General features: G+C 32.9%; 62 protein-coding genes (2 of these 62 running past the window's edge). 27 read left to right on the forward strand and 35 right to left on the reverse strand.

Features of this window, described 5'->3' with window-relative positions; translation table 11 throughout:
- Both Q0912_RS01500 and Q0912_RS01505 read right to left on the reverse strand, forming a co-directional pair.
- Nucleotides 1–26, reverse strand: the 5' end (the start) of a protein-coding gene (locus Q0912_RS01500; protein WP_299111247.1) for an aminotransferase class V-fold PLP-dependent enzyme. 1,351 nt of this gene lie to the left of the window's left edge; the window shows 26 of its 1,377 coding nt (coding positions 1–26); the start codon lies at nucleotides 24–26; its stop codon lies off the left edge, out of view.
- Between the two features lie 69 nt (nucleotides 27–95).
- Entirely contained in the window at nucleotides 96–1,346 is a 1,251-nt protein-coding gene (locus Q0912_RS01505; protein WP_299111249.1) for a DUF5103 domain-containing protein, read from the reverse strand.
- 162 nt (nucleotides 1,347–1,508) lie between these two features.
- Here Q0912_RS01505 and Q0912_RS01510 point away from each other — a divergent pair, with 162 nt between their 5' ends.
- From Q0912_RS01510 to Q0912_RS01540, 7 genes are all read left to right on the forward strand, one after another.
- Nucleotides 1,509–2,858, forward strand: a complete 1,350-nt coding sequence (locus Q0912_RS01510) for a Na(+)-translocating NADH-quinone reductase subunit A (RefSeq protein ID WP_299111251.1) — start codon at nucleotides 1,509–1,511, stop codon at nucleotides 2,856–2,858.
- A complete protein-coding gene (locus Q0912_RS01515) occupies nucleotides 2,858–4,081 on the forward strand; it encodes an NADH:ubiquinone reductase (Na(+)-transporting) subunit B (protein ID WP_299111253.1) in 1,224 nt (407 codons plus the stop codon). The genes Q0912_RS01510 and Q0912_RS01515 overlap by 1 nt, the downstream gene beginning before the upstream one ends.
- Nucleotides 4,082–4,083: 2 nt before the next feature.
- Nucleotides 4,084–4,833: a Na(+)-translocating NADH-quinone reductase subunit C gene (locus tag Q0912_RS01520; RefSeq protein ID WP_299111255.1), complete on the forward strand. Its 750-nt coding sequence runs from the start codon at nucleotides 4,084–4,086 to the stop codon at nucleotides 4,831–4,833.
- A 3-nt stretch (nucleotides 4,834–4,836) separates the two neighbouring features.
- Nucleotides 4,837–5,469, forward strand: a complete 633-nt coding sequence (locus tag Q0912_RS01525) for an NADH:ubiquinone reductase (Na(+)-transporting) subunit D (protein WP_299111257.1) — start codon at nucleotides 4,837–4,839, stop codon at nucleotides 5,467–5,469.
- Nucleotides 5,470–5,521: 52 nt separating this feature from the next.
- Nucleotides 5,522–6,259, forward strand: a complete 738-nt coding sequence (gene nqrE / locus Q0912_RS01530; protein WP_299111259.1) for an NADH:ubiquinone reductase (Na(+)-transporting) subunit E — start codon at nucleotides 5,522–5,524, stop codon at nucleotides 6,257–6,259.
- Nucleotides 6,260–6,268: 9 nt separating this feature from the next.
- On the forward strand, nucleotides 6,269–7,576 hold the full coding sequence (gene nqrF, locus Q0912_RS01535; RefSeq protein ID WP_299111261.1) for an NADH:ubiquinone reductase (Na(+)-transporting) subunit F: 1,308 nt from the start codon (nucleotides 6,269–6,271) through the stop codon (nucleotides 7,574–7,576).
- 259 nt (nucleotides 7,577–7,835) lie between these two features.
- Complete coding sequence (locus tag Q0912_RS01540; protein WP_299111263.1) at nucleotides 7,836–9,026, forward strand: tRNA modification GTPase; 1,191 nt, start codon at nucleotides 7,836–7,838, stop codon at nucleotides 9,024–9,026.
- 56 nt (nucleotides 9,027–9,082) lie between these two features.
- Here the strand turns inward: Q0912_RS01540 and Q0912_RS01545 are convergent, their stop codons facing one another.
- The gene (locus Q0912_RS01545) at nucleotides 9,083–11,824 is read right to left on the reverse strand and encodes a T9SS type B sorting domain-containing protein (RefSeq protein ID WP_299111266.1); all 2,742 of its coding nucleotides are present in this window, start codon (nucleotides 11,822–11,824) and stop codon (nucleotides 9,083–9,085) included.
- Nucleotides 11,825–12,010: 186 nt separating this feature from the next.
- Entirely contained in the window at nucleotides 12,011–12,382 is a 372-nt protein-coding gene (locus Q0912_RS01550) for a cupin domain-containing protein (protein WP_299111268.1), read from the reverse strand.
- 68 nt (nucleotides 12,383–12,450) lie between these two features.
- Here Q0912_RS01550 and Q0912_RS01555 point away from each other — a divergent pair, with 68 nt between their 5' ends.
- The 3 genes from Q0912_RS01555 to Q0912_RS01565 all read left to right on the forward strand — a co-directional run bounded on the left by Q0912_RS01555 (nucleotide 12,451) and on the right by Q0912_RS01565 (nucleotide 14,874).
- Nucleotides 12,451–13,317 (forward strand): DUF4846 domain-containing protein, encoded by an 867-nt coding sequence (locus Q0912_RS01555; protein WP_299111271.1) that lies wholly within the window; start codon nucleotides 12,451–12,453, stop codon nucleotides 13,315–13,317.
- A gap of 120 nt (nucleotides 13,318–13,437) precedes the next feature.
- The gene (locus Q0912_RS01560; protein WP_299111273.1) at nucleotides 13,438–13,815 is read left to right on the forward strand and encodes a Na(+)-translocating NADH-quinone reductase subunit F; all 378 of its coding nucleotides are present in this window, start codon (nucleotides 13,438–13,440) and stop codon (nucleotides 13,813–13,815) included.
- A 69-nt stretch (nucleotides 13,816–13,884) separates the two neighbouring features.
- Entirely contained in the window at nucleotides 13,885–14,874 is a 990-nt protein-coding gene (locus Q0912_RS01565) for an FAD:protein FMN transferase (RefSeq protein ID WP_299111275.1), read from the forward strand.
- A 93-nt stretch (nucleotides 14,875–14,967) separates the two neighbouring features.
- On the opposite strand, the gene Q0912_RS01570 is transcribed toward Q0912_RS01565, so the two are convergent.
- The 3 genes from Q0912_RS01570 to map are packed head-to-tail and all read right to left on the reverse strand — an operon-like array spanning nucleotide 14,968 to nucleotide 16,877.
- Nucleotides 14,968–15,732, reverse strand: a complete 765-nt coding sequence (locus tag Q0912_RS01570; RefSeq protein ID WP_299111277.1) for a class I SAM-dependent methyltransferase — start codon at nucleotides 15,730–15,732, stop codon at nucleotides 14,968–14,970.
- A gap of 6 nt (nucleotides 15,733–15,738) precedes the next feature.
- Entirely contained in the window at nucleotides 15,739–16,062 is a 324-nt protein-coding gene (locus Q0912_RS01575; protein WP_299111280.1) for a cupin domain-containing protein, read from the reverse strand.
- On the reverse strand, nucleotides 16,059–16,877 hold the full coding sequence (map, locus tag Q0912_RS01580) for a type I methionyl aminopeptidase (RefSeq protein WP_299111283.1): 819 nt from the start codon (nucleotides 16,875–16,877) through the stop codon (nucleotides 16,059–16,061). The genes Q0912_RS01575 and map overlap by 4 nt, the downstream gene beginning before the upstream one ends.
- A 122-nt stretch (nucleotides 16,878–16,999) precedes the next feature.
- Between map and Q0912_RS01585 the strand changes: the two genes are divergently transcribed.
- Nucleotides 17,000–18,265 (forward strand): acetyl-CoA hydrolase/transferase C-terminal domain-containing protein, encoded by a 1,266-nt coding sequence (locus tag Q0912_RS01585; protein WP_299111286.1) that lies wholly within the window; start codon nucleotides 17,000–17,002, stop codon nucleotides 18,263–18,265.
- Nucleotides 18,266–18,277: 12 nt separating this feature from the next.
- Here the strand turns inward: Q0912_RS01585 and Q0912_RS01590 are convergent, their stop codons facing one another.
- Together Q0912_RS01590 and gpmI are read right to left on the reverse strand one after the other, a co-directional pair.
- The gene (locus Q0912_RS01590) at nucleotides 18,278–18,676 is read right to left on the reverse strand and encodes a BT0820 family HAD-type phosphatase (protein ID WP_299111289.1); all 399 of its coding nucleotides are present in this window, start codon (nucleotides 18,674–18,676) and stop codon (nucleotides 18,278–18,280) included.
- 43 nt (nucleotides 18,677–18,719) lie between these two features.
- Nucleotides 18,720–20,237 (reverse strand): 2,3-bisphosphoglycerate-independent phosphoglycerate mutase, encoded by a 1,518-nt coding sequence (gene gpmI / locus Q0912_RS01595; protein WP_299111292.1) that lies wholly within the window; start codon nucleotides 20,235–20,237, stop codon nucleotides 18,720–18,722.
- 257 nt (nucleotides 20,238–20,494) lie between these two features.
- Between gpmI and Q0912_RS01600 the strand changes: the two genes are divergently transcribed.
- Nucleotides 20,495–20,893, forward strand: coding sequence for an ankyrin repeat domain-containing protein (locus Q0912_RS01600; protein WP_299111295.1), 399 nt, complete (start codon nucleotides 20,495–20,497; stop codon nucleotides 20,891–20,893).
- Nucleotides 20,894–20,940: 47 nt separating this feature from the next.
- Here the strand turns inward: Q0912_RS01600 and Q0912_RS01605 are convergent, their stop codons facing one another.
- On the reverse strand, nucleotides 20,941–21,714 hold the full coding sequence (locus tag Q0912_RS01605; protein WP_299111298.1) for a M48 family metalloprotease: 774 nt from the start codon (nucleotides 21,712–21,714) through the stop codon (nucleotides 20,941–20,943).
- Between the two features lie 155 nt (nucleotides 21,715–21,869).
- On the opposite strand from Q0912_RS01605, the gene Q0912_RS01610 reads away from it, so the two are divergent.
- On the forward strand, nucleotides 21,870–22,295 hold the full coding sequence (locus tag Q0912_RS01610) for a GNAT family N-acetyltransferase (protein WP_299111301.1): 426 nt from the start codon (nucleotides 21,870–21,872) through the stop codon (nucleotides 22,293–22,295).
- A 2-nt stretch (nucleotides 22,296–22,297) separates the two neighbouring features.
- On the opposite strand, the gene pepE is transcribed toward Q0912_RS01610, so the two are convergent.
- On the reverse strand, nucleotides 22,298–23,005 hold the full coding sequence (gene pepE, locus Q0912_RS01615; protein WP_299111304.1) for a dipeptidase PepE: 708 nt from the start codon (nucleotides 23,003–23,005) through the stop codon (nucleotides 22,298–22,300).
- 129 nt (nucleotides 23,006–23,134) lie between these two features.
- Here pepE and Q0912_RS01620 point away from each other — a divergent pair, with 129 nt between their 5' ends.
- The 5 genes from Q0912_RS01620 to Q0912_RS01640 all read left to right on the forward strand — a co-directional run bounded on the left by Q0912_RS01620 (nucleotide 23,135) and on the right by Q0912_RS01640 (nucleotide 28,153).
- Nucleotides 23,135–23,953, forward strand: a complete 819-nt coding sequence (locus Q0912_RS01620) for a carboxypeptidase-like regulatory domain-containing protein (RefSeq protein ID WP_299111306.1) — start codon at nucleotides 23,135–23,137, stop codon at nucleotides 23,951–23,953.
- The gene (locus Q0912_RS01625; protein WP_299111308.1) at nucleotides 23,940–24,755 is read left to right on the forward strand and encodes a hypothetical protein; all 816 of its coding nucleotides are present in this window, start codon (nucleotides 23,940–23,942) and stop codon (nucleotides 24,753–24,755) included. Before Q0912_RS01620 ends, Q0912_RS01625 begins: the two co-directional genes overlap by 14 nt.
- Before the next feature lie 47 nt (nucleotides 24,756–24,802).
- Nucleotides 24,803–25,309 carry a DUF6702 family protein gene (locus Q0912_RS01630; RefSeq protein WP_299111310.1) on the forward strand — a complete coding sequence of 169 codons (507 nt, stop codon included), beginning with the start codon at nucleotides 24,803–24,805 and terminating at the stop codon, nucleotides 25,307–25,309.
- Nucleotides 25,310–25,371: 62 nt separating this feature from the next.
- Entirely contained in the window at nucleotides 25,372–27,672 is a 2,301-nt protein-coding gene (locus Q0912_RS01635) for a M1 family aminopeptidase (RefSeq protein ID WP_299111312.1), read from the forward strand.
- Between the two features lie 193 nt (nucleotides 27,673–27,865).
- Nucleotides 27,866–28,153, forward strand: coding sequence for a twin-arginine translocase TatA/TatE family subunit (locus Q0912_RS01640; RefSeq protein ID WP_299111314.1), 288 nt, complete (start codon nucleotides 27,866–27,868; stop codon nucleotides 28,151–28,153).
- Nucleotides 28,154–28,174: 21 nt separating this feature from the next.
- Here Q0912_RS01640 and Q0912_RS01645 read toward each other — a convergent pair whose 3' ends face one another.
- From Q0912_RS01645 to kynU, 13 genes are all read right to left on the reverse strand, one after another.
- A complete protein-coding gene (locus tag Q0912_RS01645; protein ID WP_299111317.1) occupies nucleotides 28,175–28,930 on the reverse strand; it encodes a hypothetical protein in 756 nt (251 codons plus the stop codon).
- A 12-nt stretch (nucleotides 28,931–28,942) separates the two neighbouring features.
- Nucleotides 28,943–29,584 carry an O-methyltransferase gene (locus Q0912_RS01650; protein ID WP_299111319.1) on the reverse strand — a complete coding sequence of 214 codons (642 nt, stop codon included), beginning with the start codon at nucleotides 29,582–29,584 and terminating at the stop codon, nucleotides 28,943–28,945.
- A 23-nt stretch (nucleotides 29,585–29,607) separates the two neighbouring features.
- Nucleotides 29,608–29,823 carry a hypothetical protein gene (locus Q0912_RS01655; protein WP_299111322.1) on the reverse strand — a complete coding sequence of 72 codons (216 nt, stop codon included), beginning with the start codon at nucleotides 29,821–29,823 and terminating at the stop codon, nucleotides 29,608–29,610.
- A 56-nt stretch (nucleotides 29,824–29,879) separates the two neighbouring features.
- A complete protein-coding gene (locus tag Q0912_RS01660; RefSeq protein WP_299111324.1) occupies nucleotides 29,880–30,965 on the reverse strand; it encodes an amidohydrolase family protein in 1,086 nt (361 codons plus the stop codon).
- The gene (locus tag Q0912_RS01665) at nucleotides 30,958–31,494 is read right to left on the reverse strand and encodes a 3-hydroxyanthranilate 3,4-dioxygenase (RefSeq protein WP_299111326.1); all 537 of its coding nucleotides are present in this window, start codon (nucleotides 31,492–31,494) and stop codon (nucleotides 30,958–30,960) included. The genes Q0912_RS01660 and Q0912_RS01665 overlap by 8 nt, the downstream gene beginning before the upstream one ends.
- An 18-nt stretch (nucleotides 31,495–31,512) precedes the next feature.
- The gene (locus tag Q0912_RS01670) at nucleotides 31,513–32,667 is read right to left on the reverse strand and encodes a WG repeat-containing protein (RefSeq protein WP_299111328.1); all 1,155 of its coding nucleotides are present in this window, start codon (nucleotides 32,665–32,667) and stop codon (nucleotides 31,513–31,515) included.
- Nucleotides 32,668–32,737: 70 nt separating this feature from the next.
- Nucleotides 32,738–34,036, reverse strand: a complete 1,299-nt coding sequence (locus Q0912_RS01675) for a hypothetical protein (RefSeq protein WP_299111330.1) — start codon at nucleotides 34,034–34,036, stop codon at nucleotides 32,738–32,740.
- A 1-nt stretch (nucleotide 34,037) separates the two neighbouring features.
- Nucleotides 34,038–34,820, reverse strand: a complete 783-nt coding sequence (locus Q0912_RS01680) for an SDR family oxidoreductase (protein ID WP_299111332.1) — start codon at nucleotides 34,818–34,820, stop codon at nucleotides 34,038–34,040.
- A 1-nt stretch (nucleotide 34,821) separates the two neighbouring features.
- Complete coding sequence (locus tag Q0912_RS01685) at nucleotides 34,822–35,349, reverse strand: PsbP-related protein (protein ID WP_299111335.1); 528 nt, start codon at nucleotides 35,347–35,349, stop codon at nucleotides 34,822–34,824.
- 11 nt (nucleotides 35,350–35,360) lie between these two features.
- Complete coding sequence (locus Q0912_RS01690) at nucleotides 35,361–36,800, reverse strand: aldehyde dehydrogenase (protein ID WP_299111891.1); 1,440 nt, start codon at nucleotides 36,798–36,800, stop codon at nucleotides 35,361–35,363.
- 64 nt (nucleotides 36,801–36,864) lie between these two features.
- Complete coding sequence (locus tag Q0912_RS01695) at nucleotides 36,865–37,272, reverse strand: RidA family protein (protein ID WP_299111337.1); 408 nt, start codon at nucleotides 37,270–37,272, stop codon at nucleotides 36,865–36,867.
- Nucleotides 37,273–37,277: 5 nt separating this feature from the next.
- Nucleotides 37,278–38,678: an NAD(P)/FAD-dependent oxidoreductase gene (locus tag Q0912_RS01700; protein ID WP_299111339.1), complete on the reverse strand. Its 1,401-nt coding sequence runs from the start codon at nucleotides 38,676–38,678 to the stop codon at nucleotides 37,278–37,280.
- Complete coding sequence (gene kynU / locus Q0912_RS01705; protein WP_299111341.1) at nucleotides 38,679–39,944, reverse strand: kynureninase; 1,266 nt, start codon at nucleotides 39,942–39,944, stop codon at nucleotides 38,679–38,681.
- 142 nt (nucleotides 39,945–40,086) lie between these two features.
- On the opposite strand from kynU, the gene Q0912_RS01710 reads away from it, so the two are divergent.
- Nucleotides 40,087–40,506, forward strand: a complete 420-nt coding sequence (locus Q0912_RS01710; protein WP_299111343.1) for a (4Fe-4S)-binding protein — start codon at nucleotides 40,087–40,089, stop codon at nucleotides 40,504–40,506.
- Nucleotides 40,507–40,658: 152 nt separating this feature from the next.
- Here Q0912_RS01710 and Q0912_RS01715 read toward each other — a convergent pair whose 3' ends face one another.
- Nucleotides 40,659–41,339 carry a hypothetical protein gene (locus tag Q0912_RS01715; RefSeq protein WP_299111345.1) on the reverse strand — a complete coding sequence of 227 codons (681 nt, stop codon included), beginning with the start codon at nucleotides 41,337–41,339 and terminating at the stop codon, nucleotides 40,659–40,661.
- 41 nt (nucleotides 41,340–41,380) lie between these two features.
- On the opposite strand from Q0912_RS01715, the gene Q0912_RS01720 reads away from it, so the two are divergent.
- Entirely contained in the window at nucleotides 41,381–42,181 is an 801-nt protein-coding gene (locus tag Q0912_RS01720; RefSeq protein WP_299111347.1) for a class I SAM-dependent methyltransferase, read from the forward strand.
- Nucleotides 42,182–42,186: 5 nt separating this feature from the next.
- On the opposite strand, the gene Q0912_RS01725 is transcribed toward Q0912_RS01720, so the two are convergent.
- Together Q0912_RS01725 and msrA are read right to left on the reverse strand one after the other, a co-directional pair.
- Nucleotides 42,187–42,678, reverse strand: coding sequence for a hypothetical protein (locus Q0912_RS01725; protein WP_299111349.1), 492 nt, complete (start codon nucleotides 42,676–42,678; stop codon nucleotides 42,187–42,189).
- On the reverse strand, nucleotides 42,678–43,340 hold the full coding sequence (msrA, locus tag Q0912_RS01730) for a peptide-methionine (S)-S-oxide reductase MsrA (protein WP_299111350.1): 663 nt from the start codon (nucleotides 43,338–43,340) through the stop codon (nucleotides 42,678–42,680). Before msrA ends, Q0912_RS01725 begins: the two co-directional genes overlap by 1 nt.
- Before the next feature lie 463 nt (nucleotides 43,341–43,803).
- Between msrA and gyrB the strand changes: the two genes are divergently transcribed.
- The 7 genes from gyrB to Q0912_RS01765 all read left to right on the forward strand — a co-directional run bounded on the left by gyrB (nucleotide 43,804) and on the right by Q0912_RS01765 (nucleotide 51,464).
- Complete coding sequence (gene gyrB, locus Q0912_RS01735) at nucleotides 43,804–45,741, forward strand: DNA topoisomerase (ATP-hydrolyzing) subunit B (protein WP_299111352.1); 1,938 nt, start codon at nucleotides 43,804–43,806, stop codon at nucleotides 45,739–45,741.
- Nucleotides 45,742–45,795: 54 nt separating this feature from the next.
- Nucleotides 45,796–46,386: an exosortase family protein XrtF gene (xrtF, locus tag Q0912_RS01740; RefSeq protein ID WP_299111354.1), complete on the forward strand. Its 591-nt coding sequence runs from the start codon at nucleotides 45,796–45,798 to the stop codon at nucleotides 46,384–46,386.
- Nucleotides 46,379–46,807, forward strand: a complete 429-nt coding sequence (locus Q0912_RS01745) for an exosortase F system-associated protein (RefSeq protein WP_299111356.1) — start codon at nucleotides 46,379–46,381, stop codon at nucleotides 46,805–46,807. The genes xrtF and Q0912_RS01745 overlap by 8 nt, the downstream gene beginning before the upstream one ends.
- 49 nt (nucleotides 46,808–46,856) lie before the next feature.
- Nucleotides 46,857–47,270, forward strand: a complete 414-nt coding sequence (locus tag Q0912_RS01750; RefSeq protein WP_299111358.1) for a hypothetical protein — start codon at nucleotides 46,857–46,859, stop codon at nucleotides 47,268–47,270.
- 69 nt (nucleotides 47,271–47,339) lie between these two features.
- Nucleotides 47,340–49,577, forward strand: a complete 2,238-nt coding sequence (locus Q0912_RS01755; protein WP_299111360.1) for a TonB-dependent receptor — start codon at nucleotides 47,340–47,342, stop codon at nucleotides 49,575–49,577.
- Between the two features lie 77 nt (nucleotides 49,578–49,654).
- Nucleotides 49,655–50,032 (forward strand): heavy-metal-associated domain-containing protein, encoded by a 378-nt coding sequence (locus Q0912_RS01760; RefSeq protein WP_299111362.1) that lies wholly within the window; start codon nucleotides 49,655–49,657, stop codon nucleotides 50,030–50,032.
- 226 nt (nucleotides 50,033–50,258) lie between these two features.
- Entirely contained in the window at nucleotides 50,259–51,464 is a 1,206-nt protein-coding gene (locus Q0912_RS01765) for a cytochrome c peroxidase (protein WP_299111363.1), read from the forward strand.
- Between the two features lie 96 nt (nucleotides 51,465–51,560).
- Here the strand turns inward: Q0912_RS01765 and groL are convergent, their stop codons facing one another.
- The 8 genes from groL to Q0912_RS01805 form a co-directional block, all read right to left on the reverse strand.
- Nucleotides 51,561–53,192, reverse strand: coding sequence for a chaperonin GroEL (gene groL / locus Q0912_RS01770; RefSeq protein ID WP_299111364.1), 1,632 nt, complete (start codon nucleotides 53,190–53,192; stop codon nucleotides 51,561–51,563).
- Nucleotides 53,193–53,301: 109 nt separating this feature from the next.
- The gene (locus Q0912_RS01775; protein ID WP_299111366.1) at nucleotides 53,302–53,574 is read right to left on the reverse strand and encodes a co-chaperone GroES; all 273 of its coding nucleotides are present in this window, start codon (nucleotides 53,572–53,574) and stop codon (nucleotides 53,302–53,304) included.
- Between the two features lie 183 nt (nucleotides 53,575–53,757).
- A complete protein-coding gene (secG, locus tag Q0912_RS01780) occupies nucleotides 53,758–54,108 on the reverse strand; it encodes a preprotein translocase subunit SecG (protein WP_299111368.1) in 351 nt (116 codons plus the stop codon).
- Between the two features lies 1 nt (nucleotide 54,109).
- Nucleotides 54,110–55,030: a hypothetical protein gene (locus Q0912_RS01785; protein ID WP_299111370.1), complete on the reverse strand. Its 921-nt coding sequence runs from the start codon at nucleotides 55,028–55,030 to the stop codon at nucleotides 54,110–54,112.
- Between the two features lie 3 nt (nucleotides 55,031–55,033).
- Nucleotides 55,034–55,537 carry an LptE family protein gene (locus Q0912_RS01790; RefSeq protein WP_299111373.1) on the reverse strand — a complete coding sequence of 168 codons (504 nt, stop codon included), beginning with the start codon at nucleotides 55,535–55,537 and terminating at the stop codon, nucleotides 55,034–55,036.
- Nucleotides 55,538–55,735, reverse strand: coding sequence for a hypothetical protein (locus Q0912_RS01795; RefSeq protein ID WP_224476722.1), 198 nt, complete (start codon nucleotides 55,733–55,735; stop codon nucleotides 55,538–55,540). It abuts the gene before it with no gap.
- Nucleotides 55,736–55,744: 9 nt separating this feature from the next.
- Nucleotides 55,745–57,013: a sigma-54 dependent transcriptional regulator gene (locus Q0912_RS01800; protein ID WP_299111379.1), complete on the reverse strand. Its 1,269-nt coding sequence runs from the start codon at nucleotides 57,011–57,013 to the stop codon at nucleotides 55,745–55,747.
- A 44-nt stretch (nucleotides 57,014–57,057) separates the two neighbouring features.
- Nucleotides 57,058–57,671 carry the 3' portion of a hypothetical protein gene (locus Q0912_RS01805; RefSeq protein WP_299111381.1) on the reverse strand. It continues 313 nt past the right edge of the window, so only the last 614 of its 927 coding nucleotides appear in the window; its start codon lies off the right edge, out of view; it ends in the stop codon at nucleotides 57,058–57,060.

Raw genomic sequence — 57,671 nt, forward strand, 5'->3', positions numbered from 1 at the left:
GAAAATAAGGCAATATCATTTTGCATCCTGTAAAATCAATTTTGATGTGAAAGGTAAAAAGAATTTAGTCTAAAGAGGAAAAAATCCTTACAGTATTAATTAGAAATATCTACGGAGGAAGCTTCGCCATAACCAATTAGCTTATCAAAGCGCGCTCCTAAATCTCTATAATAGACTAATACCTTGTAATTGTTTTCGGTTTGCCAGTAATCACCACTTATAGCACCTTCATCTAGTTCTCTGGTTTTTCGATCAACCACAACGTATTTGTAATTGTAGAACCCTTGTTTGAGACGAAAACTTGCTTCGTAATTACCGTTTTCAGAATTGAAAATCATTTTTGTTAAAGGTTCAATGGCAAAGGCATTAAAATTACCATACACATAGATGTCTTTATCTTTTAACTCCTCTTGGAGTAAAGAAAAATGAACCATAGTGTAATCAGCTTCAACATCTGTATCTAATCGATCAGCCGCTGTAACTTGAAAGTTTCCGTTAAGATCAGGATTGTAAGTGTAAGGCCTACCAGTTCTAGGGATATTTGCATATAAATAGCTCTGATAAATATCTTTTAGATCTATAAACTGAACACCAACATTAGAAGTTCTTACGTCTTTGTTTTCAAACCAAAAATATTCATTACCACCCCAAAATGCCGATTCGGTATCATACCTGTAAATAAGCTCATTACCTAAAGTGTATTGTGGCTTTAAATTATCAATTGATGTATTTAAATTGTTATTCTGTATAATGAGTGTTTTAATAGTCTCTAATGGATTATTAAAATTTATGCTATTAGTAGCAACAACCATGTCTATGGATTGTTTTTCAGCGATGACTTTTACATCTCTAGAGCGTTTTACACGTACACCTACATTGACCAAATCTTCATAAATCATAAATTTTCTACTAAACATCAATTCATCATACTCATCGTAAATTGAAATCATGTAATTACCGCTTTTCAATAAGCCTCGGGTTTGAATATTGGGAATTTTCAGTTTATAATGTGAATAGACCTGATAAGTGTTAAAAGAGTTATAGTATTCTAATATACGTTGATTGTCTAAGCCTCTTATATATTCGCCCTTTACTAAAATGGATGGAGTCCAATCAAAATTAAAATGCTCAATAACGTAGTAAAAGTCTTCTTCATTGGCGTTTAAAGCATCAAATTCTAATACCAATGGTTCTCCTAGTTTTAAAATAGGTAACTGTCCTTGTGTTGTATTACTTTTAAATTTTATGGTTTTTATAAAATCGGGAGGACTTACTTCTTCAACTTGAGAGAGTATAATCGTTGGAAATAATAAAAGTAATAAGATGCTGTAAAAATTCTTTTCCATCATTAATTGTTGACTTGTGCATAAAGATAATCAAAATCTATGCCTTTAAATATTAAACTTATTTATAATGGTTATAAATAAAAAAGATGTGCTAAATTGAAAATTATTTAATCATTAATTTGTAAATTTGCACGGATTTTTAGATAACTAATCTTTAAGTATATGTCAAAAGACATCAGAATTAAAAAAGGTTTAGATATAAAGTTGGTCGGTGAAGCCGAGAAAACTACAGAAAATGCTATCATTAGCAATTCATACTCTATCAGACCTGAAGATTTCCACAGTATTATCCCAAAACTTGTTGCAAAAGAAGGTACACGTGTTAAAGCAGGTGAGGCGTTGTTTTACAATAAAGATAATGAAGAGATGAAGTTTGTTTCACCAGTATCTGGTGAAATTACTGAAGTAAAACGTGGACCAAGACGTCGTATTGACGCTATAAAAATAACCGCAGACAAAGAGCAAACTTATGTAGATCATGGTAAATTTGATTTGTCATCTGATACAGATAAGACTAAAGCACATTTATTAGCATCTGGTTGTTGGGCTTTTATAAAGCAACGCCCTTATGATGTTATTGCAAGTTTAGATAGTACTCCAAAAGCTATTTTTGTATCTGGTTATGCAAGTGCACCTTTGGCCGCTGATTTAGATTATGCCCTAGCAGGTAAAGAAGCTGAATTACAAGCAGCTGTTACGGCATTATCAAAACTAACTGATGGCGGAGTTCACATATCTGTTGGAAACAACAAGTCACCATTGGTTTATTTGAATGATGCAATAACCTATAAGATTTCTGGGCCACATCCTGCAGGTAATGTAGGTACTTTAATTAATAAAGTAAGTCCGGTAAATAAGGGTGAAACAGTTTGGACGGTCAATGCACAAGATTTAGTTATCATTGGTGAATTACTTTTAACGGGTAAATTCAATGCAGAACGGATTATTGCTTTAGCAGGCTCTTCAGTAAAGAAACCTAGATATTTTAAAACTAAAATTGGTGCTGAAGTATCAACTATGGTTTATGACAATGGCGTTGAACAAGATGGTAATAATAGAATCATATCCGGAAATGTTTTAACAGGAAAAAAAGTAGCACCAGATGGTAATTTAGATTATTACAGTAATGTAATTACAGTAATACCAGAAGGAGATGATTATGAATTTTTTGGTTGGAATAAACCAGTATTCAATAAGATTTCTACTTCTAGAGCTTTAACATTCTCTTGGTTAAACCCTAAGAAAAAGTATGATTTAAATACCAATACAAATGGTGAGCATCGTGCATTTGTAACTACAGGAACCTATGAAGAAGTTTTTCCTTTAGATATATATCCAATGCAAATTCTAAAAGCTTGTATGTATAAAGATTTAGATGAAATGGAAGCTTTAGGAATGTACGAGGTGGCACCTGAGGATTTTGCGTTAACAGAATTTGTATGCGTATCTAAACAACCACATCAAAAAATTATAAGAGAAGGATTAGACTTAATGCTTAAAGAGATAGGATAATGGGTTTAAAACAAAATTTACACAATTTTAAGGAAAAGAATAAAGACAAAAAGTGGCTTCCTGGTTTTAATGCGCTTTTTACGTTTTTATATATGCCAAACGAGACTACCCATAACGGAACTCATATTAAGGCGGCAGATGACTTAAAACGTACAATGAACACAGTAATCATGGCTTTAGTACCATGCTTAATTTTTGGTATGTTTAATGCAGGTTATCAGCATCATTTAGCACAAGGCTTAATAGACTCTGCAGATGGGTTCTTCGGATCCTCATTTTGGACTTGGGGTAACTTAGTGGTTGGCTTATGGAAAGTATTACCGTTAGTAATCGTTTCTTATGGTGTTGGTCTGGCAGTAGAGTTCATTTTCGCAATTATCAAAGGACATGAAGTAGAAGAAGGTTACTTAGTAACAGGGATGTTAGTGCCATTAATTGTACCAGTTGATATTCCATTATGGATGTTAGCCGTAGCTGTTGTTTTTGGTGTAGTTATAGGTAAAGAAGTGTTTGGAGGTACAGGAATGAATATCCTTAATCCGGCATTAACTATTCGCGCATTCTTATTCTTTGCTTATCCTACTTGGATGTCTGGAGATAAGGTATGGGTTCATGGTGCTGTTGAACGCGACCAAATGATTGCCGCAGGCGAAAATTTAGATGCTATATCTGGTGAAACTATTTTAGGTAGTTTGGCTCAAAACAAAGCTGCAGGTTATGAAGTTATGGATATGTTCTATGGAATTATTCCTGGGTCTGTAGGTGAAACGTCTACATTATTAATATTGTTAGGTGCTTTATTCTTAATCTTTGCTAAGATTGGAAGCTGGAGAATTATGTTATCATCAGTAATAGGAGCATTGGTAATGGGTTTAATTTTCAACGGTGTTGTAAGTTCAGGTTGGATAACAGAGTCAAGTAAGTTCTATGGATTAATGAGTACAGAATTCTGGCATCATTTATTGATAGGTGGTTTTGCTTTTGGTACTGTGTTTATGGCTACGGATCCTGTAACCGCTTCTCAAACCACCAAAGGAAAATGGATATATGGTTTCTTAGTAGGTTTTATTTCTATTATGATTCGTGTATTCAATCCAGCATATCCAGAAGGTGTAATGTTAGCAATTCTATTAATGAATGTATTTGCACCAACAATTGACCATTATGTGGTTCAAGGTAATGTAAAGAAAAGAATGAAACGTTTAAAAGCTAAAGCTGCATAACGATGGAAAACAGAACAGATAAAAATTCATATACTATAATTTTTGCCATAGGAATGGTAATTGTAGTTGGTGCTTTATTAGCATTTTTAGCATCATCTTTGAAGCCGATGATTACTGAAAATGAGCGTTTAGAGAAGCAACAGAACATCTTATATGCTATGGGTGTTAATGATAACGATGATACAAGTGCTAATTTTGTTTCAACTGAAGATGCACCAGAGCTCTTTGGTAAGTATATCAAAAAGCAATTAGTTATTGATGGTAATAATGCAGAAGAAGACGACCAGGCATATTTAATTGATGTTAAGAAAGAACAGGCTAAAGCAAAAAATGGAGAAACAAGACGTTTACCTTTATTTGTTGGTGAGAAAGATGGACAAACATTTTACATCGCACCAATAAGAGGTAAAGGCCTCTGGGATGCAATTTGGGGTTATGTAGCATTAGATAAAAATATGGTAGTTCAAGGTGCTTATTTTGATCACAAAGGTGAAACCCCAGGGTTGGGAGCTAACATTAAGCAACGTTTTTTTATGGACGATTTTATTGGTGAACACTTGTTGTCTGCAGATGGTACATTTAAGGGTATTACTGTGGCAAAAGGGAACGCAGACCCGAAAAATAATGATAAAACAGATAATGAGGTTGATGCTATTGCTGGTGCTACAATTACAGGCGATGGTGTTACAGCAATGATTAAAAAAGATCTAAGACTGTATCTACCTTATTTTGAAACTTTAAATGGTAAGTAAAATATGGGAAAAGACAGTAGATTAATATTAGACCCATTAGCAGATAATAACCCAATCACAATTCAGGTATTAGGTATTTGTTCTGCATTAGCAATTACTGCAGAATTAGAAGCATCTATAGTGATGTCTATTTCAGTATTGTTTGTACTAGGAGTAGGTAATGTTGTTATCTCTTTAATGCGAAATATCATTCCTTCAAAAATTAGAATTATTGTGCAGCTTATTGTTGTTGCAACTTTGGTAATTATTGTAGACTTGGTGCTAAAAGCCTTTGCTTATGAATTGAGTAAAACACTCTCAGTATTTGTTGGACTGATTATTACTAACTGTATCATTATGGGACGTTTTGAAGCTTTTGCTTTAGGAAATGGACCATGGAGATCATTCTTAGATGGTATAGGTAATGCATTAGGTTATGGTGTTATTCTTATTATCGTAGGGTTCTTTAGAGAATTATTAGGCTCTGGAACGTTATTGGGAATACAAGTATTAGGTGACCCCATAGAGAAAACAGGATTGTACGCTTTAGGCTATGAAAATAATGGATTTATGCTATTATCACCAATGGCACTTATCGTTGTAGGTATAATTATTTGGGTACAACGCAGTAGAAATAAAGCATTAATAGAAGACTAAAATTGAATTGTCATCCTAAACTCATTTCCAGGATTTCATCAAAATATAAAACATGGAACATTTAGAACTATTTTTTAAATCAATATTCATAGACAATATGGTATTTGCAACATTCCTCGGAATGTGTTCTTACCTTGCTGTATCTAAAAAAGTGTCAACAGCTGTTGGTCTTGGTGCTGCAGTAATATTTGTATTGGCGATTACTGTACCATTAAACTGGTTATTAGATCAATATATATTACAACCAGGTGCATTATCCTGGTTAGGAGAAGATTATGTAAGTTACGATTTAAGCTTTTTATCATTTATTATGTTTATTGCTACCATTGCAACCATGGTACAATTAGTAGAAATAATTGTAGAGAAGTTCTCGCCATCTCTGTATAACTCATTGGGTATATTCTTACCATTGATAGCTGTGAACTGTGCTATTTTAGGTGGTTCTTTATTTATGCAATCTAGAGAAATAGAAACCTTAGGTTTAGCTTTAAATTACGGTATAGGTTCTGGTATAGGATGGTTTTTAGCAATATTAGCAATTGCAGCTATTCGCGAAAAAATAAGGTATAGTAATGTACCACCTGCTTTAAGAGGGCTTGGTATTACATTTATTATTACAGGGTTAATGGCAATTGGATTTATGAGTTTTGGTGGTATGTTAACAGGTGGCGATGAAGAAGCAAAACCAGAAAATACATCTGCAGCTATCGAAACGATTAAAGAAGATATAGAAAAAGTTGAAGAAAAGCTTATCTCTAACATAGAGCAGAAACAAGATACAAACGAGTAATTGAATAGTATGATATTAGCAGTAGATTTTGGAATTATATTAGCAACAGTTGCTGCCTTTTTAGTAGTGACATTACTACTAGTTGCCCTGTTATTATTTGTAAAACAGAAATTATCACCATCAGGTCCTGTAAAGATTTTGATAAATGGTGAACGTGAAATTGAAGTAGCCTCAGGAAGTACATTATTATCTACTTTAGGCGGAAATAAAATATTTTTACCATCTGCATGTGGTGGTGGTGGAACTTGTATTCAATGTGAATGCCATGTTTTATCAGGTGGGGGTGAAGCGCTACCAACCGAAACCCCTCATTTTTCTCGTAAGGAATTAGCAAGTGGGGCACGCTTATCTTGCCAGGTTAAAGTAAAGCAAGATATGGAGATTACTATTCCTGAAGAAGTATTTGGTATTAAGAAATGGGAAGCCACAGTTGTACGTAACTATAATGTAGCTTCTTTTATAAAGGAATTTGTTGTTGAGATTCCTGAGGATATGGGCTATAAAGCTGGTGGATATATACAGATTGAAATTCCTCCTTGTGAAATAAAATATTCTGATATAGATATTACAGCGCATCCAGAAGAGCACGAAACACCAGATAAGTTTCAAGCAGAATGGGATAAATTTGGGCTTTGGCCTCTAGTGATGAAGAATACCGAAACTGTAGAGCGTGCTTATTCTATGGCTTCTTACCCAGCTGAAGGGCGTGAAATTATGTTGAATGTTCGTATTGCGACTCCGCCATGGGATCGCTCTAAGAACGCCTGGATGAATGTTAATCCAGGTGTGGCGTCATCTTATATTTTTGCACAAAAGCCTGGAGATAAAGTAGTAATTTCTGGTCCTTATGGTGAATTTTTTATCAACGAATCAGAAAGTGAAATGCTTTATGTTGGTGGTGGCGCAGGTATGGCACCGATGCGTTCGCATTTATATCACTTATTCAAAACAATTAAAACTGGTCGTAAAGTAACCTATTGGTATGGTGGGCGTTCTAAACGCGAGCTATTCTACATAGATCATTTTAGAGCACTAGAAAAAGACTTCTCTAATTTTAAATTCTATATGGCACTTTCTGAGCCTTTAGAAGAAGATAATTGGAAAGTTAAATCAGACATAAATGACGAATCAGGCGATGGATTTGTTGGGTTTATTCATAATTGTGTAATAGACAATTACCTAAATCATCATGAAGCTCCTGAAGATATAGAATTATACTTTTGCGGACCACCATTAATGAACCAAGCTGTTCAGAAAATGGGTGAAGATTTTGGTATCCCAGATGAACATATTAGATTTGATGACTTTGGAGGATAAAAACAGAAGGTTTAAAATATAAAAAGCCAACGTAAAAGACGTTGGCTTTTTTAGTGTTGTAATTTAAAAGAAAAGTTTCTTAAATATTAATTTAAATTATACACTATAAATTTCATCAAAATAGATACACTTAGATTTTTTAATTTAAAATAATATAAGTAAAATAGCCCTATCAACATGTTTAAAAAATTGATATCGCATATATTGATTTTTTAGTTTACACTACCCGCAAATTTTATTAATATTTATATCATTCTTCATGAAAAAATACTTTTTGTTATGCTTAACTATTTTAAGTTTAAGTTGTTATTCACAGGTTAAATTTGAAAAGGGATACTTTATTGACAACTCTGATCAAAAAATCGAATGTTTAATAAAAAACATTGGATGGCAAAATAATCCTTCAGAATTTGAATATAAGTTAACAGAGTCTGCAAATAAGCAATTTAAATCGATTAGAACAGTTAAAGAATTTGGTATTTATGACGTATCAAAATATATAAGAAGATTAGTTAATGTAGATGTTTCTAAAAAGGATTTATCTCGAATGAATGGTGTAAGAACACCAATATTTGAAGAAAAAGAATTGTTTTTAAAAGTTTTGGTTGACGGTAAAGCTAGCTTGTATGTGTATGAAAATGGGCCGTTAAGACGATTTTTTTATTCTACTGATAGCTTAGATATTGAGCAACTAATCTTCAAAAAATATTATAATAAAGACGGTAATATATTAACAAATGAGCGATATAAACAACAATTATATACTAATTTTAAATGCCCAAGCTTTAAAATGCAAAAATTTGAAAGGGTTGATTATAATCAAAAAGAGTTAATCAAATTTTTTGTAGAATATAATGAATGTAATAATAACGAGTTTAAAAACTTTGAAAAAAATAAGAAGAGAGATTTTATAAATTTAACTATACGGCCAGGAATTAACTCTTCGTCCATATTTGTAGATAAGGATTTTATCTCTACAAGAACATATGATTTTGATAATGAATTATCATTTAGGTTTGGTATTGAATTTGAATTCGTTATGGGCTTCAATGCCAATAAATGGGCAATTATAATTGAACCTACATACCAAAACTATAAGTCGGAATTAGAGGGAGATGCTGTAGATAAGGTAACTGTAGATTATAGTTCTATCGAAATACCTATTGGGATTAGACATTATTTGCACTTAAATAAAAGTTCTAAACTTTTTATTAATGGTTCTTATGTTGTTGATGTAAATAGTGATAAATCGAAATTTGATTCTAATTTAGATTTGCGTATAGACTCTGGTAATAATTTTGCATTTGGTTTTGGGTATAAATACAATAATAAATATAGTATAGAGATTAGATATCAAACTACTAGAAAACTAACAATGTTTAATGATTTTTTGAGTTTAGACTCTGATTATGATAATCTAGGACTAATATTTGGTTATAGTATTTTTTAACTGGAGCTTTTATATAATAAGCAGTAAAAACATAGTATTTTTAGATTCTTTTTACCTTAATTTTTAAGGCTAAAATGACCAACTGTTACATTACCATCTAAAAACTCAACTCTAAACCAATAGTCGTTACTTGGCATTATAACATTATTAAATCTGCCGTCCCACCGCAATCCGTTAGAAGGATTTAGTTCGGTAATGAGTTTACCATATCTATCAAAAATCCGTATAGATTTATAAGTGTTTTCTACTAAACCTTTAATTTGCCAATAATCGTTGACACCATCATCGTTGGGTGTTAAAAACTTTGGATATCCGATAAGGTATAGAGTTTGAGAAATTTCAGGATTACATTGGTCGGTATCTCTTGCATATATGGTCTGAATTCCCGATTCTACATTATAGAATGTGTATTGATTTGAGTTTCCAAAATAATTGATATTATTTAGAGAGAATTCGTAACTACCATCACCCTCCATAGTAATTGTAATGGTATTGTTATTATAATCTAAGTCTGTCTCTATGTTTAGAAATTCTGGTGCTGCAACTTGTGTTATTGTAAATGATTTAGAATTAGAGCATTCAATACCGTTTTGTGTTTTGTATACGATTAACGTATATGTACCTTCTGTGTCGGTAAATAATTCTTGAAGCGTAGAGACTACTTCCCCTTCACTATTTAACCATTCAAAACTATCGTTACTGGTATCACCTAAAAGCGTAAATCCCTCGGAGCGACAAAATGTATAAAAATCATCAATTCCAATAACAGGAGTGTCATTTACAATAAGATTTACAGGGCCAACTCCAGAGCACTCAACATCAACGGACTCTGCTCTGACCCATAGGGTGGTTGAGCTTGTTGTATAACTCGGGTTGATACTATTTTGTGAAGTTAATGCGTCTTCAAGATTGAGGTAATAATCTAAAGTTGTAGAACTTGGGAACCCTTGAGCGATTCTTATGGTATTAGATATATTATCTAAGTCAAACGTACCATTGCCATCACCAACTATGTCGTCAGAGTTTTCGCATGTATAAAAATCGGGGATGTTGGTAAGCTCTACAAAAACGGTATTCAGAAAAAAGGAACTTATAGAATAACATTCGTTTTCATTAATTGCTCTAACAAAGACTTCTTGGTTTACAGTTGTATTTGTATAGTTAATAGGATTGTCTATTGGGTTAGTATCTTGCTCGGCATCATTAAGAGTTTCATAGAATATCAACTGCTCTTGTAGGTCTGGATTTGTAATACTTTCCCTAATATTAAACAAATTGAAGACAGAAATACCGTCAGTATCCGTATCGCAATTAATAAGTTCAAGGTCTGGAAGTAACTCTGGAAGTGCGTAGACCTCAATCTTTTTTGTCGTGGATATCGGTCGGTTATTTACCGTTATGGTTACTGAGACATCATATATGCCACTATCGGTAAAGACATGGGTTGGTGCTATTTCATTTGATGTAGTTCCGTCACCAAAATCCCATTGGGCAGCAGTTATTGTTGCATAGGTGTCAACTTCAAAAGGTAGCTCTTCGTTTAAACATATATTTTCTGTGAGAATCCGGGTTCTAAGATGAGATTGAATAAAGTTAGGAAGCCCAAGCCGCACATTATCTGGGCTTAAATCTATGGAGTTGTGATCGTAAGTAGAACTAACAGTAGAGATATCCGGGTTGTATGCTGTTCCTAAAAAATTGGTTCCTTCGTCTGTGTTTTTTGGGAGTGCTCTATAAATTTTACCATTTTTGGCCAACTGAAGCGCACCAGGAAACCCTTCTCTAAATTGTTCGTAATGTAAAGTATAATATTCTTGAGGGCTTAAAATATTTAAATCATATTCATATATAAGGTTAGACGTATTGTAACCTTCAGGAACAGATACAGTGCCTTCAGCCACATTTAAGAACCCTTGCTTAATAAGAGTTGCATACAAGTATTCTGAATCTCTTGTAAATGCTAAGCCATTTGCAGAAATGACTTCGAAAAACGTAAGCGATGTTAAAAGATTCCTTCTATTGCTTACAACTCCTGTTTGATTATCAAAATCGAATATTAAAATATGGTCTGTTAGGCTAGCTGGTAAATAGTTGCTACAGGCCATTCTTTCGCCATTAGGTGAAAATACTAAGACTCCTTCGGTAACAGCTCTAAAGGCCAGACCGTCAGATACTACAGTATCTTCAATGGTGCCATCGGTATTAACCTTAACGGCGGTAAAAGATGTAAACTCATTATCTACATTTTTTCTGGTAGACATCACCCAAATAGATTGCCCATCTGCATGATGCACAGCGGATAATTTACCCATATTGGGTCTTGGGATAAGAGGAATATTTTTTTGGGTAACAGCTCCTAAATTGCCATTTAGGTTCATATCTACAATAGAATAGTATAGACCGCCAAAACCCACAGTAAAAACATAATATTGCCCTTGTATATCCGCAATCGGTATTATGATTGAGTTTTGCGTGGCTTCTTCATATCCAAAAAGACCAGAGCCATTATCCATAATAAAATGGTTTTTATTCCAAATGTCTATACCATTGGTATAAAACTGGAGCTCTCCACTAATACTAGAAATGCTGGCGCATCCAGCGGGTGCAATCATATCAGAATTAGATAAGATATTAGGATCTTCAGTAGGGGCAAAGTTTAAACCAGCAAAGTCACCAAAATACCAATTTTCAGTTTCGGCATTTTGTGAAAATAGGGCAAGAGTACCAAAAAACATATATACAAGAATATATATCTTTTTGAAGGTGAAAAATTGTTGGTATGTGGTTAAGTTACTCAAAACTGCCTCAATTAATTTTTTCTGTTTTAACTAATTTAACAGAGTATATTCTGGTAAAGCTATCAAATATTGCTTAAATACTAAAAATTTTAAGATTAATCGTTAAAATAATAGAGCAATGAATTATACCTTGTCTTTTGCTTTATCATAACTTATTATGCCAGTTATAAACTAATAAACTATATTTTATTTGTATTCAGTAATCAAAAAAACAGCTGTGGTTTCACCAATATTTAAAACCTCATGTATGGAGATTTTATCTTTACTAAAAGTATACCCCGTAGGAACATCAACTTCGCGAGTCCCAGAAGCGTCAGTTATTCTAAAAGTTCCGCCAGAAAGTGTATAACCAAAATGTGGATTGTGATAATGTTTTTCGTGACCAACACCTGGTTTAAAAGTGCATTTTAGCACTCTTATTTTTGGGTTATCTTCTATAACTTCACATACAGATTTGTCTTTCCAACCAGCCTCAAGAGGGTCGGGTAGATTAATTTTGTTTTTACAACTAAATAAAAAAAACAAAACATATATAAACAGTATAAATTTAGTTTTCATGGCATGCTAAAGTTACATAAATTCATGGTCTGTATAACAAATCCTAAGTTTTATTCGTTGTAGTGGTTATGAAGAAAATACTACTAATTTTATTGATATCTGTTGCAGTTGTAGCTTTGGCTTTTCAGTTTAAACCTATTGAAAAGGTTATAGATAAAGCAACAGCTATTGTTAAAACACCAAGTCTTATCAATAAAGATAGTCTTACTATAAAGTCTCGGGTTAATATTCCTCAGGGCTATAAACGCTCGTTTTACCCTAAAGGAAGTTTTGAAGATTATCTTAGAAATTACAAGCTAAAACCTTATGGAAGTAAGATCGTCAACTACGATGATTCTGAATATTTTTGGCAAGGTGGACACATAGGGATTTTAGAAATTCCAGTGCCTAAAAACGGACTACAACAATGTGCAGATGCATTAATAAGAATTAGAAGCGAATACCTATGGGATAATAATAGAAAGGATGAAATAGGCTTCAATTTTACTTCAGGACATTATTGCTCTTGGAATAAATATGCAGAAGGCTATCGTCCTAAGATTAGTGGTAATAAAGTTTCATTTCATAAAACAGCTCAAGTCAATGATACAAAAGAAAACTTCTATCGATATCTGAATCTTATTTATATGTACTCTGGAACACTTTCGCTTTATAACGAGCTAAAATCTTTAAAATCTAAAGATTTAAAAATAGGTGATATGCTTATTAAAGGAGGAAGTCCAGGTCATATTGTAATGTTGTGTGATGAAGTAATAAATGATAAAGGTGAAAAGCTGTTTTTGTTGTTTCAGGGTAATACACCTGCACAAAGTGTACACCTTGTTAAGAATCTAGAGAATTCTAATATTTCGCCCTGGTATCAATTAGAAGATAATGCTGTTATTCCTGTTTCAAATTATACCTTTGGTAGCGCCAAATATGTACGATTTAAGTAATTCTTGTCATTTCTGAGAAGTCAATATCTACTTTATATTTATAAAGCAATATTGTATTTTTGTATGAATTAAATTTAACTGCTAAAGTCTATCTTAAGCGTAGTCGAAAGACCAAGTCATATGAGCAAACCTCTTACTCCTCAAGAAGTACATAATCTTGCCATGAACCATGTCGGTAAGGATTTAGAAGCACGTGGCTTTGAGTTTGTTGCCATAAATAGTAAGCTCAAACGCCATCCTCAGTTTGTATGTATAGATAAAAATAACCAATACTATTTTGTAATAGTTAGAACTGTAATCTTACCTGAAAATCCAAATAATTACGATATAGTTTGGATGGAAACATTTAAAAAACACGCTTTTGAAAAAGATGCAAAAGTATTATATGCAGGCGTAGGTCTAGGTAATCCTAAAGGTGAAGATTTGTCTATTTACTTAAACGAAGAATATTTGATTGAATATAATGGTATTCAAGTTATAGAAATGAATTTAAATTAATCTTCAGATATCAGGTAGATAAAGTCTTAGTATGAAAAGCCGAAAACCTAGTCGAAATCAAAATAGACTATGAAAAAATTAATGGTTTTATTTCTTATCGCAATAGTATGCATATGTTGCAAAGAAGATAAAAAGCAGCCAGAATTAGTGAAGCTATCAGGTCCTGTTTTTGGTACAAGTTTTAATATTCAATATTTTTCTGATGAGAATATAAATTACACCAAACAATTTGATAGTTTATTCTCGATAGTTAATCAATCGCTTTCAACATACATTCCAGATTCTGATATTTCCAGATTAAATAATAATGAAGATATCGAAGTCGACCATCATTTTAAGCGAGTATTTAAAGCATCGAAGGAGATTTACAGAAGTACTGAAGGGGTTTTTGATCCTACAATAGGTAATGTAGTAAATGCTTGGAGTTTTGGTGCCGAAAAAAATAAATTTCTTACGGATAGCACAACGATAGACAGCCTGATGCAATATGTAGGGTTAAATCGTATAGGCTTAGTTGGTAATGCATTAAAAAAACCAAAAGAATTCTATATAGAATTTAATGCTATTGCTAAAGGTTATGGTTTAGATGTTATAGCTGAGTTTTTAGAAAGTAAAATGGTGGACAATTACTTGGTAGAAATTGGAGGGGAAGTTAGGGTCAGTGGTAAAAATGTAGAAAAGAAATCACCTTGGCGTGTTGGTTTGGACGAACCTCGTTTTGATGGACAACAATCCGTATATAAAGCCATAACTTTAAAAGATGAAGCTATGGCAACTTCTGGCACTTATAGGAAATTTAAAACAGATGAAAGCGGTAACCGTTATGCGCATATCATCAATACAAAAACTGGCTATCCTACAAAAACCAATGTTTTGAGTGTGTCAGTAATAGCTAAAGATTGTATGACTGCTGATGCTTATGCAACAGCTTTTCAAGCTATGGGAATCGAAAATATTAAACACTTTCTTCAATCGCATTCAGAGTTTAAAGTTTTTATAATTTTTGAAAATGATAAGAGCGAACTTGAAACTTTAAACTTAAACAATTTTCCTGACTAAATATTTGTGACTTTTTTAAATACTTAGTGTCTTACAAGTACTATTAATCCCTATATATAAAGTTGCACCTTTGTTCGTTTTTGGTGTGGCTTTTTATTTATATACCACAGGAATAATTTCTCCTTTGGCCAAGCGATACTTATCAATGTCACTATCTATAAGTTGAGATGTATAATCAACTTCTTCAACCTTGAAGCCAATTGCACGTAGTTTATCAAAATAATCTCTACCATAAACTCTTACATGATCATACTGACCAAAGACTTTAGTGCGTTCAGCTTTATCAGTTATTGTATTATCTTCAAAAGTTGTAGCTCTATTCAAATCTTGTGGAATCTGAAAAACCCCATAACCACCTGGTTTCATAACACGATATAACTCTTGCATGGCTTTGGTATCATTTGGTATATGTTCTAAAACATGATTGCAGAGTATAACATCATAGGTGTTATCCTTAAAAGGAAGATCACATATGTCTGCTTTTACATCTGCAATAGGGGACAATAAGTCTGTTGTTGTATAATCGAGATGTTTTAATTCTCTAAAACGTTTTAAAAAGCATTGCTCTGGTGCAAAATGCAACACCTTTAAAGGTTCTGAAAAGAAATGAGTTTCATTTTTAAGATATAACCAAAGTAGCCTGTGTCTTTCTAGTGAAAGGGTAGAGGGTGATAACACATTTGGTCTTTGTTGACCATAACCATAAGGTAAAAAAGTTCTAAAACCTTTGCCATCTATTGGATCTGTATACTTATTACCTCTTAAAAAAAACTCTAATACAGGTTTGATTAGGTAGCTTAACCTTATTAATAAAGGTCTTGGAAATAGGTTTAGGAAAAATTTGAAAATTGATTTCAATAGTAATTATTTATAATCTTCTCTGACCGGACTAAAGATATCGAGAATTTTACAAGCTGTTATGGCTTTTCCTTTATGTTCTACGTTAGAAGGAATCACTACAATAGAACCTGGTTTGTGGATTTTAGTAATACCATTAATGGTCATTTCAAATTCGCCTTCAAGTATTTGAGATACTTGCTCGTGTACATGATTGTGCATCGGTAATTCTGCATTTGGCTCAACTTCCCAAAAGGCAATTGTAAGTGTATCAGTGTGTAAAAACCTTGCGTTATAACCTTTAATGATTTCTCTTGGTTCAATATCTAATATGCGTTGGTCAACTATCATAATACTAAAGTATCTTGTCTAAACTTGTCTTCTTCATCAGAAATTATACCTAAGGCTTCATGTACATAGGCAAACGTTGAAAGAATTTCTGGTTGGCCATTTACAATAGCTATGTCGTGCTCAAAATGAACACTTGGCTTTCCATCTTGCGTCACTATGGTCCAGCCATCTTTTAATTGTTTCACTTTATGAGTTCCCATATTTATCATAGGTTCTATAGCAACGACCATACCTTCAATAAACTTTTTACCTCTACCACGTCTACCGTAGTTTGGCATTTCTGGGTCTTCGTGCATTTTACGACCTATACCATGACCTACCAACTCTCTAACAACACCATAACCATGAGATTCGCAATATTGTTGAATAGCATAACCGACATCACCAACACGATTACCAATTCGTAATTTATCAATACCAATATAAAGTGATTCTTTAGTGATTTTTATTAATTTTTTGGTGTCTTCATCAACATTACCTATTTCAAAAGTATAGGCGTGGTCACCATAAAAACCATTCATCAAAGCACCACAGTCAATAGAAACAATGTCTCCATCTTTTAATGGAACATCAGTTGGTAAACCATGCACTACAGCCTCATTAACACTACACAGTAATGTAGAGGGGCAATCATATAAGCCTTTAAACCCTGGGACAGCTCCATGATCTCTTATAAAGGTTTCTGCAATAGTATCTAAGTGATTAGTTGTAACTCCTTCTTTAACTTCTTTTGCTAACATGCCTAAAGTCTTGGATACAACTAAAGCACTTTGGCGCATTAATTCAATTTCTTCCTTGGTTTTTACAATAATCATAACATTAAACTTAAGTGGCAAAGATAGGTAATTATAACAATTTTAAAATACCATAAAAACATGATAAATAACAGTTTTTTTGTATTTTTTAAGAAGTAAGTTTGTAGCCTAAAACACATAAAATGTATAAAACAGTTAGCGCAGAAGCAGCAGTAGAAATTATAAAATCTAAGGATAAAATATATATACAAGCTGCAGCTGCAGCACCACAATCTCTTATTAAAGCAATGTCTGCAAGACATGAAGAATTGAGAAATGTTGAGATTTGTCAATTGCATACCGAAGGTGAAGCTCCATATGCAGATGTAAAGCTAAAGGATAGTTTTCATGTTAACTCCTTTTTTATTGGTAAAAATGTTAGGCATACTTTAAAAGCTGGTAATGGATCTTATACGCCAGTTTTTTTGAGTGAAGTGCCACGTTTGTTTAAGGAAAATATTATTAATCTAGATGTAGTTTTAATTCATGTTTCTGTTCCAGATCAACACGGTTATTGCTCACTTGGAGTTTCTGTAGAAGCGACATTGGCTGCTATTGATAATGCCACAACTGTTATAGCGCAAATCAATAAGAAGATGCCACGTACTCATGGGGCAGGTATTATTCATTATACAGAGATTGATTATTTTGTTGAATGCGATGATGAGATACCAACTATGGAAATGTCTGTTCCATCTGAAATAGAAAGTAAAATAGGTGATTATGTTGCGAGTTTAATTGAAGATCGAAGCACTTTGCAGATGGGTATTGGGTCTATACCAAATGCAGTTTTAACAAGGTTAACAAATCATAAAGATCTTGGTTTGCATACTGAGATGTTTTCTGATGGTGTTATTGACTTAATTTTAAGTGATGTAATTAATGGCAATTATAAAAAGATTAATAGAGGAAGAGCCTTAACCACTTTTTTAATTGGCTCTAAACGTTTGTATGATTATGTTGATGATAATCCTTTTGTAGAAATGCGTGCCTCAAATTATACAAATAATACATCATATATAAAACAAAACCCAAGAATGGTAGCTATTAATTCTGCTATAGAAATTGATGTTACTGGTCAGGTTTGTGCAGATTCTATAGGTTCTAGTATGTATTCTGGCGTTGGTGGGCAAATGGATTTTATTAGAGGTGCATCATTAAGTCAAGGAGGTAAAGCAATAATTGCATTACCTTCTGTAACTCGAAAGGGAATAAGCAGAATAGTACCTGTTTTAAAAACAGGAGCTGGTGTTGTAACCACCAGAGCTCACGTACATTATGTGGTAACAGAATATGGAATTGCTAACTTATTTGGAAAAACAATAAAAGAACGCGTAAAAGCACTTGTTGAAATAGCTCACCCAGATCACAGAGAAGCTATTAATAAGGCTTATTTTGAAATGATTTAGTAAAAAAGATGATTAAAATTGCCACCATTTTTTTCTGGTGTTTTTTATATTTGGTTTTTCGTTAGTAATAATTTGGTAGACTTCACCCCAACCAAGAATACCGCCTATGTTTCGGTCATCAATGAATAGGTCTGCATGGATTTTTCGACTTCTGGTATAATCAAATTTTTCTTCAGGGAAACTAGCGTTTACAGCATAAAACTCAATACCGTTTTCTTTACAGAAATCCACGGCTTCTTGCAACTTTGTACCACTTCTATAAGTCCAGAGTATAAGTCTATGGCCATCTTGTTGTAAACGTTTTAAGGTTTCGAAAGCAAAAATGCGAGTCTTTCCAATTTTTGGATATGCATCTTCAACAATGGTACCATCAAAATCTACAGCTATTATTAATCTATCTTGAAAATTCATGCTATCAATTCAATTATTGGACAAATGTACAACTTTAACAAATTTAAACAAGGCTATGTTGCGTCATGCTTTCTGGCTGAGCAATACCAATTAATTTTAAAACTGTTGGTGCAATATCTCCGAGGATTCCGTCCTTTATGTCTTTCAAATCTTTATCGATTAAAATAATAGGCACTGGATTAGTTGTATGCGCTGTATGTGGAGAACCATCTGGGTTAATCATGGTTTCACAATTACCATGATCGGCTATTAGTATAGTTGTGTAATCGTTATCTAATGCTGTGGTAACTACATTTTTCACACATTGATCAACAGCTTCGCAGGCTTTAATAGCAGCTTCCATAACACCTGTGTGACCAACCATGTCACCATTGGCAAAATTAAGACAGACAAAATCTACCTCTCCTTTTTGTAATTCGGGAATTAGGGCATCACATAACTCATAGGCACTCATTTCTGGTTTTAAATCGTAAGTCGCAACTTTTGGTGAGTTTCTTAATATTCTTGTCTCTCCTTTAAAAGGTTCTTCTTGACCTCCAGAGAAGAAAAATGTTACGTGCGGATATTTTTCAGTTTCGGCAATTCTAATTTGTTTTTTATGGTGTTTTTCTAAGACTTCTCCGAGTGTTTCAGATAAATTATCTTTGTTAAACACCACATTGATACCCTCAAAGCTATCATCGTAATTAGTCATAGTGATATAGTATAGATTGAGTTTGTGCATATTGTACTCATGAAAATCTTTCTGTGACAAAGCCTGAGTCAGTTGCCTTCCCCTATCTGTCCTAAAGTTAAAAAAGATGATAATATCATCTTCATTTACTAATGCTGTTGGTTTATTATTATCATTAACTATAACTAAAGGTTTTATAAACTCATCAGTGATATCATCTTTATAGCTTTGCTGTATAGATTTTAAAACATTTTGAGTTTGTTCACCTTCGCCTTTAACAATGGCATCATAGGCTAGTTTTACACGTTCCCAACGCTTATCTCTATCCATTGCGTAGTAGCGACCAGTAACAGTTGCGAGTTTACCTGTAGTTTTATTTAAATGGTCTTCTAATTCAGAAATAAAGCCATATCCAGATTTTGGGTCTACATCTCTTCCGTCTGTAAAAGCATGAACATATATATTTTCTAATCCAAAATCACTAGCAGCATCTAGTAACCCAAAAAGATGATTTATGTGCGAGTGTACACCACCATCACTTACCAAACCCAGTAAATGAATGTTTTTGTTATGACTTTTTGCATATTGAAAAGCATCCTTTAATATTTGCTCTTCTTGAAGTGTTTTGTTTTTTACAGCAAGATTTATCTTTACTAAATCTTGATACACAATTCTTCCAGCTCCTAAGTTCATATGCCCCACTTCACTATTCCCCATTTGGCCTTCAGGTAAACCTACATTTAAGCCATCTGTGCGTAAACTTGCACTTGGATATTTGGTGTAAAGTGAATCTATAAATGGAGTTTGAGCATTATCTATGGCAGAAACTTTTGGATCAGGTGATTTCCCCCAACCATCTAAGATCATTAAAATAACCTTTTTGTTCATGTTAAATTATTTTGGTTATCAAAGATAAGAGAATCGTGTAACAATTTGAATACATAAAATTTAGGGTATTATTCCTTTTTTAAGCCTTGATATTCTGAATGTTAACGTAATATGTGTTTTTGTGAAAGTATTAACAGATTTGTTGTTTAAACGTTAAATGTATGTTATATAACTTTTTTTAGTGTAACACTTTAAAGATTATTTCGTCTCTTTAATATAATCAAAAAACAATCAATTAAAATTTAAATTCTTTCATCATGAGAAAATCAGCAGTAATTTTAGCCTTAGCATTGGGCTTTTCAATTAGTAATTTAAATGCAACAAACGATATTTTAGCTCCACAAGCTAATGATGTAACTGTTAAAACATTAGAAATTAGTCCTTTATGTAAAGCAGTTGCAACAGGTAATGTAGAAGAGGTAAATAAACTTATTAAAGCTGGTGCAGATGTTAATGCTAAATCTAACGGTATGAAACCAATACATTATGCAGCCAAGTTTAACCGTGTAGAACTTATTAAAATTTTAGTGACAGCTGGAGCAGATGTACACGCATCTTGCGATTTAGGTTATACAGCACTAAGACATGCAGAAAAATCTAATGCAACAGAAGCGGCACAGTTTTTGAAAAGATTTAAAAGAAAACCGTCTAATTAAAGACAATTAATTTGAGTTAGTTAATTTGTATAAAGCGTCTTAAGAAATTAAGACGCTTTTTTGTATTTGTAATTTTTAATCGCCTCTCTAATTTTTTCTATCCTATTTTCTGGATCTGGATGTGTACTTTGAAACTCAGGTACACGATTAGGACCAGCAGCAGCTTTTAAGATTTGCATCACCCCTATCATTTCTTCGGGATTGTAACCCGCTTCGATCATAAACTGTACTCCAAGTTCATCACTTTCTAATTCATCACCTCTACCATTTTTTAAGAGTTGACCTTGCCCATATTGTTGTGCTATACCTCCCATGTCTATAGCCGAGCTTCCCATAGCTAAAACTTTCCAAAAGTTGGCATTAGTAATACGTTCGTTAGAATGTTTTCCTAAAACATGACCTATCTCATGACCTAAAACTCCTGCCAGCTGATCTTGGTTTTCTAATCTTGAAAACAAGGCATAGGTAATAAAAATCTGTCCACCAGGTAAAGCAAAAGCGTTAATAGTATTTGGGTCTGCTAATAAATGAAATTCGTACTTGTATGGTGTCTCTTTAGCGACGCTTCTATTTACTAATTTATTACCAATATTATCTACCAATGCCTGATACTCGTTATTAGGATGTAAGCCTCCGTGTTGTTGAGCCATACCAGGTGCGCTCTGCAAACCAATAGCTATTTCCTCTTGCGGAGACAATGAAATAGCTTGTTTTTTACCCGTATAAGGGTTTATTTCTTCTTGACTACACTTTCTTAAATAAGCAAATGCAGCAATAGCTATAAAAATAAAAATTCGGACTTTAAAATTACCTCTTCTCATAATAATTGTCTTAGTTGGTTCAATTTACAAAAGTTTGACACAATTTTTATTGAAAAGTCATTGGTTTTACTTTTAAAAATGAAAAATTTCATCAAGCTCACTTCAGAGAAAATGATTTAATTCCTTTAATTTTATTGTTCTTAAATTACTATAATATGAATTGTCTTTTTAAAATTATACCCAATGAAGATTTAGATATTATAATTCCTTTGGTATACGAACTTAATGAAGGTAGAGTGGATAAGGCTATTTTAAAATTGCGTTTTGATGAAATGAAAGATCAAAATTATGAGTGTGCTGTTATTTTTGATAAGGATAAGGTTATAGGTGTTACGGGTTTATGGTTTTGTACCAGACATTATGCTGGCAAATCTGTAGAATTAGATCATGTCTATATAAAACCTGAATATAGGGGCAAAGGGCTTGGTAAGCAATTTATGGATTGGATTTATACTTATGCTAAAGGAAAAGGTTGTAATTCTATGGAGTTAAATACCTACGTGCAAAATTATCCTTCACATAAATTTTACTATAACGAAGGTTATGAAATTTTAGGCTATCATTTCTATAGAAATATTTAAATTCATTTCAAAAATCCTAGGTCTGAGTTTGTTTGTAATTCATAAGGGGCTTTGTTATATTCAAATATTCTAGCATCTAACTTACCTTTTAGTGTTAGGCTATTTCTATTGACTTCAATCCAGCTTCCTTCACGTAATCCAACAACGGGTTGTGTATTAAAGGCATGAAACTCCTTAATACGAGTTTCTCTTGTTTCACCCATATGTGTGCTATTGGGATTTGGATCTAAATAATGAGGGTTGATATTAAAAGGCACTAAGCCTAGCGTTTTAAAACTTGGAGGATAAACAATAGGCATGTCATTAGTAGTGTTTATGGTTAATCCACAAATGTTACTACCAGCACTTGTGCCTAAATATGGTATACCTTTGGCTATAGACTCTTTTATAGAAACCAAAATGTCATTTTTGTATAATTGATTGACCAAAACAAAAGTATTGCCGCCACCTGTAAAAATACCTTGAGCACTTTCAATAGCTTTTTTGGGGTATTTATATTCATGTAAGCCTTTCACTGTTTTCCCTATGGATTTAAAGGCTTTGGCTGCAATTTTAGTATACGAATCATGAGAAATACCGACAGGTCTGGCATAAGGAATAAATAAAATTTCGTCTGCAGATTTAAAATGAACTTTTAATTCTTCTAAAAGGTATTCTAAGTAACCACTTCCATGAACTGTCGAAGTACTTGCAATTAGTATTGATTTCAAAATATAATATTTTTTGTAAAAATAATTATTACAAGTGATATGTACAGTAATGATTTAACAAAGATTTATCAGCAATTTTTTGTGAAATTTAAAGAATATAAGCGAACTTTATAAGTCAATACCACCAACATGAAAAAAATCACATTTATTTTACTTAGTTTTTTTGTTATTAACATTTATGGACAGGATATCGAAAGAACGTCTATTAGCGGTAGAATAATTGTTGCTTCAGAAGATAAAGAGGGAGTTACGGTTTACAACACATCTTCAAATAAAGGAACCGTTACAGACGAAAAAGGGGAATTTAATATTAAGGTAGCTGTTAATGATATTGTAGAATTTGGAGCATTGCAGTTTCAGGATTTTACAGTTACAATTACTGACGATATCATAAAGTCTAAAAATTTAACCGTTATTCTTGTAGAAGAAGTCAATAAATTAGACGAAGTAGTTATTTTACCATTTGGATTAACAGGTAATTTAGGTGCAGATTTAGAAAATGTAAGAACATATAATGTAAGTCTGGATGATGTGTACTTTGGCTTAGACCATATTGAAGATTTTGATTTTTCACCAGATTTTAAAACCAAGGCAGATAATTTAGCTTTTAATGAATACAACCCTAGAGTGGAGAATATGCTTAATATAGTTAATCTTGCAGGTTTTATTGTGAGTCAAGTTGTAGATGTTGATAAAAATGGAACTAAGACTTCTGAAGAGAAAGCGATTGAGAGAACACCATTTAAAGAAGCATTAGATAAGTATAGTATTAATTATATTCATGTTAATTTCAATATTCCTTTAGACCAGATAGAAGCCTTTATTGACTATGTTGAAATACAAGGTATAAAAGAAGAATTGTTCCAAGAAGATAAAGAAATGCAGTTTTTAGAACGTATCACAGAATTAAGTAAATCCTTCCTAAAAAATATAAGTGAAAAAGACTAATTTAATATGTGGTCTTATTGCGATACTATCTGTTTTTTTATCTCAAGCACAGCGTAAAGAACTCAAAGGACAACTTATTGCTGATGGAGATGTTGAGGGTATTCATATATTAAATAAGACAGCATTAAAATATGCAATCTCTAATGAAGACGGGAGTTTTTTGATCATAGCTAAAGCTTCTGACACTTTATTTATTTCTGGCTTAAAATATCAATCTAAAGAAGTTATTGTGACACAACCCATGGAGATTTTGGGTAATTTTTCAGTACTACTTATTGAAAAAATTAACGAACTAGATGAAGTCATTGTTGGTAAAATCTTAACAGGAAGTTTAGAGTCTGACTTAGAAAATTCAGATGCAAAAACAGAAATTAATTTCTATGATCTGGGTATTCCAGGAAATACAAATTTGCCACTTACACAGAATGAAAGAAAATTATTTGACGCAGATGGAGGACCAGACATTCTCTCAATATCTGGCGGGCCTTTTGGAGGTGGAGTAGGTGTGAATTTCCATAAGCTACTCAATAAAATTAGTGGAAGAACAAAAAAACTCCAAGAAATTGTAGAATTAGATGATCGAGATAAATGTATCAATAGATTAAGAATAGATTATGAGTTTACTATTTTTGAAAAGGATACATTAGCACTCAATTTAAGAAACGAGTATTTTTTGTTTTGTCAAGAAGATGATAGTTTTCTAGAGCTTTGTAAAGAAAAAAATGACATAAAGTTGCTTGAATATTTGAAACAAAAATTAAAAGCCTACAGAGAGAATAGAAAAATTAAAGATAAAAATTAACTTTGGAACACTTCTTGGGTTTAGCTAATTAAAGATATAATATAAAGATGAAATCATTACAAATCATAATAACACTTTTAATACTACCTGTACTGGTTTCAAGTAATACAAAACACGAATATTACGTTAGTGTAACAAAAATTGAATATATTAAAGAACAGCAATCGCTTCAAATCATGAGTCAAATTTTTATAGACGATTTCGAAGAATTATTGCGCAAGCGTTACGATGAAAATATAACATTAGCACCAGACAACGATACCAAGATTATTAATACTTACATGGCACGCTATCTATCTGATAAGCTAAAAATAAAAGTCAATGAAAGCTTAGTAAGATTCAATTTTATAGGCAAGGAATACAAAGATGATATTACATATTGTTATCTGGAGATCGAAAATATTTCTAAAATCAAATCCATAGAGGTTGCTAATAGGGCGCTGTTTGATTTATTCCCAGAACAGCAAAATATTGTAAGACTTAAAATGCTCGATAGAAATAGAAGCTTTTTACTCATTCCAGATAATGATAAATGCGTGTTAAACTTTGATTAAAAATCTCTTAAAGCCACGTTAAATACTTATTTTAGGCATCATTTTTAAAAACACTAACAACAATGAAGATTTTTAAGTATGTTTTTGGTGCTTTACTTTTTGTTTCTGCAAGTACTTATGCTCAAAACGAGATAAAGCCCGAACGTAAACCTGGTCACACCAATCAAAACAAATTCAAACAATTATATGATGAGTTTGCAACACCTAATATGTTTAGAACAGGCTCTGGTGCTCCAGGTCCGGCATATTACCAACAGCAGGCTGATTACAAAATGGATATTGAAATTGATGATGTAAATGCCAAATTATTCGGTAATGAAACCATTACTTATACCAATAACTCACCAGATGAATTAAAATACCTTTGGGTTCAATTAGACCAAAACATGCGTGCTAAAGATTCTAAGACTCCTTTGATCAATAGCTCAGGTATTCGTCCTGCGGCATCAGCTTCGAGAGCAGCAAGAACTTACTTAAAAGAACGCTTTGATGGTGGCTTTAATATTGAGCATGTTAAAGATGTAAACGGCAAAGATTTACCTCATATGATTAATCGCACTATGATGCGTATAGAATTGCCGAAGGCAATGAAGACAGGCGATAAATTTTCATTCAATATAAAATGGTGGTACAATATTAATGACCATGTTAAGGATGGAGGGCGCTCTGGTTATGAATACTTTGAGGAAAATGATAACAGAATCTATGTAATGGCGCAATTTTATCCTCGTATGGCAGTATATAATGATGTAGAAGGCTGGCAAAATTCTCAATTTTGGGGACGTGATGAGTTTGCATTACCATTTGGAGATTTTGATGTTAATATTACAGTCCCTGCTGATCATATTTTAGATGGTACAGGTTATTTAACTAATAGAGATGAGGTTTTTACCAAAGAAATGATGAAACGTTATAACAAGGCTAAAAAATCTTTCGATAAGCCTGTAATGATTGTAACTCAAGAAGAAGCTGAGGTAACTGAAAAAACTAAAAGTGACAAGAAAAAAACCTGGAGACTTTCTGCACAGATGGTACGTGATTTTGGTTTTGCAACTTCTCGAAAGTTTATTTGGGATATGATGGCTGTTAAGATTGGAGATAGAGATGTTATGGCAGTATCTATGTATTCTAAGGAGGGGAATCCTTTATGGGAGCAATGGTCTACAAGAACAGTTGCAAGTACATTGAAGTCTTATTCTCGTATGACTTTTGATTACCCTTACCATAAAGCAATTTCTGTACATGCTCCTATGGGAATGGAGTACCCTATGATTTGTTATAATTTTGGTCGACCAGATAAAGATGGTAATTACTCAGATAGAACAAAATATGGGATGATTAGTGTTATTATTCACGAAGTAGGTCATAACTTTTTTCCTATGATTGTAAATAGTGATGAGCGTCAATGGACATGGATGGATGAAGGCTTAAATACATTTGTGCAATATGTTGCCGAGCAAGATTTTGGCGAGTGGTATCCTGCAGCATTGTCTCCAGGACACGACAAATATCCATCACGCAGAGGTCCAGCCAAAAATATTGTCAGATATATGGGAGGCAATCAAGATTATATTGCGCCAATTATGACCAAAGGTTTAAATACTTATCAGTTTGGTAGTAATGCCTATAGTAAACCAGCAACTGGGTTGAATATCTTGAGAGAAACCATTATGGGTCGCGAACTTTTTGATTATTCATTTAGAGAATATGCAAATCGCTGGATGTTTAAGCACCCAACACCAGAAGATTTTTTCCGTACTATGGAAGATGCTTCTGCAGTTGATTTAGATTGGTTTTGGAGAGGCTGGTTCTATACCACAGATTATACAGACATTGGTATTAAAGAAGTTAAGAAATATGCTGTTACTAATAAACCAAATGAAAACGGAAAGAAATTAGCTGAGCGTTATAACATGGATCCTAATGCTTTAGTTTATTTTATAGGTGAAGGAGAAGAAGGCTATGATGAAGCTATGAAAGATGCTGCTTCTGTTGAAGATTTGCCTACGGTTAAAGAGTATATTATGGACAATTTTACTCCAGAGCAACAAAAAAACATGAAGAAATCGCCTAAATATTTCTATCAGGTTACTTTTGATAAACCAGGAGGTTTGGTAATGCCAGTAATTGTAGAGTATGAATACTCAGATGGTTCTAAAGAAAAAGTGACGTATCCTGCTCAAATCTGGAGATTCAATGATAAAGAAGTGAGTAGAGCAGTGGCTAGCGAAAAGGAAATAGTATCGATTATAGTAGATCCCGATTTAGAAACTGCTGATGTAGACACATCTAACAACTCTTGGCCAAGAGAAATTGAAGAAAGCGATTTTGATAAGTTTAAGAATAAGAAGGTCAAAGACTAATTGCTGTAAAACTGATAATAAAAAGCCGACTTTTACGAGTCGGCTTTTTTAATGAGATTCATTTAATAAAAGCCTTTGGGAGAACATAAAAGTTATGGTTAAACTAATGTCATTGAAAAGCAGTATTTTGTTTTAAGTTAATTCAGATAATCTTAGTAAATATCTTTTATAAACTAACTATATTTGCACTGTGATGCAACATCCTACATTATTATTCATTGGCGGTACCGAAATTGTGTTTATACTATTTATAGTGGTATTGGTTTTTGGTGCAGATAAACTACCCGAAGTGGCTCGTGGTCTTGGTAAGGGCATGCGTACGCTTAAAGACGCTACTAATGATATAAAGCACGAAGTTACTAAAAGTGCCAAGGAAAGTAATATTATTGATACTGATGCAGCTAAAGACATTCAGCAGCAAGTCAATAAAATAAAAGATGAAGTTGAAGACTTTTCTGGTTCTATAAAAAGAAACAAATAATTATTGTTTAAGAAAGCTTTACTACATTGATATATAAGAATTGGTTACACTTCCTCCAGTTTGCAAATCCATTTCTAGTGCGCCTTTTATCAGTTTACAGCTCGCTCTATTTAATACGTAATGACCAGTAGCAGAATTATCACCAAGTAATCCAGGCATACCAGCAATTTTTAAATCAATTGAAATGATAATCTCTTTGTTAGTTATATCTTCTATTTTATAAGTTGATTTCGTTTTTTGGTTAGTTATTGGGTTTGTATTTTCATTTTGCCAGATGCTTCCAACACCTACTTTATTATCAGGAAATGATAAAAAATAATGTCTAATATCGACTACAGGTTCATTGAATAAGTTACCGTCATCATGATGAAAAGACTTGGTCACTTTTCCTTTATCATCAATTATAATATTAAGTTTAGCATCTAGAATATCTTGATACTCTGAGTGCATACTTTTTTCTTCACCTGTCATAGAAGATATGTCCTTGTTAGAATCATATTTTTCGATCTCATTGTCCATTTTCATTTCTGTAATTATCCTATTAACGCGAGTCTTAAAAGTTATCTCATTGTTTTCTATAGAGGTCACTTCAAAATCAGTTTCCATAACATTTTTTATACTCATCAGGGTACCTTTACTTGTTTCTGTAGTAGAAGTTATAGTCTGCTTATCACCAATATCATAACTAAGCTTTAATTCAATTTGTTCTGAGTTTTTGCTACAACTCAACACAAAAAAGATTACAATTATTAATCTGGCTAGTGTTTTAAGTTTCATGTTTAGTTTGTATTATTTTTTTCTGCTAATGGTTAAACCATCCCTTATAGGTAACAAAACAGTTTCAATACGATCATCACTTTTAAGTAAAGTGTTATAGTCTAAAACTGCTTTGGTAGATTTGTCCTTTTCGTCCAGAGGTTCTATGACTTTTCCATGCCACAATACATTGTCCGAAAGGATAATGCCGCCAGAATTTAATTTATCTATAATGAGATGAAAATAATTACTATAGTTAGGTTTGTCTGCATCAATAAAAACCAAATCAAAATTGATATCTAGCTTCGGAATTATATTTAACGCATTTCCTGTATGCTGAATAATTTGTTGCCCAAAACCAGATTTATCAAAATATTTGCGTTGAAAATCAACGAGCTCTTCATTAACATCTACGGTATGCACTCGACCGTTTTCTGCTAAACCTTCTGCTAAACAAATCGTAGAATACCCAGTAAAGGTACCTAACTCTAAAATAAATTTTGGTTTAATAAGTTTAGAAATCATGCTCAGTACCCTCCCTTGGTAGGGGCCACTGAGCATAATAGGCTGCAATACCTTTTGATAGGTTTCTCGTGTAAGCTGTTGTAATAACTCAGGCTCTTGCTCAGAATGTGCAACAATATAATTGTCTAAAGCTTCTGGCAAAAAATACATACTAAAATTATTTATGGAGAAATTTACTCAGCGGTTTCTTCTTTAGGAAGTTCTTCTTCTTCTGGTTTACCCATAAAGAATAATACAGCACCAAGTACAACTAGACCTATTTTAATAGCCCAAGCTGTGGTTTCACCTAGTTCGTCTATCCATCCTAAAAATCTTATGGTTAAACCAATGTAAGGTAAAATTATTAATGCTAAACCTATAAGTACCGCATACACTCCAATTTTTCTCATAATAATAGTTGTTGATTAGAACCTAAATATAGATATAAAATTTTTAGAATAAAGTATTAGCCTATGATTCTTGATAATAATTTTTGCTTAGCAACTTCGTCATCTCCGCATAACCATTGAATGACATTATCTTCCCATATGGCATCGCGTTCGGTATTTGAAATAATATCTTGTTCTATGGCCAAATCCAAAATCTTTCCAGGATAAGAAGATTGTTTTTCGCTTTCCATTTCACCTAAAGGGTAAGGGTCATCTAATCCCATTAAGACTTGCTTAGAGGTTTGATTTTTTATAAGTAGCTCAAGACCACCTGTATCATGTACTAAAGTATCAAAGAAGATATTTTTATGACCTACAGCTTTTCTGGGGTGCTTTTTGTCTTCAAACAAATCTGGCCTGCCATCAAAACCTTGTATACGTCTTCCTAAATTAATCTGTGCCAATTGCCCACCATGAGCAAAACAAACACGCATATTTTTATACTTTTCGTAATACCCATTAAGAGTTAAAAAATGATAGGCATCAGCACATTGTGCCAACATCCAAATCAAATGAAAACGCCAAGATGTATTTTCTAGTTTTATAAATTTTTCACCATCATATGGATGTATTTCTACGGCAAGATTATATTTGTCTGCCAGCTCAAAAATAGGTTCGTTCTCTTCATCAAAAATACAACGCCATGTACCAATAGTATCCATATAATGGGTTGGTAAACATAACAGTTGCAGGCCTAACTCTTCTACACAGCGTTCAATTTCCCAACAAGCACCTCTTACAAACCCTGGGTGTACTACAAAACCGCAAGTAAACTTACTCGGATTATCATGCTGAATACGTGCATTAAAGTCATTTTGAAACCGTAAAGCTTGCTTCATTTCTTCTAAACGCAGACCATTACCATAAAGTTGAGACAGATTTAAAACAACTGCATGGTCAATTTTAAAATGTTCCATCCATGCTAATTTTTCATTTAAGAAAAAACTAGAATCCGTTATTGGTCTATTCCAATCTTTTTGAAGCATGTATTTCCTGTCTTTATCTACCCAGAAAATACCTTTATCTTTCATAAAATCGGGGATTTCCTCAGGATAGGGAAGAAGGTGTGAATGTCCGTTTATTCTAAGTTTGCGTTTACTCATCTATCTGAACCTTTTTTGGCGGTTGCATCACTTCACCACAATTAGGACAACTGCGTTTATCCTTGTCTCCATAATACTTATCAAATATGGCTGGCATATCTGTTTCAATATTATCTAGTGTGAAGTCTTCCTCATACAATTTGGTTGTGCAATTTTCACAGAACCATAATAATGCATCTTGTACACCTTTTTCTCTTGGGTATTCAATTACTAAGCCTACGGTATTAGCTCCACGTTGAGGTGAGTGCGGAACCTTAGGTGGCAAAAGGAAAATTTCTCCTTGTTTAATATGTATATCTTTTGGTGTGCCTTTATCAATCACTTTTAATACAATATCACCTTCAACCTGATAGAAAAACTCAGGTGTTTCATTATAGTGGTAATCTTTTCTACTATTTGGACCACCAACGACCATTACAATAAAATCTCCATCTTTCCATACCACTTTATTACCTACAGGTGGCTTTAATAAATGCCGATTTTCTTCTATCCATGCTTTAAAATTTATGGGCGGAAATAATTTACTCATAATCAAAGGTTTTTAAATTCATTTCTTTCTGTATTCAATACCATTTTCATCTACATAAAAGATATATTTGTCTTTACTTACAGGAAAATAATATACTCCATTTTCTGAACTTTTTCTAGTATAATCACCAGAAAGAAATTCACAATCGGTTATTATATATTTATTGGTCTTTAAATTATAGTAATCATATTTGTAATCAAACCTATCTCCTTCTAAGTTATCTCTTGTAGCTGTTAGTATATAATTAGAATTGTAATCATTTAGTATTTGGTTGTATTTTATAGGTAATACCAGTTTAAGATTTTCATCAATAACACCAATTTTTTCATCTTCTGTAACTCTAAAAAGAATAGAACTGTAATATATAAATTCAACTTTATCGAATAGTTTAGATTCTTTTTTAGTGCTTACATTATAGATACCATACTTTTTATTTCTTTTGAAAATACATCTTTTTTGGGCTGAATCACATTCAACAATTTCTGCATCAATTTTTTGAGATAATTTATCCAAACTATTATTTGACCTTCTAACACTAAAAGGTACTTCAATATCAATATCATCATCAGAGTCTAAACTTTCTTCCTTTTGATAGACAGGTTTTAAAATACGTTTGGTTTCATTATCATTGATTACGGTTACTAAAACTAAATCGTTCTTCTCAGACAATGGTTTGTCATCTAAATAGAGTTCTCCATTTTTATTTTCAAAATTAAATGTGTTGAGTTTGTAAGTTTTATAATCCTCAGAATTTATTCTAGAATCATAAAAAACTTTATAAATAATTTGATCATATATTAAAGGAATTATAATATTTGATTTACTATCAATGGCACCAATTTTACCATCATTTTCTACAACAAGGAAGTTGGATTCTGTTTCGTAAGTATCAAAAGTAAAGTCATTAAACTTTTGTGTTGAGGTATCAAATAACTTCAATTTTCTGTCAACTTCTTGAGCAATGATCCAGTCATAATATAAGATGATATTTTTATACTTAGAATCGAAAATGGATTTATTTTGCTTATCAATGTACGCGCTGGTATCCCCTTTGTAAACCATGCTTCCATATTTTTCAAGTGTTTTATTCCATTTAAATACTCCTACGGAATCATAAACTGCATTATAAACCAATTTTCCATTACTGTCAGCAAAACCCCATTTTTCATTCATCCTGTATGGAATTAAATCTTGACAAAAGCAATTCGTTGTAAGTCCAAGTGTTAAGAAAATAGTAAATAGATTATTCCTTAATAACATAAGTGTGTGTTGTGTCTAATTGTTCTATATCGCCAGAAAATGTTGAATACTCGTAGCGACTATCTTTGTAACTTGCATTGAATGTAAAGGCATTTTTAATTAAACCTTTATAAGTTTTTCCATTAGGTAAAATCAAATCAACACTTAAATGTTTAAAATCTTTAGTCTTGGTAACCAGTGTGTAGCGTGTAAAGCTCCAAAACTTATTAAGGTCTTGTACACAGAAATCTAAGCTATCATTATTTTTATTTAGGTATAATAGCTTATGGTCAGATAAGTCCATTGTATGATTTTTTAACTTTTTAATACGTCTTTTAGAGGATTCGTATATTAAATCTCCATTATCATCAACACGACCTTGTAAAAGAAAGTCATCAATGAAAGCATAAAACTTACCCTCAAAAAACTGTATGCGATTAGTGTTATTATTGTTTAAATAGGTGTCAGATTCCCAACTATTGGATTTAAAATTAAAATCAATACCAGAATTAGTTCTTTTATAATTAAACGTAATAGCTTTGTTTAAAAGATGTTTTATGTCTGCAGAGTTAGCAATAGATGTGTAAGTCTCTTGAGGTTCTTCAGTCTTTAGAGAAACTTTAATATCTTCAAATAACTCTCGGTTTAAATTTTGCCTGCTTTTATGTGATAGTTGAATGAAGTTTATAGGAAATTCTGAGCCTAGGTAATTAATAGCGACTATTTTTGTATTAGGTTCTAGACTTACCAATCCTAAGGTTTTTAGTATAGTTATAAAATCATTATTGGATTCTGATGCGTCTCCTTCAGCTACCCAAAAATACATTTCATAAAAATTGCCTTTAGAGGCATATTTTTGAACCCGTGTTCCGTGATAGTTTTTAAATTCATTAGTAGTTTCATAGCCAAAACGGTCGTTAAATTCTTTTTTAGAATGAACTTTTGTTGTTGAATCCTCTAACTTTTCTACAATCACTTCAAAGTCTTTGAGATATGTAAAAACAGGAACATTTGGATAGGAATATAATAATGAATCGGCGCCATAGCCTAGAGATGGTATAAGTGTATAATAAGAAGCATTATCACTGATATATATCATTCTGTTTTTAAAATGCCTTCCTCTTTCCTTTTCTTTTATGGTACTACTGACTACCATATTACCACTATTATCAATTTTAAATAGCTCACTATACTCATCATTTGGAACAATTTTTATTGTATAAGTTTGAGCATTTGTAGTAGTAATAAAAAACAAAAGAAAAGTAGGAATATTTAAAAGAAGGACTATTTGTTTTAGCTTCATTCTACAAACTTTTTGTGCGTCCACCATCAACAGGAAGATTTATGCCATTAATATAGGCTGCTCTGGCACTAGCTAAAAATGTAATAGCATCTGCTGTTTCTTCTGGTTTAGCGAAGCGTTTTGCAGGTACAGCATTTTTCATTGCGTTTGTAGCTTCTTCTTCCGACGTTCCGGTCTTAGCAGATTTGTTTTTAATGATTTGACTTAGACGTTCTGTCCCAGTAGCACCAGGAAGTACATTGTTTACAGTAATCCCAAACTGCCCTAATTCGTTTGCTAAGGTTTTACTCCAGTTTGCTACAGCACCACGTATAGTGTTGCTTACACCAAGACCATCTAAAGGTTGTTTTACGGAAGTTGAAATAACATTGATAATACGACCGTACGTTCCGGTTTTCATAAATGGTACTAAAGCTTGAACTAAAATATGATTACACTTTAAATGTTGCGTAAATGCACTTTCAAATTCTTCAATCGTAGCATTAAATATAGGCCCACCAGCTGGCCCACCTGTATTATTAACCAAAATATGAAAGCCATGATTATTTGTGATATAGGCTTCAATTTTTTGCCTCAACGCTTCGGGACTAGAGAAATCTGCAACGATGTAATCGTGATTACGGTGTTGAGGCAATTGAGAAAGTGTAGCCTTTAATTTGGCTTCATTTCTGGCAATTAAAGTGACGACTACTCCTTCTTCTGCTAATGCTAAAGCTGTTGCTTTTCCTATCCCTGCTGTGCTTCCGCAAACTAAAGCGTATTTGTTATTGAGTTCAAGGTTCATTTTATTTCGCTAATTTAAAACTGTTAAGAATTCGATCTCCTATTTCAATATATTGATCATATTCATTTGCTGAAGATGAAAAAGTAAGCACATATGCTTTTTGGCCAGAAATGATAAAGAGCTGTTTGAATTTTAATATCATATTATTTCCAAAATCAGCACTCCATATAATTAAACCAACCTCCATTTTATTAATTGTAGTTGTAGTTTGACTTAAAACTTTAGCAGATGGAATTTGAATTTTAACCTGATCTAATGCTTTTTTTGTATAAGCCTCTAACGTTAAATCAAAATTTGATATATCTTCAATTGTTAAATTAACATTTTCTCTGAACTGATCATCTTTATTAGTATTTTCAGGACTTAAGAATATATCTTTTACTGCCGGATTTGGTGTCTGCTTACTATGAGTCCAATCATTAGGATAATCTAAAGAAAAACTATCACCATTGTGTCTTTTAAAATTATCTTGAGCGAATAGAGCTAAACTGAAAAAAAGTAATAATAACGTTGAGATTTTAATTTTCATGGTATTTAGATTTAGTATTTTATACATACATTTTTGGGTTCTGTAAAAAAGCGTAAGGCTTCAAAGCCACCTTCTCTGCCAACACCAGATGCTTTTATTCCTCCAAAGGGAGTGCGTAAATCGCGCATCATCCAGGTATTAACCCAAACAATGCCAGCTTGTATTTGATTACACATTCGCATGGTACGCTTTAAATTGTTAGTCCAGAGTGTTGCGGATAAGCCGTATTTAACTTTGTTGGTCATAAGTAGAACTTCCTCTTCGGTATTAAATGGCATAATAGTAACAACAGGGCCAAAAATTTCTTCTTGGTTAACACGGCATTGATCGTTAGGTACTTCGATAACTGTTGGTTCTAGATAATAGCCATTTTCATAAGCTTTCACCGTAACTTCATTTCCACCACATAATATTGTACCATTTTCTTCTTTAGCAATAGAAATATAATCTTTTACTTTCTCTAAATGTGGTTTTGATACTAAAGCTCCGATATTCGTATCTTTTTCTGAAGGATGGCCAACTTTAAGAGCTTTTACTTTTGAAATAAAATCTGTTTTAAATCTTTCATAAATGGAAGCCTCGACAAAAATGCGACTTCCACATAAGCATATTTGCCCTTGATTAGCAAAAGATGACCGCACAGTAGTATTTAGCATATCTTCATAATCACAGTCAGCAAAAATGATGTTTGGATTTTTTCCACCTAATTCCAATGATAATTTCTTGAACATTGGTGCAGCAACTTTAGCAATATGTGCTCCAGTTGCTGTTCCACCAGTAAAAGAAATAGCTTTAATATCTGGATGTTCTATAATGGCTTGCCCAGTAGTTGTTCCTAAGCCATGAACGATATTTAATACCCCTTTAGGTAAACCAGCCTCATTACAGATCTCGCCTAGTAAATAAGCTGTCATTGGTGTGACTTCACTGGGTTTGGCAACCACACAATTACCCGCAGCTAGAGCTGGTGCAATTTTCCATGTAAAGAGATAGAGTGGAAGATTCCAGGGACTAATACAGCCTACAACTCCTATTGGTTGTCGTAGTGTATAGTTTATGGCATTTTGACCGACACTTTCGTGGCTTTCACTAGCAAATTGAGTAATAGCATTACCAAAAAATCTAAAATTACTTGCTGCTCTTGGAATATCTACAGCTTTAGCTAAACTAACTGGCTTACCATTATCTTTGCTTTCTGCTTCTGCAAAACGTTGTAAGTTGGTTTCTAATAGTTCTGAAATCTTTATTAAGATTCTACTGCGCTCTTCTAACGTCGTTTTACTCCATATTGGAAAAGCCAATTTTGCTGCACCATAGGCATTTTCTACATCTTCTTTAGTAGAATTTGGTATTTGCCCATAAACCTCTCCGCTTGATGGATTATAATTATCTATCCACTCATTAGTAATAGTAGGTGTAAATTTTCCGTTTATGTAGTTTTTGATATCCATTTTACTCACAGATAAATAAATCAAAAAAATAGATTTTTATGTTTTTTCTTGATTCTTTTAATCTTTAATCTTGTTTTTTATAAGCCATAACCTTTATCTCAATTACCAAATCCGGATGCGGTAATTGATGTACTGCAACCGTGGTTCTGGTTGGTCCAGTTTCTTTATCAAAAAATTCTGCATAGGCTTTATTGTAATCAGCAAAATCATTCATACTTACCAAAAAAGAGGTAACATCGACGACATCTTTTAAAGAGGCTCCAACTTTAGCTAAATTCTTATTTATATTTTTTAAAACTTCTTGAGTTTGTGTATAGGCGTTTAGTCTTTTTGTACCCATTTCATCAATAATATCTACACCAGCAATACTATTATCTGATCTGCGAGAACTAGTGCCAGAAACAAAAATAAAATCGCCAACTTGTTTTACGTGTGGATAAGCTCCTCTTGGTGTTACTATTTTTTCACTCATAATGCTTAGTGTAATCCAGCAATTTTATCATCTTCTAAAATTGCTTCAGTTTCTATTTTTACTTTATCTAAAATATCATTGATATCATCATCTGTTGAAATAATACCATCAGACAACATATTTAAAATAGCTTTATCCTGAGCTCTTCCTCTTAACATTGCTTCTCTATAACCAATATGCTCATTAAAGGTAACTAAACTATATTTTGACGAATAATCTTCTGGGAATTCTTTTTCAAGAGCCATCTCAATTTTTCGTTTCTCCTGAAAAATAGGTTGCCCAACATGATCTTTCATTTCGTGAAAATTATCAATGGCCAAATCCGCTATAGCATCAGTATCTTTTTTTCTGATTTTACCATATTCTGAAAAAACCGTTTCCCAGTTCCCTTCATATTTATCTAAAATGGTATCAAATTCCACAACATCTTCAAAAGAAGCATTCATTCCTTGACCATAAAAAGGTACAATAGCATGAGCAGAATCTCCCATTAATAGTGTATTGCCTTTGTAATGCCATGGTGAACATTTTACGGTTCCCAGAGGTGCTGTTGGATTTTCAAAAAAGTCTTCAACGAGATTTGGCATTAATGCTAAAGCATCTGGAAATTCTTTCTCGAAAAATTCAGTCACAATTTCTGGTGTCGTTAGGTTATTAAAATTGTATTCGCCTTCATCGTAGCTTAAAAATAATGTTACGGTAAAGCTACCATCTAAGTTGGGTAGTGCAATGACCATAAAATCTCCTCTGGGCCATATATGAAGTGCGTTTTTGTAAGTTTTATAACCACCAGTGTCTGTTGGTAAAATACTCAACTCCTTGTAACCGTGCGTTAACCAATCTTGTGAGAAGCTAAATAAAAATTTCTTCTCTAAATAATAACTTTTACGTAATGCAGAACCTGCTCCATCTGTAGCGATGATACAATCTGCATCTTCAATAAATTCATTCTTGGTATTATAATCTTTAAATAAAGCTGTAGTCTTTTCAAAATCTACAGACTTGCATTTTTTGTTAAAGTGGATTTTTACATTTTTATGTTTTTCGGCTTCATCGAGCAATAAAGCATTAAGTCCACCTCTTGAAATAGAGTTGATATATTCATGCTCACGGCCACTATAATTAGATAAAAACGTATTGCCCTCTCTGTCATGAAGCATTCTACCATTCATAGGTATACATAATTCTTCTACTTTATCCTCAATGCCAACAAGCTTCATGGCTTTATTGCCACGATCAGAAAATGCTAAGTTAATAGAACGCCCTGCTGAAATATCAGTACTTCTAAGGTCTGGACGCATTTCATAAACCGTAACATTATACCCTCTTTGTCCTAATCTTAAAGCTAAGAGACTTCCGCAAAGACCTGCTCCTATTATTAATATGTTTTGTTGTTTATTATTCATTTAAAAAATTGCTTTCATTTTTTCAACCATTTGATATACATCTTCAAACGAATTGTATAAAGGTACAGGAGCACATCTAATAACGTCTGGTTCTCTCCAATCGCTTATAACTCCAGATGCGGTTAATTTATCATGCAAGCTTTTATCTGCATTTAGTACTTGTATGGATAATTGACAACCACGCTCATCTACATTCTCTGGTGTAATAATTCGTATCACATCTTCGCCTAATGCTTTTAACAAGAATTCAAAATAGCCTGTTAGCTTTTTAGATTTCTCTAAAAGTTTTTCCATTCCTACTTCATCAAAGATATCTAAAGATGCTTTTATAGCAGCCATAGATAAAATTGGTGGATTACTCAACTGCCAGCCTTCGGCACCAGGTAATACATCAAACTCGTGACGCATGTTAAAACGTGTCTTTTTGTTATGGCTCCACCAACCTGTAAACCGATTTAAATCTTTATCGTAGGCATGACGCTCGTGTACAAAGCAACCCGATAGGCTTCCTGGTCCGGAGTTTAAATACTTATATGTACACCACACGGCAAAATCTGCATCAGAATTATGCAAATCTAAATTGACATTTCCAGCACCATGTGCACAATCAAAACCAACGATACAACCCTGTTTATGCCCTAATTCTGTAATTCGTTTTAAATTGAAAAATTGCCCAGTGTAATAGTTGACTCCACCAATCATTACCAAGGCAATTTCATGACCATGGTTTTCTAAAATAGTTTCTAGATCTTCGTAATGTAACAATTCTTCACCTTCTCTGGGTTTCCATAGTATTAAACCTTCCTTATCATCATAACCATGATGACGTAATTGCGATTCGACAGCATATTTATCTGAAGGAAATGCGTCACTTTCAATAACTATTTTATAGCGCTCTTTAGTGGGCTGGTAAAATGAAGCCATCATAAAATGAAGGTTCGCAGTAAGCGAGTTCATAGTGACTACTTCAATAGGCTTGGCTCCAACTAATTTTGCAGTAGCATCCGTTAAGAATTCATGATAAGGCAACCAAGGGTTTTTAGCGTCAGTATGACCTTCTACTCCCAGATTTGCCCAATCTTCTAATTCTTGATTTATATAAGCCTTTGTGGATTTTGGTTGTAACCCTAAGGAATTGCCACATAAATATATAAGCTCATTTCCGTGCTGATCTTTTGGAATGTGAAATTGTTGTCTGTAGTGTGATAATTCGTCTAATGCGTCTTGTTGTTTGGCGTATTCTAGACCAGGTTTGTAGTCGGACAATGTAAGATTGATTTTCGGTTTGTAACAAAAATAAGGATTTAAAGTATAGGATTAAAGGTGTTTTTTAACCATAATAATTTTAGTTATCTTTAAAGAAATAAAGTTTAATTTTTAAAAATTACCGCTTCTGTGGAAAATAAATATGGGAAAGACTAAAGAATATACTAATGGTGAGGTTACAGTAGTTTGGGAAGCCGAAAAGTGCATACATTCTGCAATGTGTGTCAAAGGATTGCCTAATGTGTTTCAACCCAATGATCGACCTTGGATAAAAATTGATGCAGCTTCTACGGATGAATTAATAGAGACCATTAAAAAATGCCCTTCAGGTGCTTTAAGTTACTATATGACCAATGAAGATGATCAATCTTCTCAAACCTTAGAGACTAAAGTTGAGGTTTTAGAAAATGGACCACTTTTGGTTTATGGCACCTTAAAAGTGACACATAAAGATGGTAATGAGGAAACCAAAAACCGAACAACTGCATTTTGCAGATGTGGAGCCTCACAAAATAAACCCTATTGCGATGGGGCACATGTAAAAGCTGATTTTAGAGGATAAAAAAGAAAAAGCACCTTACTCGAAAGATAAAGTGCCAGAATATATATAGGCGCACAAGGCGGAAAATGCAAGCTATACGTTTTAAGTCGAAATGACTGACGTGAAACTTACATTATAGTTTACAAAAGTAATGCCAAAAATTAATTTTGAGGTTATTCTAATGTTATACTAACATCAGCGAAATTTAAATTCCAATTTCCACCTTCTTTCTTGTGGTCTATGGCAATCTTAATGCCATTAAAATCTTTGTAGTTCTCAAAGGTGTTAGTCAACGACGGTTCTTCAGAATTCCCTTGTCTAAACACCCATTCTTTTATCATATAGTTTTTGTCATAATAAATATCATAAGCATCTCCAGGGGTATAACCACCTTCGTTAGTATAAGTAATCGTAATCATCTCTAGTTGCTCTTTGTTAATAGGTGATTCTACTTTTTTAGGCTCTGAAATTGAAGCTGATGTATCCCAAACCAGTTGAAAAGGAACCAATAACCAATATTTATCATTGATGAATCCTTGGTCTGCTTTAATATGTGTGCTATCCATTTGACTTCTAACATATTCAACTGTAGTCTCGCCAAGTACCATTTTTATTTTATCTTGTTTTAGATTCCAAACCCAGGACCTTCCTTTTCCTTTTATAGTATCTCTATCGACTTTGAAAGTGAATTTTACTTCCGAAACATTTTTCCAATTCTCAAAGCCATGCGCATTAGCAATTTTTTCAGCTATTGTTAACTCTTTTGTGTTTTCTATTGTAGGTGGTTCTGATTTTTCAGATTTACATGCAAAAACTAGGAGTAAACAAATCAAAATACGATATAGTGGCTTCATTTTTAAAAGAAATTTTAATTTAGATGTAAAATTAACCAACAATGGGAGACAACACTAATTATTTTAAGGTAAATAAAGAGACCTGGAATAAAAAAGTAGCCATACATGCCCAAAGTGAGATGTATAAAATGGAAGCGTTTAAAGCTGGTGAAACCTCTTTAATGCCTTATGAATTGAAAGCATTAGGAGATGTTAACGGAAAATCGTTATTACATCTTCAGTGTCATTTTGGTCAAGATACTTTGAGTTGGAGTCGAATGGGAGCGAAGTGTGTTGGTGTAGATTTAAGTGATGAAGGAGTTAAATTGGCCAAAGCACTTAACAAGGAATTAAATCTTGATGCTGAATTTGTATGTTGTAATGTACTAGATACATCACAGCATGTTGATAACACTTTTGATATTGTGTATACAAGCTATGGTACAATAGGTTGGTTGCCCGACTTAAAGCCCTGGGCAAATATGATTTTTGAACGACTTAAGCCAGGTGGTGTATTTTACATCGTTGAGTTTCATCCTATTTTATGGATGTTTGATTATGTAGATGGTAAACCACAAATGAAATACCATTACAATCAAGAAGAAGTTATTTATGAAGAATATGACGGGACGTATGCAGACCAATCTTCAAAAATTGTAAGCAAAGAATATGGTTGGAACCATGGCTTAAGCAAAGTTGTTAATGCACTTATTGAAGCAGGATTGCAAGTAGATTACTTAAACGAGTATGATGAAAGTCCATATGATGTATTTCCAGATTTAATTAAACAAGAAAATGGTATGTTTAAGATGGAAGATCAGTTGTTTCCTATGATTTTCGAGATAAAAGCGACAAAAAACTAATTCGGTTACTTTCTAATTAGAATGCTACTTATATCAGATTTATTTATCCAAAGATTTATGGTTTCTGGATTTATTCCTGAGTGCCCTTCTTTATCAGTATACTCACCTATCGTCCATTGAAATTTAACACTATCATCTTTTATTTCTCTTAAAAAACATTCAGATACGCGAAAAGCTATATTAGGTTTGTAGTTATGTAATTCAATATAAGCTTTATCATAATACCAATAATCTGAACCTTTCCCAATATATCCAACTATATCAACAGACTTGTCATTGATTACTATTTCTGTATATCTTGTCCACCATCCTTCTCGAATGAAAAGTGAATCAATCGATATTTTTTTTGTACCACAGAATTCAATTTTAACATCTTTATTTAAATAGTTAGAATCTATTTTATCTATGGAAATAGATTTTACATCTACACCACCTTGAGCATGTAAATTGCTAAAGAATACAATGAAAAATAATAAGCAAAGAGAGATTTTTTTCATCAATGTTTTTCTTCATCCTTTAACAACTCAGGAAACTTAGCTTTAAATCTATTTAATCTAGGAATGGAAACTGCTCTAATATAGCTTTGGTTCGGGTTACGTTTTTCAAAATCTTGGTGATATGCTTCACCTTTGTAAAACTTTTGAAATGGATAAACTTCAGCCGCTATTGTTGCGTCTAATTTTTTAGCTAATGCGGCCTTTTTCTCTTCGATGATTTTCTTTTGGGTAGTGTTTTGATAAAATATTATAGAGCGGTACTGAGAGCCTCTGTCTGGACCTTGACCGTTAACTTGTGTTGGATTTTGAGAGCCAAAATAAACATCAACTAAAGTGGCAAAACTTACTATCTTAGGGTCGTAAATTACCTCTACTGCTTCTGCATGACCTGTTCTACCTGTATTACTTTTCTCGTAGTTAATATCCTCTGTGTATCCACCAGCATAACCATTAATAACTTCGTCAACACCTTTTACACTCTCGTAAATAGCTTCTACGCACCAAAAGCAACCGCTTGCAAAATAGGCTCTAGCTTTTCCATTTTCTAGCGGAACAACAACAGGTTCTGCTTCAATAACTGCTTTTTGTTTTGGATTAGTTTGTGCTTGGTTATGACAACTAAATAACAATGTAATACTTAAGGCATATAGTAAATTTTTCATCTTTTGTGTTCCGTATAAAACGGAATATTTTTTTAATTAAACAATTTTCACATTCTAATAGACGTGTAAAATTACAATTCCTTATATTAAAATTGTCTTAAATTTAATAGACGTAATCAGATAGGTACAATGATATGACTCAATTATAAAATGTGCTATTATGAGCTAAAAGACAAGTGCCAATTTTCAATAGTTTAACTTCAAAATTTTGCATTTAAGCCATTTTCTTATTTGTTTAAAATACGCTAGATAAAAAAAACATCAAAATCTAATTTAAGCTACTTTTTAGGCGTTTTAAGACACTTTTATGTTTTTAACAATTGTTGATAATTATCTACTTCAATTCATAAAAAGCTTTTAAAATGGTTCATTATTTTGTATCTTTGATAGTACTCAAAAAGGGCGCAAAAAGCGTCTTTTTTTATGTGTAAAAAGAATAATTAATAGCAATAAATAATAATTTATGAGCGAAGAAAATAAAAAACAATATGGTGCAGATAGTATTCAGGCCCTTGAAGGTATGGAGCACGTGCGTATGCGTCCATCAATGTATATTGGAGATGTAGGTACAAGAGGGTTACATCATTTAGTTTATGAGGTTGTAGATAACTCTATCGATGAGGCGTTAGCAGGTCATTGTGATAATATAACTGTGACTATAAACGAAGACAACTCTATCACTACAGAAGATGATGGTCGTGGTATTCCAGTTGGTCTTCACAAAAAAGAAGGGGTTTCTGCATTAGAAGTTGTAATGACAAAAATAGGAGCGGGTGGAAAGTTTGATAAAGATTCTTACAAAGTTTCTGGTGGACTTCATGGTGTAGGTGTAAGTTGTGTTAATGCACTTTCAGAACATCTAAAAGCTACGGTTTATAGAGATGGTAAAATATGGGAGCAGGAATATGAGCGCGGTAAAACTATGTATCCGGTAAAAACAGTTGGTGATACAGATAAAAGAGGAACTACTGTAACTTTTAAACCAGATCCTCAAATTTTTCAACAAACCCTAGAGTATAATTACGATACTCTTGCAAGCCGTATGAGAGAGTTGGCTTACCTTAACAAGGGTATTACTGTTCATTTAGTTGATAGACGTCATAAAAAAGAAGATGGTTCTTTTGAGGGTGAAACATTTCATTCGGAAGAAGGATTAAAAGAATTTGTAAAATTCTTAGATGGTAATCGCGAACCTTTGATGAAAAACGTTATTGCTTTTGAAGGTGAAAAAAATGGCGTACCGGTAGAGGTGGCCATGATTTATAATACGTCTTATGCTGAAAATTTACACTCTTATGTAAACAATATTAATACACATGAAGGAGGAACACACTTGTCTGGTTTCCGTCGTGGATTAACACATACCTTAAAGAAGTATGCGGATGGTTCAGGGATGTTAGATAAGCTGAAATTTGATATTGCTGGTGATGACTTCCGTGAAGGGTTAACAGCAATTGTATCTGTAAAAGTTCAAGAACCACAGTTTGAAGGTCAAACGAAAACAAAATTAGGTAACCGTGAAGTTTCAGCATCTGTTTCTCAAGCTGTTTCTGAAATGTTGACAGATTATTTGGAAGAAAATCCAGATGATGCAAAAATTATTGTTCAGAAAGTAATACTTGCAGCACAAGCACGTCACGCAGCTCAAAAAGCTCGTGAAATGGTTCAGCGTAAAACGGTGATGAGCATCGGAGGCTTACCTGGAAAATTATCTGATTGTTCAGAGCAAGACCCAGCAAAATGTGAAGTGTTTCTTGTTGAGGGAGATTCTGCAGGTGGAACTGCTAAGCAAGGCCGAGATAGAGCATTCCAAGCGATTCTACCATTAAGAGGTAAGATTCTTAATGTTGAAAAAGCAATGCAACATAAAGTTTTTGAAAACGAAGAAATCAAGAACATATTTACAGCACTTGGTGTTACTATTGGTACAGAAGAAGACCCAAGAGCATTAAATCTTTCAAAATTAAGATACCATAAAGTAGTAATCATGTGTGATGCCGATATTGATGGTAGTCACATTGCAACTTTAATCTTAACTTTCTTCTTTAGATATATGAAAGAGTTGGTAGAGAATGGACATATTTATATTGCAACACCACCTCTATATTTAGTGAAGAAAGGCGCTAAAAAGCAGTATGCATGGTCTGATAAAGAACGTGATGATATTGTTTCTACTTATGGTGATGGTGCAAAGATTCAACGTTATAAAGGTCTTGGTGAGATGAATGCGGAGCAATTATGGGATACTACTATGAATCCGGAGTTCAGAACAATGCGTTTAGTGCAAATAGAAAATGGAGTAGAGGCAGATCGTATATTCTCTATGTTAATGGGAGACGAAGTACCTCCACGTAGAGAATTTATTGAAAAGAATGCGATTTATGCAAATATTGATGCATAATGAATTTATATAAACTAAAAAACCGCATAGATTCTATGCGGTTTTTTAGTTTAAATGATTGATTTAGTAAGTATTTTAGTAAAAACACAAAAAATTAAAGAGCTTATAACCAAATACAAACTCGTAATCCGCTTTATAGTAACATTTCTGTTGGTCTATGGCGCATTAACAATTGGGTATTTTTTGTATTTAAACCTATCTGATGGTTCTAGGTTTTATCCAGATTACATGACTAATTTAGTTGCTCATCAAACAGATGCTTTAATTAATAGTATAGGTTATGAATCTAAAGTAATACCACACCCAAACGAGCCTTCAATGAAAGTTATTATTAACGGAAAATTTGTAGCAAGGGTTATTGAAGGTTGTAATGCTGTAAGTATAATTATTTTGTTTTTATCCTTTATTGTAGCTTTTGCGGGCAAGTTTAAAACAACATTATTCTATTGTTTTGCTGGTAGTATTATTATTTACACTTTTAATTTAATACGAATTGTGATCTTATCTATAGGATTATATCATTACCCCTGGAGACGTGAGTTATTACATGAGGTTGTTTTTCCATTACTTATTTATGGAACAGTTTTTTTGCTCTGGATGGTTTGGGTTAATCGTTTTTCAAAATCTTTAAAAGCTGATGCCTAAGTTAACACGATACATACTAGTTTTTCTATTACTACTTGTTTTGGTTGCTATACGTAGTTTTGAAGACCTGTTATTTTACGACCCTTATTTAACTTTTTTTGAGAATGATTATTTGTATATAGATAACCCAAGACGCGAAGTTGCTAAGCTGGTCTTTTTTACTAGTTTAAGATATATGTTGAATACATTGACATCATTGGGAATCCTTTACCTTATTTTTAATGATAAGATCATGATTAAGTTTTCTGTTTTACTCTATAGTATTGCTTATGTTTTACTACTTATTCCATTTCTTTATTTTGTCATTAACCCAAAGCAAGAAGATTATTATTTGTTTTTCAATATCAGACGATTTTTAATTCAGCCCATAGGGTTAATACTTTTGTTACCTGCTTTCTATTACTACAAACTCAATCGTTAAGTATTTTATAATTTCTACGCTATTTTAGAGAATTTTGTAGCTTTGCATTGTGAAATTTTCTATATTACATAAAGTATTTTCAATTGTACTATCACTATTAGTATTGGTGTCATCGCTATCGTTAACCATAGAAAAGCATTTCTGCGGAGGTGTTTTGGTCGATGTAGCTGTATTTACAGAAGTTGAAAAATGCTCAGATGATATTGTAGATAATGGTGAAAATAAAATTGTTGAAAAATCTTGTTGTAAAGACGAAGTTGATTTCTTTAAAGGTTTAGATGAAATAATTACGAATTCGTTTGAAGATTTAGATGATCTTCAAAAACAAGTTTTATTCGCCTATAGCTTTTCGTACATTAATCTTTTTGAAGATCTCCCTAACTTAATAATTCCTCACAAAGATTATGTGCCTCCCATACTCATAAAGGACATACAAGTCTTAGATGAAATTTACCTTATTTGATTTCGTATAACTTTTTATTTAAAGAGCACATATTTATGTGCTAAAATGTTATACCTACAAATCAAACAAATGAAAAAATATTTAATAATAAATTTCTTGTTCTTATCACTGGTTATATCTGGTCAAGAACAACTAAAAGGGATTGTTTTAGAAACAAGTACATCTAAAGAAAGCCCGTTGCCAGGAGCTAATGTGTATTGGTTAGGCTCTTCTATTGGTACTATAACTAATGACGACGGCACATTTTCACTGCCTTATAAATTTTCGTTCAATAAGTTAGTTATTAGTTATGTTGGTTTTAAAACAGATACCATAGTTGTAACCGAAAATAAATTTATAAAACATGTCTTACAAGCATCAGATGAGCTAGATGCTGTTACTGTTACCTCTCGAAAAAAAGCAACTGCAAAATCGTATTTAAAAGCAGAGAATACACTTTTTGTAAGTAGCGATGAGTTGCTAAAGGCAGCGTGTTGTAATCTTTCCGAAAGTTTTGAAACCAATCCGTCAATCGATGTTAATTTTGCAGATGCCGTTTCTGGAACACGTCAAATTAAAATGTTAGGACTCAATTCACCTTATATATTAATTGCGACAGAGAATATACCAGCAATTAGAGGAGCGTCTCAAGCACACGGGCTTTCATTTATACCTGGTACATGGGTAGAAAGTATTCAAATTACTAAAGGCGCTGGTAGTGTGGTTAATGGTTTTGAGAGTATTGCAGGGCAAATTAATACTGAGCTTGTAAAACCCAGCACAGACAATAAGTTATTTGTAAATCTTTATGCTGCTTCAAATGAACGTTTAGAGTTGAACACGCATTTTAATACCAAAGTAAGTAATAAGTGGAGTACAGGATTGTATTTACATGGTAATACACATCAGGAAAAACACGATGTCAATGACGACGGTTTTTTAGACATGCCTCTATATAATCAAATTAGTGTGATGAATCGTTGGCAATATACCAATCCTGAAAAAGGAGTAGTAAGCTTTATCAATTTAAGATATGTTAATGATGAAAAGCAAGCAGGTCAAGTAGAGTATAACCCAGATAGAGATAAGGGTACAACAAATTTCTGGGGAAGTGAGATTAATACTGAGCGTTTTGAAGTCACCACAAAATTGGGTTATGTAAATCCTGAAATTCCTTATCAAAGCTTAGGGTTTCAAACTGCGTTTAGTCATCACAGTCAAGATTCTTATTTTGGGTTGAATTTATATGATATTCAGCATAATAGTTTTTATTCAAACTTGGTATATAATAGTATTATTTCAGATTCGCGTCATAAAATAAAAACGGGATTGAGTTTTACTTACGACCATTATGATGAGTTGGTAAATGCGCAAGAGTTTGAACGTACTGAAAATTCTGTAGGTGCATTTTTTGAATACGCTTACGATAACTTAGATAAATTGACCATGACGGTCGGTTTGCGTGCTGATCAACACAATAGGCTAGGGTTCTTTGTAACACCAAGATTGCATGTTCGATATACGCCATGGGAAAAATCAGCACTTAGAGCATCTATAGGAAGAGGAAAACGAAGTGCAAATATTTTTGCTGAAAATCAAAATATATTTTCGAGCTCCAGGCAAATCAATATTTTAAATTCAGGAGGAAAAATATATGGTTTAGATCCAGAAATTGCTTGGAACTATGGTGTAAGCTACTTACAAGGTTTTAATTTATTTGGCCGATCTGCTGATGTTACTTTCGATTTTTACAGAACTGACTTTCAAAATCAGGTGGTTGTCGATTGGGAAAATCCGTTCGAAATTAATTTCTATAATTTGGAAGGTGATAGTTATGCTAATAGTTTTCAGTTTGAATTTAATTATAATGTTTTTGAGCGCTTCGATTTAAGAGCAGCCTATAAGTATTATGATATTATGACAGATTATAATTCGGGTAAATTGGTGAAACCATTAATTCCTAAAAACCGAATATTTGCTAATACCTCCTATGAAACTGAAGAAAAAGAAAACGGTGCACTTTGGAAATTTGACGCTACATATAACTGGTTAGATTCGCAACGTTTTCCTAATACGGAGTCAAGTGCACCAGAATTTCAATTAGATGAGTATTCACCAACAGTAGGAACATTAAACCTGCAGATTACCAAAGTGTTTTCTCCTAAATTTGAAGTATATTTAGGAGGTGAAAATGTGACTAACGTTAGACAATCGAACCCTATAATTAGTCCAGATAACCCATTTGGATCAAATTTTGATAGTAATTTTGTGTATGGTCCAATTTTTGGAAGCTTGTATTACGTAGGATTACGATATAGAATAAAATAATTTATTCCTGCGAAATCAGGAATTTGAAAAAACGAATAATAATATTCCCGTTTTAATGGGAATGAAAATAAATTTCAATGAAAAAAATAACTTTAATAGTTACGTTATTAGTAACTACAATAACATTCGCTCAAAACAAAAATGCTAAAGCCAGTATAGAAGTAGACGGTGTTTGTGGTATGTGTAAAGAACGTATAGAAAAAGCAGCTATTAGAACCAAAGGAGTAAAGTCTGCGGTATGGAATGTAGATACACACGAGTTGAAGCTAATTTATGATGAGCGCAAAACGGATTTAAAAACGATATCTCAAAAGATAGCTTCTGTGGGTCATGATACTAAAGAAATAAAAGCTACTGATGAAGCTTACGATTCAGTGCATCCCTGTTGCAGATATCGCGATAAAGAAGTGGTGAAAGACCATGATGGAGAAAAGAAATCGGATGGCAAAAACTAAATTAAAAGCCTGAACTTAAGTTCAGGCTTTTTTTATTATAAAACCTTTAAAATATTGTCACGACTCTTAATTAAACCTTTATGGATTTATATGGTCTATATTATTAAATAGAATTTTAATTAAACCAAGCACAAGTTTTTTAAAAGATTATCATCTAAAAAAGCATAAGCTTAAAATCAAAGACCTATATAGACACAAGACTACTTAACCTAAAAATCTAATCATCATGAAAAATGTGTTTATAGTGTTAAGTTGTGTCTTAATAGTGGGATGTGCTTCTGATAATTCTGGTATGGCTGATGCCGAAGATAGAAATATCATAGACGATGGCTCAGGAACTGTTATAAATTTGTCTGATTATTTTGATATAGATTTTAATAGTTTAGATAATTACGAAAATCAGTCTATACCTAATTATATAGATGAAGATAATACACCTAACGGAAATCAGATTACTAATGAAGGAGCTACTTTAGGGCGTATCTTATTTTATGATAATACCCTTTCTGTAAACAACACTGTGTCCTGTGCGAGTTGCCATAAGCAAGCTTTTGCTTTTGGTGATATTGATGATGTGAGTATTGGAGCAAATGGGGTAACTGCAAGACATTCTATGCGTTTAATAAATGCAAGGTTTGGTGATGAGACCAACTTCTTTTGGGATGAAAGAGCAAATTCATTAGAACAGCAAACAACTATGCCAATAAGAGATCATGCAGAAATGGGTTTTAGTGGCGAAAATGACGACCCTAATTTTAATGACTTAATATCTCGACTAGAAACTGTAGATTATTACCCTGAATTATTTAATAGAGCTTTTGGTTCTGAAACTATTAATGAAACACGAATTCAGAATGCATTATCACAATTTATTAGAAGTATACAATCTTTTGATAGTAGATATGATGATAACAGAATACTTGTAAATAATGATAATCAACCTTTTCCAAACTTTACAAATCAAGAAAATTTAGGAAAACAACTATTTACACAGCAGCCAAACTTCAATAATCAAGGAGTTAGAATTGATGGAGGTTTTGGTTGTGCAGGTTGCCATGGTGGATCCGAATTTTCTATTGCTGAAAATAGAGGTAATAATGGTGTTATAGGTGTATTTGGTAGTAATGATATCGATTTAACAATTACCAGATCACCAACACTAAGAGATATTGTTGGTCCTAACGGACAGAGTAATGGAGCTTTTTTTCATGATGCTTCAGCAAATAGTTTAGAGGAAGTGCTACTACATTATAATACTATCGCAACAAATAATCCAGATTTAGATAATAGATTGCGGCAAGGAAATAACCCTCAGCAGTTAGAAATGACAACAGAAGAAATGGAGGCGATTATAGCTTTTTTAGAAACACTTACAGGTGAAGATGTCTATACTAATGAGAAGTGGTCAGATCCTTTTATTGGAGTTGAATAAATGTTTAATATTAAAATAAAAAGCCTTTGATGAAAATCAAAGGCTTTCAAATTTATAACTGACTCAGGCTAAATGTTTGCTTGTCTGTGCTACAGACTACATCATGCCTGGCATTCCGCCTCCACCCATTGGTGGCATAGCAGGAGCATCTTCTTTAATATCTACTAAAGCACATTCAGTAGTTAAGATCATACCAGCTACAGAAGCTGCATTTTCTAAAGCAATACGTGTTACTTTCTTAGGATCTATAATACCTGCTTTAAGCATATCTACGTAAGCTTCGTTTTTAGCATCGTAACCAAAATCTTTTTTACCTTCAAGTACTTTATTGATAACTACAGAACCTTCACCACCAGCATTTTCTACAATAGTTCTTAGAGGAGACTCAATCGCTTTATTTACGATTTGCACTCCTGTGGTTTCGTCTAGGTTTTCTGTTTCTAATTTTTCTAAAGTCTTTTTAGCCCTCACTAAAGCTACTCCACCACCAGCAACAATACCTTCTTCAACGGCAGCACGTGTAGCATGTAAAGCATCATCAACACGATCTTTCTTTTCTTTCATCTCAACTTCAGAAGCAGCACCAACATACAATACTGCAACTCCACCAGCTAATTTTGCTAAACGCTCTTGTAGCTTTTCTCTATCATAATCTGATGTAGTCGTTTCTATCTGTGCTTTAATTTGGTTCACTCTCGCTTTGATGTCTGAAGCTTTTCCGCTACCGCTTACAATTGTTGTATTGTCTTTGTCAATAGTAACAGTTTTTGCTGTACCTAACATGTTTAAATCAGCATTCTCTAATAATGAACCATTATCTTCAGAAATAACAACACCACCAGTAAGGATAGCGATATCTTCTAACATAGCTTTACGTCTATCACCAAATCCTGGAGCTTTAACTGCAGCGATTTTTAATCCGCCACGTAATTTATTTACAACTAAAGTCGCTAAAGCTTGGCCTTCAACATCTTCTGCGATAATTAATAATGGACGACCAGATTGTGCAACTGGTTCTAAGGTAGGAAGAATCTCTTGTAAGCTAGAAATCTTCTTATCGAATAATAAAATATAAGGGTTCTCTAATTCCGCGATCATTTTATCAGCATCAGTTACAAAGTAAGGCGATAAATACCCTCTGTCGAATTGCATACCTTCTACAACGTCAACATAAGTATCTAATCCTTTAGCTTCTTCAACAGTAATAACCCCTTCTTTTCCAACTTTTTCGAATGCTGTTGAAATTAAATCACCAATGTTATCATCATTATTTGCTGAAATAGCTGCAACTTGTTTAATTTTATCAGAGTTGTTACCTACTTTTTTAGATTGTTTGTCTAAATCTTTTACAATAGACGTAACAGCTTTGTCAATACCACGTTTTAAATCCATTGGATTTGCGCCAGCAGCAACATTTTTTAAACCTTCTTTCACAATTGCTTGTGCTAAAACGGTTGCAGTGGTTGTTCCGTCACCAGCCAGATCGTTGGTTTTAGAAGCAACTTCTTTTACCATTTGTGCTCCCATGTTTTCGAGCTCGTCTTCTAACTCTATCTCTTTTGCAACAGAAACACCATCTTTAGTGACCTGAGGTGCTCCAAAGGATTTACCAATGATAACATTTCGTCCTTTAGGACCTAAAGTTACTTTTACTGCATTTGCTAAAGCATCTACGCCACGCTTTAAACCGTCGCGTGCTTCAATATCAAATTTTATATCTTTTGCCATTTTTTAATATTTAGCTTTTAGCTTTTAGCGCTTGGCTATTAGCTAAAATGTTAGTTTTTAAATTTTTTATAAACGTACTAAAGGCTATAAGCCAATAGCTAAAGCAATTTTAGATAATCGCTAATATTTCTTCTTCACGAATTATTAAATACTCTTCCCCTGCAACTTTGATTTTTGTCGCTCCAAAACCGTACAAGACTGTTTCACCGACTTTTACGGTTAGAGGTTCGTCTTTTTTTCCAGGTCCAATAGCTACGATTTTACCTTTGTTTTGTTTTTCTAAAGCCGAATCAGGTATTATTAATCCAGACGCTGTTTTAGTTTCAGCTGGTAATTGTTTAATTACAACCCTATCTGCTAAAGGTTTAATGTTTAAAGCCATTTGTTATAATATTTTTGGTTATTTAAATTAATTTAACGCTTAAGCGTTATTCGAAAATTGTGCCAATTAAAGGTGACTGACAAAGTTTCAGATTTAAAAATCCATTATGGATTTTAAAACAAATTTTGAATAAAAAAAGCCAACCTTGAGTTGACTTTAAATTATATGCTTAAAGGATGCTTATTATCCTCCAATTGAATCATTTAAATTTGTAGTACTATCATCAGTAGACTGAGGTAATGTTGTTGGTGCATTAGTTGCATCATCAGCATCATAAGCTTTGGATTCAATAGCTGTACCCGAATCTATGGTAAGGTTAGAGGCCAGTATCAATAAAATAAGTACTGTTGCTAAAAACCAAGTACTCTTGTCTAAAAAATCACTTGTTTTTTTTACACCACCTAATTGTTGTGTGCCACCACCACCAAATGATGAAGATAAACCTCCTCCTTTAGGGTTCTGTACCATAATTACTACAACTAGTAAAAAGGCTACTATGACAATTAATATTAAAAATATTGTAAATGCACTCATTTTATATCGTATTATTATCTTTTAATTCTTGTGTCAATTTTATTTGGTCTGCAAAGAAACTACTTTTTTCTGGATATTTCAAACTTAAAATCTTGTAAGATTGAATGGCTTTATCATAATTTTTTTGCTCCAAGTATATACGTGCTAAAGTTTCTGTCATTAAGCTATCCGAAATGTCATCGTCATTATTTATTAGCTTAGGTTTTGGTGCGTTATGAGAGACAGGTTTTATTTTTGGGTTTTCACTAATAAATTTATTTATAATAGTGAGCTTATCCTCAAGTGGATTAGAGTTCCCTTTCTTAGGAGACGTCTGCTGAGTTTTGCTTTGGTCTTTAGCTTCATCACGTAAAATGGGTTTAAAGCTTGTTATTTTTAACCATTCTGTAAATGAATGACTTTCAGATTTGTCAAACTCAAGGGGTTTACCAATATTCAATTTTTTCTCTGGCGTAATATTGTCTACATCTACAGCAATGATTGTGTCTTCAACCTTAGGTACAGGTCTGTTTTTTGCTTTAAATAAGTTAGGATCTAAAACACCTTCAGTAGCCTTAATGTGTTCTTTTAAGGCATCATCAATAGTAACACTTTTATTGACTGAAATATCATCAACTTCACTTACCTCAATAGATTTGATGTATTCTGAGTTTTGTTTAATTTGATTCGATATTTCATTTTGATTAAATACATCTGAAGTAATATAATCGAACAATACGCTTCGGTCTGCAGTATGAGCTGCAGTAACTTTTAAGGCATTATTATATTTATAACTTTCTTTTTGCTTAAGACCTTTAAGGTATAAAGCTTTTAAAGGTTGAAAGTAAGGGTACGTTTTTATTTTAGCTAAAAGCGCATCTGACTGTGATGCTGTTACTGCTTCAGGATGTTGTAAAAGATATGTAAGTTCTTGAAGTTGCATTGCTTACCAATTGGCTAATGAAGTGTTAAAAATGTCTTGCGTTAAACGCTCAAAAATAACTTCGAAAGCTTCATCTTTTATTCCGCCAGCTAATTGTGCGTTTGCATCAAAATCATAAAAGAATGAGAAACGTTGCTCAAAATCTTTTTCCTCATCTAGTGTATTGAAATAGCGTACATTAACACTAATTGTTAATCTATTTTGCGCCGCTGTATTTTGAGCTGTAGCAGTCATAGGGGCAATGCGATATTCAGTAATTTCTCCTTCAAAAATTAAATCGCCATTGGTATTTACCAAGTTTAAATTGGTTTGGTTTTGAATTAAATCTTGCAAGGCATTTGTGAAATCTATATCTAAACCTGGCTCTATTAAATCCGCATTATTTTGAAAAAAATTTACCTGAAATGTTTTCGCATTACCAGTATCTGCACCAGTAAATGAGTATATGCCACAACTTGTATAAGTTAAACAGAGGAAAAGTAAAGAGGTATATTTGAATAGCTTCATTTAATAGGTATTAGGTCGTTTCATTGTTATAAAAGCATAAATGTAACCAGCATTATCGGCAACATCAAAATCGACATTAATAAGACGATAACCTTGATAATGTTTTTCATTTATTAAATCTTCAGCTTCTTTGCGAATAGCTTCAGAACTGTTTGGTCTAAACGACTTTCTTATCATAAATATTTCTACTGCCTTCATAAACTTTTCTTAAAGATTATACTGTTTTATTTTTCTGTATAATGTACGCTCACTAATACCTAACTCTGAAGCAGCTAACTTGCGTTTTCCTTTATGACGTTCTAATGATTTTTTTATGAGTTCTAGTTCCTTGTCTTGTAAAGATAGGGTTTCTTCTTCTTCAATTTCTTCAGCAAAATGATATTTGTCTTCGATTTCTGTTGTTATTGTGTCATTAACTTCACTATGCTGAGGTATAGATAATACTTCGAGATCATCTACGGTAGTCGTTTCAAAATCCTCATCTTTATCGTCACCATAGATTTTTTGAATGAGATGTTCGTTATCTTTTTGTACATCTGAAGCGCTACCACTTTTCATTAATTCCATAGTGAGCTTCTTAAGGTCGTTGAGATCGCTTTTCATATCAAATAAGACCTTATATAGAATTTCGCGTTCGCTGCTAAAATCACTTTCGGATTTAGAGTTATTGACCACAGCAGGTAAATTGCTACCTATATTTGGTAAATAGTTTTGAAGTGTAGCCGCATTAATGGTTCTGTTGTGCTCTAAAACAGAAATCTGTTCAGCTACATTTCGCAATTGACGAATATTACCATTCCAACGGTATTTTAAAAGGAGATTAATGGCATCATCCATTAATTTTACAGTTGGCATTTTATATTTTAAAGCAAAATCACTAGCAAACTTTCTGAACAATAAATGAATATCGTCTTTACGCTCACGTAATGCAGGTAAATTGATTTCTATAGTGCTTAAACGATAGTAAAGATCTTCGCGGAATTTTTCTTTTTTAATAGCCTCAAACATGTTAACGTTTGTGGCTGCCACAATTCTAACATCTGTTTTTTGAACTTTACTAGAACCTACCTTTATAAATTCTCCATTCTCTAAAACACGTAACAAACGGACTTGCGTAGTTAAGGGTAGTTCACCGACTTCGTCTAAAAATATAGTGCCACCATCTGCAACTTCGAAATACCCTGAACGAGTTTGAGTAGCACCAGTGAAAGCCCCTTTTTCGTGTCCAAAGAGTTCGCTATCAATAGTGCCTTCGGGTATGGCGCCACAATTTACGGCAATATATTTACCATGCTTACGATGCGAAAGTTGATGTATGATTTTTGGTATACTCTCTTTTCCAACTCCACTTTCACCTGTGACCAAAACCGAAATATCTGTTGGTGCAACCTGAATGGCTTTCTCTATAGCACGGTTAAGTTTTGGATCATTCCCAATAATACCAAAGCGCTGTTTTATGGCTTGTACGGATTCCATAATTACTTCCCACAAAAGTGAGCGTCCTTTTTAGTTATCATTTTCTAGTTTACATAAGTGAATATTTCACTTTGAGATATTTGTATGTCGTCATCACCAAAAGACCCAGATCTGGTTAAAATTCTATCAGAATCATCGTAAGTCACTGTAAAATTAAATTCTGCTACATCAGAAGTAATACCGACCCAATTATTTGTACTACCAAATTGTGCAATACTATTAGCAGCCTGGTCGTCATACTCATCACCTATAGAACTATAATAATCTCTTGCTTGAAATGGTTCGACCAAAGGGTTTTCAAATGTATCATAACTATAAGTTGAAGTCGTGTTTATTTCGCCCGACATTACTGATGAAATAACATTACCCATTGTATCATAAGTTAACTCTTCGAGCTGAATAGAAATGTCATTTTGAAACGATTCTTTCCTGATCAATTGATTATTGTTATTGAAAGTATATATTGTTATAATATCTGAACCTACTTCGGTTTTTGTTACTACATTACCATCATAAGTGTAGTTATACTCATAGTCTTCGTCATCTGATTCTATATCATTATAGGTAATTTGAGTAACCTGATTTGATGCATTGTAGGTAATCGTTGTTACATCACTTAAAGCACCCAGATAATAGGTGTTAGATTGTATAATATTAT

The sequence above is a fragment of the uncultured Winogradskyella sp. genome, assembly GCF_947498345.1.
GTDB lineage: Bacteria > Bacteroidota > Bacteroidia > Flavobacteriales > Flavobacteriaceae > Winogradskyella.

Excerpts from the sequence above, each read along its gene's own strand:
- Q0912_RS01505 (WP_299111249.1), bottom strand. The coding sequence starts at position 1,346 with ATGGAAAAGAATTTTTACAGCATCTTATTACTTTTATTATTTCCAACG.
- Q0912_RS01510 (WP_299111251.1), top strand. The coding sequence starts at position 1,509 with ATGTCAAAAGACATCAGAATTAAAAAAGGTTTAGATATAAAGTTGGTC.
- Q0912_RS01515 (WP_299111253.1), top strand. The coding sequence starts at position 2,858 with ATGGGTTTAAAACAAAATTTACACAATTTTAAGGAAAAGAATAAAGAC.
- Q0912_RS01520 (WP_299111255.1), top strand. The coding sequence starts at position 4,084 with ATGGAAAACAGAACAGATAAAAATTCATATACTATAATTTTTGCCATA.
- Q0912_RS01525 (WP_299111257.1), top strand. The coding sequence starts at position 4,837 with ATGGGAAAAGACAGTAGATTAATATTAGACCCATTAGCAGATAATAAC.
- nqrE (WP_299111259.1), top strand. The coding sequence starts at position 5,522 with ATGGAACATTTAGAACTATTTTTTAAATCAATATTCATAGACAATATG.
- nqrF (WP_299111261.1), top strand. The coding sequence starts at position 6,269 with ATGATATTAGCAGTAGATTTTGGAATTATATTAGCAACAGTTGCTGCC.
- Q0912_RS01540 (WP_299111263.1), top strand. The coding sequence starts at position 7,836 with ATGAAAAAATACTTTTTGTTATGCTTAACTATTTTAAGTTTAAGTTGT.
- Q0912_RS01550 (WP_299111268.1), bottom strand. The coding sequence starts at position 12,382 with ATGAAAACTAAATTTATACTGTTTATATATGTTTTGTTTTTTTTATTT.
- Q0912_RS01555 (WP_299111271.1), top strand. The coding sequence starts at position 12,451 with ATGAAGAAAATACTACTAATTTTATTGATATCTGTTGCAGTTGTAGCT.
- Q0912_RS01560 (WP_299111273.1), top strand. The coding sequence starts at position 13,438 with ATGAGCAAACCTCTTACTCCTCAAGAAGTACATAATCTTGCCATGAAC.
- Q0912_RS01565 (WP_299111275.1), top strand. The coding sequence starts at position 13,885 with ATGAAAAAATTAATGGTTTTATTTCTTATCGCAATAGTATGCATATGT.
- Q0912_RS01575 (WP_299111280.1), bottom strand. The coding sequence starts at position 16,062 with ATGATAGTTGACCAACGCATATTAGATATTGAACCAAGAGAAATCATT.
- map (WP_299111283.1), bottom strand. The coding sequence starts at position 16,877 with ATGATTATTGTAAAAACCAAGGAAGAAATTGAATTAATGCGCCAAAGT.
- Q0912_RS01585 (WP_299111286.1), top strand. The coding sequence starts at position 17,000 with ATGTATAAAACAGTTAGCGCAGAAGCAGCAGTAGAAATTATAAAATCT.
- Q0912_RS01590 (WP_299111289.1), bottom strand. The coding sequence starts at position 18,676 with ATGAATTTTCAAGATAGATTAATAATAGCTGTAGATTTTGATGGTACC.
- gpmI (WP_299111292.1), bottom strand. The coding sequence starts at position 20,237 with ATGAACAAAAAGGTTATTTTAATGATCTTAGATGGTTGGGGGAAATCA.
- Q0912_RS01600 (WP_299111295.1), top strand. The coding sequence starts at position 20,495 with ATGAGAAAATCAGCAGTAATTTTAGCCTTAGCATTGGGCTTTTCAATT.
- Q0912_RS01605 (WP_299111298.1), bottom strand. The coding sequence starts at position 21,714 with ATGAGAAGAGGTAATTTTAAAGTCCGAATTTTTATTTTTATAGCTATT.
- Q0912_RS01610 (WP_299111301.1), top strand. The coding sequence starts at position 21,870 with ATGAATTGTCTTTTTAAAATTATACCCAATGAAGATTTAGATATTATA.
- Q0912_RS01620 (WP_299111306.1), top strand. The coding sequence starts at position 23,135 with ATGAAAAAAATCACATTTATTTTACTTAGTTTTTTTGTTATTAACATT.
- Q0912_RS01630 (WP_299111310.1), top strand. The coding sequence starts at position 24,803 with ATGAAATCATTACAAATCATAATAACACTTTTAATACTACCTGTACTG.
- Q0912_RS01635 (WP_299111312.1), top strand. The coding sequence starts at position 25,372 with ATGAAGATTTTTAAGTATGTTTTTGGTGCTTTACTTTTTGTTTCTGCA.
- Q0912_RS01640 (WP_299111314.1), top strand. The coding sequence starts at position 27,866 with ATGCAACATCCTACATTATTATTCATTGGCGGTACCGAAATTGTGTTT.
- Q0912_RS01645 (WP_299111317.1), bottom strand. The coding sequence starts at position 28,930 with ATGAAACTTAAAACACTAGCCAGATTAATAATTGTAATCTTTTTTGTG.
- Q0912_RS01650 (WP_299111319.1), bottom strand. The coding sequence starts at position 29,584 with ATGTATTTTTTGCCAGAAGCTTTAGACAATTATATTGTTGCACATTCT.
- Q0912_RS01655 (WP_299111322.1), bottom strand. The coding sequence starts at position 29,823 with ATGAGAAAAATTGGAGTGTATGCGGTACTTATAGGTTTAGCATTAATA.
- Q0912_RS01660 (WP_299111324.1), bottom strand. The coding sequence starts at position 30,965 with ATGAGTAAACGCAAACTTAGAATAAACGGACATTCACACCTTCTTCCC.
- Q0912_RS01665 (WP_299111326.1), bottom strand. The coding sequence starts at position 31,494 with ATGAGTAAATTATTTCCGCCCATAAATTTTAAAGCATGGATAGAAGAA.
- Q0912_RS01670 (WP_299111328.1), bottom strand. The coding sequence starts at position 32,667 with ATGAATGAAAAATGGGGTTTTGCTGACAGTAATGGAAAATTGGTTTAT.
- Q0912_RS01675 (WP_299111330.1), bottom strand. The coding sequence starts at position 34,036 with ATGAAGCTAAAACAAATAGTCCTTCTTTTAAATATTCCTACTTTTCTT.
- Q0912_RS01680 (WP_299111332.1), bottom strand. The coding sequence starts at position 34,820 with ATGAACCTTGAACTCAATAACAAATACGCTTTAGTTTGCGGAAGCACA.
- Q0912_RS01685 (WP_299111335.1), bottom strand. The coding sequence starts at position 35,349 with ATGAAAATTAAAATCTCAACGTTATTATTACTTTTTTTCAGTTTAGCT.
- Q0912_RS01690 (WP_299111891.1), bottom strand. The coding sequence starts at position 36,800 with ATGGATATCAAAAACTACATAAACGGAAAATTTACACCTACTATTACT.
- Q0912_RS01695 (WP_299111337.1), bottom strand. The coding sequence starts at position 37,272 with ATGAGTGAAAAAATAGTAACACCAAGAGGAGCTTATCCACACGTAAAA.
- Q0912_RS01700 (WP_299111339.1), bottom strand. The coding sequence starts at position 38,678 with ATGAATAATAAACAACAAAACATATTAATAATAGGAGCAGGTCTTTGC.
- Q0912_RS01710 (WP_299111343.1), top strand. The coding sequence starts at position 40,087 with ATGGGAAAGACTAAAGAATATACTAATGGTGAGGTTACAGTAGTTTGG.
- Q0912_RS01715 (WP_299111345.1), bottom strand. The coding sequence starts at position 41,339 with ATGAAGCCACTATATCGTATTTTGATTTGTTTACTCCTAGTTTTTGCA.
- Q0912_RS01720 (WP_299111347.1), top strand. The coding sequence starts at position 41,381 with ATGGGAGACAACACTAATTATTTTAAGGTAAATAAAGAGACCTGGAAT.
- Q0912_RS01725 (WP_299111349.1), bottom strand. The coding sequence starts at position 42,678 with ATGAAAAAAATCTCTCTTTGCTTATTATTTTTCATTGTATTCTTTAGC.
- msrA (WP_299111350.1), bottom strand. The coding sequence starts at position 43,340 with ATGAAAAATTTACTATATGCCTTAAGTATTACATTGTTATTTAGTTGT.
- gyrB (WP_299111352.1), top strand. The coding sequence starts at position 43,804 with ATGAGCGAAGAAAATAAAAAACAATATGGTGCAGATAGTATTCAGGCC.
- xrtF (WP_299111354.1), top strand. The coding sequence starts at position 45,796 with ATGATTGATTTAGTAAGTATTTTAGTAAAAACACAAAAAATTAAAGAG.
- Q0912_RS01745 (WP_299111356.1), top strand. The coding sequence starts at position 46,379 with ATGCCTAAGTTAACACGATACATACTAGTTTTTCTATTACTACTTGTT.
- Q0912_RS01755 (WP_299111360.1), top strand. The coding sequence starts at position 47,340 with ATGAAAAAATATTTAATAATAAATTTCTTGTTCTTATCACTGGTTATA.
- Q0912_RS01760 (WP_299111362.1), top strand. The coding sequence starts at position 49,655 with ATGAAAAAAATAACTTTAATAGTTACGTTATTAGTAACTACAATAACA.
- Q0912_RS01765 (WP_299111363.1), top strand. The coding sequence starts at position 50,259 with ATGAAAAATGTGTTTATAGTGTTAAGTTGTGTCTTAATAGTGGGATGT.
- groL (WP_299111364.1), bottom strand. The coding sequence starts at position 53,192 with ATGGCAAAAGATATAAAATTTGATATTGAAGCACGCGACGGTTTAAAG.
- Q0912_RS01775 (WP_299111366.1), bottom strand. The coding sequence starts at position 53,574 with ATGGCTTTAAACATTAAACCTTTAGCAGATAGGGTTGTAATTAAACAA.
- secG (WP_299111368.1), bottom strand. The coding sequence starts at position 54,108 with ATGAGTGCATTTACAATATTTTTAATATTAATTGTCATAGTAGCCTTT.
- Q0912_RS01785 (WP_299111370.1), bottom strand. The coding sequence starts at position 55,030 with ATGCAACTTCAAGAACTTACATATCTTTTACAACATCCTGAAGCAGTA.
- Q0912_RS01790 (WP_299111373.1), bottom strand. The coding sequence starts at position 55,537 with ATGAAGCTATTCAAATATACCTCTTTACTTTTCCTCTGTTTAACTTAT.
- Q0912_RS01795 (WP_224476722.1), bottom strand. The coding sequence starts at position 55,735 with ATGAAGGCAGTAGAAATATTTATGATAAGAAAGTCGTTTAGACCAAAC.
- Q0912_RS01800 (WP_299111379.1), bottom strand. The coding sequence starts at position 57,013 with ATGGAATCCGTACAAGCCATAAAACAGCGCTTTGGTATTATTGGGAAT.